Annotated in this window: 52 protein-coding genes (2 of these 52 running past the window's edge); 14 read left to right on the top strand and 38 right to left on the bottom strand. The window is 69.7% G+C overall.

All coding sequences use genetic code 11. The features are described 5' to 3' along the window. Positions 1–196 carry the start of a signal recognition particle protein Srp54 gene (locus tag J2754_RS11500; protein WP_211087516.1) on the bottom strand. The gene continues 1202 nt to the left of window position 1, outside the view, so the window shows 196 of its 1398 coding nt (coding positions 1–196); its start codon is at positions 194–196; its stop codon lies beyond the left edge, outside the window. A gap of 548 nt (positions 197–744) precedes the next feature. Further along, the gene (gene ligA / locus J2754_RS11495; protein ID WP_211087515.1) at positions 745–3006 is read right to left on the bottom strand and encodes an NAD-dependent DNA ligase LigA; all 2262 of its coding nucleotides are present in this window, start codon (positions 3004–3006) and stop codon (positions 745–747) included. Between the two features lie 106 nt (positions 3007–3112). Between ligA and J2754_RS11490 the strand changes: the two genes are divergently transcribed. Together J2754_RS11490 and metX are read left to right on the top strand one after the other, a co-directional pair. Then, complete coding sequence (locus J2754_RS11490; protein WP_211087514.1) at positions 3113–4405, top strand: O-acetylhomoserine aminocarboxypropyltransferase/cysteine synthase family protein; 1293 nt, start codon at positions 3113–3115, stop codon at positions 4403–4405. Next, positions 4402–5589 carry a homoserine O-acetyltransferase MetX gene (gene metX, locus J2754_RS11485; RefSeq protein ID WP_211087513.1) on the top strand — a complete coding sequence of 396 codons (1188 nt, stop codon included), beginning with the start codon at positions 4402–4404 and terminating at the stop codon, positions 5587–5589. The genes J2754_RS11490 and metX overlap by 4 nt, the downstream gene beginning before the upstream one ends. Before the next feature lie 421 nt (positions 5590–6010). Here the strand turns inward: metX and serB are convergent, their stop codons facing one another. Further along, positions 6011–6646, bottom strand: coding sequence for a phosphoserine phosphatase SerB (gene serB, locus J2754_RS11480; RefSeq protein WP_211087512.1), 636 nt, complete (start codon positions 6644–6646; stop codon positions 6011–6013). A 216-nt stretch (positions 6647–6862) separates the two neighbouring features. Between serB and serA the strand changes: the two genes are divergently transcribed. After that, a complete protein-coding gene (serA, locus tag J2754_RS11475) occupies positions 6863–8446 on the top strand; it encodes a phosphoglycerate dehydrogenase (protein WP_211087511.1) in 1584 nt (527 codons plus the stop codon). A gap of 84 nt (positions 8447–8530) precedes the next feature. Here serA and thrC read toward each other — a convergent pair whose 3' ends face one another. Further along, the gene (thrC, locus tag J2754_RS11470; RefSeq protein ID WP_211087510.1) at positions 8531–9778 is read right to left on the bottom strand and encodes a threonine synthase; all 1248 of its coding nucleotides are present in this window, start codon (positions 9776–9778) and stop codon (positions 8531–8533) included. A gap of 85 nt (positions 9779–9863) precedes the next feature. On the opposite strand from thrC, the gene J2754_RS11465 reads away from it, so the two are divergent. Next, positions 9864–10058, top strand: coding sequence for a hypothetical protein (locus tag J2754_RS11465; RefSeq protein WP_211087509.1), 195 nt, complete (start codon positions 9864–9866; stop codon positions 10056–10058). On the opposite strand, the gene J2754_RS11460 is transcribed toward J2754_RS11465, so the two are convergent. The 9 genes from J2754_RS11460 to J2754_RS11420 all read right to left on the bottom strand — a co-directional run bounded on the left by J2754_RS11460 (position 10013) and on the right by J2754_RS11420 (position 18447). Further along, entirely contained in the window at positions 10013–10279 is a 267-nt protein-coding gene (locus tag J2754_RS11460) for a helix-turn-helix domain-containing protein (protein WP_211087508.1), read from the bottom strand. The genes J2754_RS11465 and J2754_RS11460 overlap by 46 nt on opposite strands. 79 nt (positions 10280–10358) lie before the next feature. After that, the gene (argF, locus tag J2754_RS11455) at positions 10359–11246 is read right to left on the bottom strand and encodes an ornithine carbamoyltransferase (RefSeq protein ID WP_211087507.1); all 888 of its coding nucleotides are present in this window, start codon (positions 11244–11246) and stop codon (positions 10359–10361) included. Next, positions 11243–12295 carry a [LysW]-lysine hydrolase gene (locus J2754_RS11450; RefSeq protein ID WP_188876285.1) on the bottom strand — a complete coding sequence of 351 codons (1053 nt, stop codon included), beginning with the start codon at positions 12293–12295 and terminating at the stop codon, positions 11243–11245. Before J2754_RS11450 ends, argF begins: the two co-directional genes overlap by 4 nt. Next, positions 12292–13428, bottom strand: coding sequence for an aspartate aminotransferase family protein (locus tag J2754_RS11445; protein WP_211087506.1), 1137 nt, complete (start codon positions 13426–13428; stop codon positions 12292–12294). The genes J2754_RS11450 and J2754_RS11445 overlap by 4 nt, the downstream gene beginning before the upstream one ends. Further along, the gene (argC, locus tag J2754_RS11440; RefSeq protein ID WP_211087505.1) at positions 13429–14463 is read right to left on the bottom strand and encodes an N-acetyl-gamma-glutamyl-phosphate reductase; all 1035 of its coding nucleotides are present in this window, start codon (positions 14461–14463) and stop codon (positions 13429–13431) included. Continuing rightward, a complete protein-coding gene (gene lysX, locus J2754_RS11435; RefSeq protein ID WP_188876901.1) occupies positions 14460–15332 on the bottom strand; it encodes a lysine biosynthesis protein LysX in 873 nt (290 codons plus the stop codon). Before lysX ends, argC begins: the two co-directional genes overlap by 4 nt. Before the next feature lie 33 nt (positions 15333–15365). After that, positions 15366–15530 carry a lysine biosynthesis protein LysW gene (gene lysW / locus J2754_RS11430; RefSeq protein ID WP_188873004.1) on the bottom strand — a complete coding sequence of 55 codons (165 nt, stop codon included), beginning with the start codon at positions 15528–15530 and terminating at the stop codon, positions 15366–15368. A gap of 236 nt (positions 15531–15766) precedes the next feature. Beyond that, positions 15767–17233, bottom strand: a complete 1467-nt coding sequence (gene argH, locus J2754_RS11425) for an argininosuccinate lyase (RefSeq protein ID WP_211087504.1) — start codon at positions 17231–17233, stop codon at positions 15767–15769. Positions 17234–17235: 2 nt separating this feature from the next. Then, entirely contained in the window at positions 17236–18447 is a 1212-nt protein-coding gene (locus tag J2754_RS11420; RefSeq protein ID WP_211087503.1) for an argininosuccinate synthase, read from the bottom strand. Positions 18448–18758: 311 nt separating this feature from the next. On the opposite strand from J2754_RS11420, the gene J2754_RS11415 reads away from it, so the two are divergent. Further along, entirely contained in the window at positions 18759–19271 is a 513-nt protein-coding gene (locus tag J2754_RS11415; RefSeq protein WP_188876290.1) for a 2'-5' RNA ligase family protein, read from the top strand. Between the two features lie 1029 nt (positions 19272–20300). After that, a complete protein-coding gene (locus J2754_RS11410) occupies positions 20301–21197 on the top strand; it encodes an NAD(P)-dependent oxidoreductase (RefSeq protein ID WP_211087502.1) in 897 nt (298 codons plus the stop codon). Positions 21198–21241: 44 nt separating this feature from the next. Here the strand turns inward: J2754_RS11410 and J2754_RS11405 are convergent, their stop codons facing one another. From J2754_RS11405 to J2754_RS11390, 4 genes are all read right to left on the bottom strand, one after another. After that, positions 21242–23458, bottom strand: a complete 2217-nt coding sequence (locus tag J2754_RS11405; RefSeq protein WP_211087501.1) for an ATP-dependent DNA helicase — start codon at positions 23456–23458, stop codon at positions 21242–21244. Positions 23459–23708: 250 nt separating this feature from the next. After that, positions 23709–24269 (bottom strand): dolichol kinase, encoded by a 561-nt coding sequence (locus tag J2754_RS11400; RefSeq protein ID WP_211087500.1) that lies wholly within the window; start codon positions 24267–24269, stop codon positions 23709–23711. Continuing rightward, positions 24270–26009: a glycine--tRNA ligase gene (glyS, locus tag J2754_RS11395; RefSeq protein WP_188876294.1), complete on the bottom strand. Its 1740-nt coding sequence runs from the start codon at positions 26007–26009 to the stop codon at positions 24270–24272. Continuing rightward, positions 26006–26854, bottom strand: a complete 849-nt coding sequence (locus J2754_RS11390) for a CBS domain-containing protein (RefSeq protein WP_188876295.1) — start codon at positions 26852–26854, stop codon at positions 26006–26008. The genes glyS and J2754_RS11390 overlap by 4 nt, the downstream gene beginning before the upstream one ends. Before the next feature lie 429 nt (positions 26855–27283). Here J2754_RS11390 and J2754_RS11385 point away from each other — a divergent pair, with 429 nt between their 5' ends. The 3 genes from J2754_RS11385 to polC all read left to right on the top strand — a co-directional run bounded on the left by J2754_RS11385 (position 27284) and on the right by polC (position 33149). Further along, positions 27284–27457: a DUF7556 family protein gene (locus J2754_RS11385; protein WP_188876296.1), complete on the top strand. Its 174-nt coding sequence runs from the start codon at positions 27284–27286 to the stop codon at positions 27455–27457. Positions 27458–27495: 38 nt separating this feature from the next. Then, complete coding sequence (locus tag J2754_RS11380) at positions 27496–27918, top strand: PPC domain-containing DNA-binding protein (RefSeq protein ID WP_211087499.1); 423 nt, start codon at positions 27496–27498, stop codon at positions 27916–27918. A gap of 182 nt (positions 27919–28100) precedes the next feature. Further along, positions 28101–33149 carry a DNA polymerase II large subunit gene (gene polC / locus J2754_RS11375; RefSeq protein WP_211087498.1) on the top strand — a complete coding sequence of 1683 codons (5049 nt, stop codon included), beginning with the start codon at positions 28101–28103 and terminating at the stop codon, positions 33147–33149. A 286-nt stretch (positions 33150–33435) separates the two neighbouring features. On the opposite strand, the gene J2754_RS11370 is transcribed toward polC, so the two are convergent. The 3 genes from J2754_RS11370 to J2754_RS11360 are packed head-to-tail and all read right to left on the bottom strand — an operon-like array spanning position 33436 to position 36825. Further along, positions 33436–33945, bottom strand: a complete 510-nt coding sequence (locus J2754_RS11370) for a zinc ribbon domain-containing protein (protein WP_188876299.1) — start codon at positions 33943–33945, stop codon at positions 33436–33438. Between the two features lie 46 nt (positions 33946–33991). Beyond that, positions 33992–35470 (bottom strand): pyridoxal phosphate-dependent decarboxylase family protein, encoded by a 1479-nt coding sequence (locus J2754_RS11365; protein ID WP_211087497.1) that lies wholly within the window; start codon positions 35468–35470, stop codon positions 33992–33994. After that, a complete protein-coding gene (locus J2754_RS11360) occupies positions 35467–36825 on the bottom strand; it encodes a diaminobutyrate--2-oxoglutarate transaminase (RefSeq protein WP_188876301.1) in 1359 nt (452 codons plus the stop codon). The genes J2754_RS11365 and J2754_RS11360 overlap by 4 nt, the downstream gene beginning before the upstream one ends. A 177-nt stretch (positions 36826–37002) precedes the next feature. On the opposite strand from J2754_RS11360, the gene J2754_RS11355 reads away from it, so the two are divergent. After that, positions 37003–37290: a DUF7130 family rubredoxin-like protein gene (locus J2754_RS11355; protein WP_188876302.1), complete on the top strand. Its 288-nt coding sequence runs from the start codon at positions 37003–37005 to the stop codon at positions 37288–37290. 55 nt (positions 37291–37345) lie between these two features. On the opposite strand, the gene J2754_RS11350 is transcribed toward J2754_RS11355, so the two are convergent. The 11 genes from J2754_RS11350 to hemB form a co-directional block, all read right to left on the bottom strand. Then, positions 37346–37699, bottom strand: coding sequence for a NifU family protein (locus J2754_RS11350; protein ID WP_188876303.1), 354 nt, complete (start codon positions 37697–37699; stop codon positions 37346–37348). A gap of 25 nt (positions 37700–37724) precedes the next feature. After that, positions 37725–38069 carry a DUF5783 family protein gene (locus tag J2754_RS11345; RefSeq protein WP_211087496.1) on the bottom strand — a complete coding sequence of 115 codons (345 nt, stop codon included), beginning with the start codon at positions 38067–38069 and terminating at the stop codon, positions 37725–37727. 67 nt (positions 38070–38136) lie between these two features. Further along, complete coding sequence (locus J2754_RS11340) at positions 38137–38655, bottom strand: GNAT family N-acetyltransferase (protein ID WP_211087495.1); 519 nt, start codon at positions 38653–38655, stop codon at positions 38137–38139. A gap of 134 nt (positions 38656–38789) precedes the next feature. After that, entirely contained in the window at positions 38790–40211 is a 1422-nt protein-coding gene (gene recJ, locus J2754_RS11335; protein WP_211087494.1) for a RecJ family nuclease, read from the bottom strand. 74 nt (positions 40212–40285) lie between these two features. Continuing rightward, on the bottom strand, positions 40286–41032 hold the full coding sequence (locus tag J2754_RS11330; RefSeq protein ID WP_211087493.1) for a uroporphyrinogen-III synthase: 747 nt from the start codon (positions 41030–41032) through the stop codon (positions 40286–40288). After that, a complete protein-coding gene (cobA, locus tag J2754_RS11325) occupies positions 41029–41787 on the bottom strand; it encodes a uroporphyrinogen-III C-methyltransferase (RefSeq protein WP_211087492.1) in 759 nt (252 codons plus the stop codon). Before cobA ends, J2754_RS11330 begins: the two co-directional genes overlap by 4 nt. Next, positions 41784–42899, bottom strand: a complete 1116-nt coding sequence (gene hemC / locus J2754_RS11320) for a hydroxymethylbilane synthase (RefSeq protein ID WP_211087491.1) — start codon at positions 42897–42899, stop codon at positions 41784–41786. The genes cobA and hemC overlap by 4 nt, the downstream gene beginning before the upstream one ends. A gap of 69 nt (positions 42900–42968) precedes the next feature. Then, positions 42969–44243, bottom strand: coding sequence for a glutamate-1-semialdehyde 2,1-aminomutase (gene hemL, locus J2754_RS11315; RefSeq protein WP_188876310.1), 1275 nt, complete (start codon positions 44241–44243; stop codon positions 42969–42971). A 136-nt stretch (positions 44244–44379) separates the two neighbouring features. Continuing rightward, positions 44380–46041: an ammonium transporter gene (locus J2754_RS11310; RefSeq protein WP_188876311.1), complete on the bottom strand. Its 1662-nt coding sequence runs from the start codon at positions 46039–46041 to the stop codon at positions 44380–44382. Between the two features lie 444 nt (positions 46042–46485). Continuing rightward, positions 46486–48306 carry an ammonium transporter gene (locus J2754_RS11305; protein WP_188876312.1) on the bottom strand — a complete coding sequence of 607 codons (1821 nt, stop codon included), beginning with the start codon at positions 48304–48306 and terminating at the stop codon, positions 46486–46488. A gap of 306 nt (positions 48307–48612) precedes the next feature. Then, positions 48613–49647: a porphobilinogen synthase gene (gene hemB, locus J2754_RS11300; protein ID WP_188876313.1), complete on the bottom strand. Its 1035-nt coding sequence runs from the start codon at positions 49645–49647 to the stop codon at positions 48613–48615. A 134-nt stretch (positions 49648–49781) separates the two neighbouring features. Between hemB and J2754_RS11295 the strand changes: the two genes are divergently transcribed. After that, positions 49782–50156, top strand: a complete 375-nt coding sequence (locus J2754_RS11295; RefSeq protein ID WP_188876314.1) for a hypothetical protein — start codon at positions 49782–49784, stop codon at positions 50154–50156. Positions 50157–50172: 16 nt separating this feature from the next. Here J2754_RS11295 and J2754_RS11290 read toward each other — a convergent pair whose 3' ends face one another. From J2754_RS11290 to J2754_RS11280, 3 genes are read right to left on the bottom strand one after another with little or no spacing between them, the layout of a single operon-like run. Continuing rightward, positions 50173–50880: a CbiQ family ECF transporter T component gene (locus J2754_RS11290; RefSeq protein WP_188876315.1), complete on the bottom strand. Its 708-nt coding sequence runs from the start codon at positions 50878–50880 to the stop codon at positions 50173–50175. Continuing rightward, positions 50874–51575: an energy-coupling factor ABC transporter ATP-binding protein gene (locus J2754_RS11285; RefSeq protein ID WP_188876316.1), complete on the bottom strand. Its 702-nt coding sequence runs from the start codon at positions 51573–51575 to the stop codon at positions 50874–50876. Before J2754_RS11285 ends, J2754_RS11290 begins: the two co-directional genes overlap by 7 nt. Next, positions 51572–52177, bottom strand: coding sequence for a biotin transporter BioY (locus J2754_RS11280; RefSeq protein WP_188876317.1), 606 nt, complete (start codon positions 52175–52177; stop codon positions 51572–51574). Before J2754_RS11280 ends, J2754_RS11285 begins: the two co-directional genes overlap by 4 nt. Before the next feature lie 101 nt (positions 52178–52278). On the opposite strand from J2754_RS11280, the gene J2754_RS11275 reads away from it, so the two are divergent. Further along, positions 52279–52878, top strand: coding sequence for a conditioned medium-induced protein 4 (locus tag J2754_RS11275; protein ID WP_211087490.1), 600 nt, complete (start codon positions 52279–52281; stop codon positions 52876–52878). 149 nt (positions 52879–53027) lie between these two features. Here J2754_RS11275 and J2754_RS11270 read toward each other — a convergent pair whose 3' ends face one another. After that, entirely contained in the window at positions 53028–53207 is a 180-nt protein-coding gene (locus J2754_RS11270; RefSeq protein ID WP_211087489.1) for a hypothetical protein, read from the bottom strand. A 73-nt stretch (positions 53208–53280) separates the two neighbouring features. Between J2754_RS11270 and J2754_RS11265 the strand changes: the two genes are divergently transcribed. Further along, a complete protein-coding gene (locus J2754_RS11265) occupies positions 53281–53925 on the top strand; it encodes a CRISPR-associated protein Cas4 (RefSeq protein ID WP_188876320.1) in 645 nt (214 codons plus the stop codon). A gap of 3 nt (positions 53926–53928) precedes the next feature. Here the strand turns inward: J2754_RS11265 and J2754_RS11260 are convergent, their stop codons facing one another. From J2754_RS11260 to J2754_RS11250, 3 genes are read right to left on the bottom strand one after another with little or no spacing between them, the layout of a single operon-like run. Next, positions 53929–54522, bottom strand: coding sequence for an L-threonylcarbamoyladenylate synthase (locus J2754_RS11260; RefSeq protein WP_211087488.1), 594 nt, complete (start codon positions 54520–54522; stop codon positions 53929–53931). After that, complete coding sequence (locus J2754_RS11255) at positions 54519–55028, bottom strand: redoxin domain-containing protein (RefSeq protein WP_211087487.1); 510 nt, start codon at positions 55026–55028, stop codon at positions 54519–54521. Before J2754_RS11255 ends, J2754_RS11260 begins: the two co-directional genes overlap by 4 nt. Next, positions 55028–55330, bottom strand: coding sequence for a glutaredoxin family protein (locus tag J2754_RS11250; protein WP_211087486.1), 303 nt, complete (start codon positions 55328–55330; stop codon positions 55028–55030). Before J2754_RS11250 ends, J2754_RS11255 begins: the two co-directional genes overlap by 1 nt. Positions 55331–55426: 96 nt before the next feature. Between J2754_RS11250 and J2754_RS11245 the strand changes: the two genes are divergently transcribed. Beyond that, on the top strand, positions 55427–56418 hold the 5' portion of the coding sequence (locus J2754_RS11245; RefSeq protein ID WP_188876323.1) for a hemolysin family protein. 361 nt of this gene lie beyond the right edge of the window; only the first 992 of its 1353 coding nucleotides appear in the window; its start codon is at positions 55427–55429; the stop codon falls past the right edge of the window.

Here is a 56418-nt window from a genome sequence, read left to right as displayed (position 1 = left end):
GCGGCTCCTCCTCCAGGGCGCGCTCCTTGATCGAGTCCGAGAGGGCCATCACGAGCGAGACGTCGACGTCGGCCTGCAGCAAGGAGCGCTGGATCTCCTTGACGACCTCCTCGACGTCTTCCTCATCGATGCGGGACTTCCCCCGGAGCGAATCGAGCGTGCCCCTGAGCGAACTCCCGAGGTCGTCGAGTACCATTTGGCCCACGTAGGGGCCGCAGACGCATTAAAGCACTTATCGCCCTATGTAAACTACCCCGCCCTACTCGCTCCCTCGGGCCTTGCGGCCCTCGGTCACTGCTTGAGGACGGGGCTTTACCGCACCGATATTGTGCCCCGCGACCCCATGCGTGGACGCGGCCCAGCTTCCTCTTTCCGTCCTGCCGACGGCGTGGGTGCATTAATGATGCCTCCCACTTCGACCGCCGACGAGGATTGTCCCGCCGATTTAATTCCCGGTGTTCTCGCGCTCTCCCCTCAATCGAGGGACGGGGGTCCACCCCGTTCGCAGTCGTCGTTCCCGAGTATAGGGTGCGGGAGTACCGCACCACAGGCGTCGGTCTACTGGCGACGCCTACCGACCCCGACGTGTGCGAGGACGGCAGTACCACAGGATACGGCGCGGGCGGTCTTAAAGGCGCGCGAACGCCCTTCCTCTCCGCCCTACTCGCTTCGCTCGTTGAGGACGGAGCCTCCGCGCTACCGATTGCTGAAGCCGGGAGATACGGTCGCTCGCGTGACACGCCGTCACGGCGCGTCGACGTCGACGCCGCGTTCGGCGAGGCGCTCGAAGAACGCGTCCGCGTCGAGCTCGGGCACGTCGTGTTCGGCGGCGTCCTCGCGCTTGGTCGCGCCCGGGTTCGACCCGACGACGAGGTAGTCCGTGTTCGACGAGACCGACGACGTCGCCGTCGCTCCGTGTCGCTCCACGAGGTCCTGTAGCTCGCCGCGAGTCCACCCCTCGACGCTCCCCGTGAAGACGTACGTCTCCCCGCCGAGCTCGTCGCCGGCGTCCGCCGCCTCGGGTGCGTCGGGCTCGCCGAGCCGGGACTCGTCGCGCAGGCGCTCGATGACGCGGCGGTTGCGCTCGTTGTCGCGGAACTCCGCGATGTGCGCGGCGACGGTCGGTCCGACGCCCTCGACGGCCTCGTAGTCGTCCCGCTCCGCGTCGAGGAACGCATCGAGGTCACCGAAGTGAGCCGCGAGGTCGGCGGCGACGGTCGGCCCGATCTCGGGGATCCCGATGGCGGCGAGGAAGTCACCGAGCGGCGGGTGACGCGCGGCGTCGAGCTCCGCCCGGAGGTTCCGAGCGCTCGTCTCGCCCCACCCCGCCAGCTCGGCCAGCGTCTCCACCTCGACGTCGTAGAGGTCCGCGACGTCGTCCGCCACGAGCCCCGCCTCGACGAGCTGTTCGGCCGCGGCCTCGCCCACGCCCTCGATGTCGAGCACGTCCGTGAAGTAGGCCAGCGCGTGGACGAGCTGGGCGTCACAGGCGAGCCCGCCCGTGCAGAAGGCGATCGGGCCGTCGCGCTCGACGTCGCTCCCGCAGACCGGGCACGACTCGGGGAAGTCGAAGGTCCCCTCGCTGCGCTTCTCCACCACCTCGTCGACGTACGGGATGACGTCGCCGGCGCGTTCGATCCGCACCTCGTCCCCGACGTTCACGCCCAGTTCGTCGATCTCCTCGGGGTTGTGGAGGCTCGCGCGCGACACCGTGACGCCGCCGACCTCGACGGGTTCGAGGAGCGCGACCGGGGTGAGACGACCCGTTCGGCCGACCTGCACGACGACGTCCGTGATCGTCGTCACCTCCGTGCGCGCCGGGAACTTGTAGGCGTACGCCCACCGGTAGTGTCGGGCCGTGGTGCCGAGGCGCTCGCACTGCGCGCGGTCGTCGACTTTCAACACCGTCCCGTCGATCTCGTAGTTCAGCTCCTCGCGCTCCGCCCGCAGCGCGTCCCGGTAGTCGATGGCCGCCTCGACGTCCGCGACGCGGCGATCCCGGTCGTTCGTCTTCAGCCCCCACTCGGGGAAGCGACCGAGTTCGCCCCAGTGGGTGTCGAGGCCGTCGATCCCGGCGTCGAGTCCGCCCGCGGAGGCCGACGATCGCTCGCGGAGCGCGTCGAGCAGCGCCTCGACGTTCGTGCCGCTACCGTTCCACGCCGCGCGGACGGCGTCGTCACCGCCGTCGTCGCTGCTACCGCCGTCACCCGACGCGTCCGCGTCCCACGCCGCGAGCACGTCGTAGAAGAAACAATCGAGCGGTCGCTCGGCCGTCACCGAGGGGTCGAGCTGTCTGAGCGTGCCGGCGGCGGCGTTCCGGGGGTTGGCGAAGGGGTCGTCCCCGCGCTCGACGCGCTCGCGGTTATACTGTTGGAAGGCGTCGCGCGGGATGTACACCTCGCCCCTGACGACGAGGACGTCCGGGTGGTCGCCGCGTAGGCGCTGGGGGACGGACTCGATCGTCCGGACGTTCCCCGTGACGTCCTCGCCGGTCTCGCCGTCGCCGCGCGTCGCCGCGCGCTCGTAGCGCCCGTCGACGTAGACGACCTCGACGGAGAGCCCGTCGAACTTCGGCTCACAGACGTAGGCGACCTCGGCCCCGCCGAGGTCGCGCCGGACGCGCCGATCGAACTCTCGGACGTCCGCGGCGTCGCCGCTGGAGTCGATGGAGAACAGCGGCGCGACGTGCTCGACGGTCCCGAGCTCGTCGACGGGTTCGCCGCCCACGCGCTGGGTGGGAGAGCCCTCGCGTTCGAGGTCGAACGCGTCCTCCAGTTCGCGCAGGCGCTCGAACAGTCGATCGTAGGCCCGATCGCCGATCACGGGGTCGTTCAGGACGTAGTACCGGTAATCGTGGAACCGAACGGCCTCGCGGAGGCGCTCGGCCTGCGCGCGCGCGTCGGCCTCGTCGAGCGCCTCGACGTCGCGGAAGTCGAGGGCGGGATCGGTGACGTAGGGGTTGTCGTCGGCCACCTCGTCCGCGCCGTCGAGGTCGGTGCCTGGCATACCCGCGGTGTCGCCGCGCGGCCCCGTAAAGCACTCGGGCGCGAGTACCAGCGGATTTTGCCGTAACTCGCGCGCATATCCCGCTGGGGAAATATGCATATGGTACATGAGCGACGAGGACGACCGGCGGTTCGACACCCGGACCGTCCACGCCGGCCAGGAGTCCGCGGACCCCGCGACCGGCGCCCGGGCACCCCCGATCTATCAGACGACCTCCTACGTCTTCGACGACGCAGACCACGCGGCCGACCTCTACGCCCTCGACGCGGAGGGTGACGTCTACTCCCGCATTAGCAACCCGACCGTCGAGATGCTGGAGGAGCGCCTCGCCAGCCTCGCCGGCGGCGCGGGCGCCGTGGCGACCGCGTCCGGGATGGCGGCCTTCGACGCCGCGACGTTCGTCCTCGCCGAAGCCGGCGCCAACGTCGTCTCGTCGTCCGCCATCTACGGCGGCACTCGAACCTACCTCACCGGCACCGCGGGCCGGCGCGGCATCGAGGCTCGGTTCGTGGACACGCTGGACGTCGAGGCGTACGCCGAAGCGATCGACGAGGACACCGCGTTCGTCCACCTGGAGACGATCGGCAACCCCGCGCTCGTCGTCCCCGACATCGAGGCGATCGCCGACGTCGCCCACGCGCACGACACGCCGCTGTTCGTCGACAACACCTTCGCCACGCCCGCGCTCTGTCGCCCGCTCGAACACGGCGCCGACATCGTCTGGCACTCCACGACGAAGTGGCTCCACGGCTCCGGCACGACCCTCGGCGGCGTCGTCATCGATGGCGGGAACTTCGAGTGGGACCCTGAGGACTACCCCGAGATCGCTGGCGACAACCCCGCCTACCACGGCCTCAATCTCTCGGAGCGCTTCCCCGACGCCCCGATGGCCGCCGCGACCCGACTCCGCGGCATCCGCACGCTCGGCAACTCCCAGAGTCCCTTCGACGCGTGGCAGACGATGCAGGGATTGGAGACGCTCGGCCTCCGCATCGAGCGCCACTGTGAGAACGCGGCCCTCGTCGCCGAGTACCTCGACGACCACGACGACGTCGCCTGGGTCACCTATCCCGGCCTCCCGGACCACGAGACGTACGACAACGCGAAGGAGTACCTCGACGGCGGCTACGGCGGCATGATCACCTTCGGCCTCGAGGGCGGGTTCGAGGCCGGCAAGCGCTTCTGCGAGTCCACGGAGCTCGCCTCCTTCCTCGCCAACATCGGCGACGCGAAGACGCTCGTCATCCACCCCGCGAGCACCACGCACGCCCAGCTGAGCGAGGCCGAACAGCGCTCCTCCGGCGTCACGCCCGACATGATCCGGCTCTCCGTCGGCATCGAGGACCCCGCGGACGTCCTCGCCGACCTCGACCGGGCCATCGCGGAGGCGACGCGATGAGCCGCGGCCGCCGCGAGGACGTCGTGAACGTCGGCTCGTTCGCGTTCGAGCGCGGCGGCGAACTCGACCTCGACGTCGCCTATGCGGCGTACGGCGACCCCACGGACCCCACCGTCCTCGTCTGTCACGCGCTGACCGGCAGCCAGTACGTCGCCGGCCCCGCCCCCGAGGGCGTCAGCGGCCAAGCGGCGGGCTGGTGGGACGCCCTCGTCGGCCCCGGCAAACCCATCGACACCCGCGCCTACCACGTCGTCTGCGCGAACGTCCCGGGATCGTGCTACGGCACCACCGGCCCCGCGAGCGAGGGCCCCGACGGCGACCCCTACGGCCCCGACTTCCCCGCCGTGACGGTCGGCGACTGGACGCGCTCGCAGGCCCGCCTCCTCGACGCGCTCGGCGTGGACACGCTCTACGCCGTCGTCGGCGGCAGCGTCGGCGGCATGAACGTCATCGACTGGGCGAAGCGCTACCCCGAGCGCGTCGAGCGGATCGCCGCCATCGCCACCAGCCCCCGCCTCGACGCGCAGTGTCTCGGTCTCAACACCGCCGCCCGACGCGCCATCACGAGCGACGCGAACTACGGCGACGGCGACTACTACGGCGGCCCCGAACCCGACGAGGGACTCGCCGTCGCTCGCCGCATCGGTCACGTCATGTACCTCTCGAAGGCCTCGATGACCGACCGCTTCGACCGCCGCGTCGCCGAACGCCGCGCCGACGGCACCGACGACCCGACTGCCGCCGGGTTCCCCTATCGGGACGTCGCCTCCTACCTCGACTACAACGCCGAGCGCTTCACCGAGCGTTTCGACGCGAACAGCTACCTCTACCTCCTCCGCGCGCTCGACGAGTACGACCTCGCCGCGGACTACCCCTCTGACGCTGCCGCCCTCGCCGATTACGAGGGCGACGCCCTCGTCCTCTCGTTCACCGGTGACTGGCACTTCCCGCCCGAAGGCGGCGACGTCATCGCCGACGCCTTCGAGACCGGTCCCGGCGCCGCCGTCCACCGCGTCATCGAGAGCGACTACGGCCACGACGCCTTCCTCGTTGAACCCGACCGCGTCGGCCCGCCCGTCCGCACCCTCTTAGAGCGCGGTGCGAGCGCCGTCACCACCGACGCCGACCGGAACGCGACGCCCGACTACCCGCGGGTGTGCACGGGCCTCCTCCCCGATGCCTGAACAACGACCTTTTGCTGTGCGACGGCTTCGCCGTCGCTGGCAAAAGCTCGGCCAAAATATCCGCCCGGCCCCCGGGGGTCTTCGGACCTCGCGGCTTCGCCGCGAGTGAACCGCGCGACGGCCGGGTCTTTCGGACCGCTCGTCGCGCGGACGCTCTTTCGTAGCCTGTCCCGTTTTCGCCGTGGCCTAACGAACCACACGTATAGCGTTCGGCGACCGAGTGACTCGAAGAGCCCGGAAGGTCGCCGGTTCGCTCGCCGGAGGCGAGGCCGAAGAGGGTTCGAAGCACTCGACGACGGCTTTTGTCGTCAGAACGCCCCGCGTTCTGACTGAACAGTAGGAAGCTTCGCTTCCTACGGTGGCCGAGCTTTTGCCAGCGCAGAGCGCGCCGTTGGCGCGCTCAAGCGCGGCAAAAGGTCGTTTAGAGTAGGCCGTCCTCCTCGAAGACGCGCTTGAGCCGTCCCATCGTGGCGACGACGACGTCGCAGTGCGGACGGACGGCGGGCTTGGGGACGAAGCCGACGGCGGTGCCGGCGACCTTGAGCATGGGGAGGTCGTTGGCGCCGTCGCCGATTGCGATGGTGTCGTCCATGTCGGTGTTCGTCTCCATGCAGAGCGCTTCCAGGGCCTCGTCCTTCGTGCCCTCGATGAGCGGGCCGTCGGCGTCGCCGGTGAGGCGGCCGTCTTCGACGGGGAGTTCGTTGGCGACGACGTGATCGACCTCCGCGCGGTCGCGCTCCAGGGCGGCCTCGACGCCCGGCGTGAAGCCACCGGTGAGGATCGCGGTGGTGTGGCCGGCGTCGTTCAGCGCTTCGATGAGGTCGGCCGCGCCGGGGCGGAGGTACACCTGCTCGTAGGCGGCCTGCGCTTCGGCCTCGGGGAGCCCTTCGAGGAGCGCGGCGCGCTCGTAGAGCGATTCGGCGTACGAGAGCTCGCCGCGCATCGCGCGCGTCGTGATCTCCTCGATCTCCTCGGCGACGCCGTACTGCTCGCCGAGCAACACCATCATCTCCGAGTCCGAGAGCGTGCCGTCGAAGTCGAACGCGAACAGCGTCATGGTCCCCGTTCGCACGCCGCCGGCCAAGTGCGTTCCGTTCGCACACCGCGTTCCACACGAAACGAAGGGGTCATCCGATAGGGGGCGTGGCCGTGGACATCACGAGCGGTATATAGACGACACTACTCACGTCCGTGTACAGATTGGCCGGGTCGATCGGCGTCACGCGCCGCCGATGAGAAAAGCGTTAATGTGCCGCGCGGGTTTCCCCCGAACGTGAAGGTACTCGTCACGGACCCCATTGCGGACGCCGGCCTCGACACCCTCCGCGAGGCGGGCCACGAGGTCGAAACTGCCTACGACGTCGAGGGCGACGCCCTCCTCGACGCCGTCTCGGACGCGAACGCCCTCATCGTTCGCTCCGGAACCGACGTGACCGAGGCGGTCTTCGAGGCCGCGCCCGACCTCGTCATCGTCGGGCGCGCCGGCATCGGCGTCGACAACATCGACATCGACGCCGCGACCGAACACGGCGTCATCGTCGCCAACGCCCCCGAGGGCAACGTTCGCGCCGCCGCCGAGCACACCGTCGCCATGGCGTTCGCCGCCGCGCGCTCCATCCCGCAGGCCCACGTTCGTCTGAAGGAGGGCGAGTGGGCCAAGAGCGACTACCTCGGCACGGAGGTCAACGGCAAGACCCTCGGCGTCGTCGGTCTCGGCCGCGTCGGCCAGGAGGTGGCGAAGAAGCTCGCCTCCCTCGGCATGGACCTCGTCGCCTACGACCCCTACATCAGCGAGGAGCGCGCCGATCAGCTCGGAGCCGACCTCGTCGACCTCGAAGAGTGTCTCACCGTCGCGGACTTCCTCACCGTCCACGTCCCGCTCACGGCCGAGACGGAGGGGCTCATCGACGAGGACGCCCTCGCCAACCTCGAAGGCGGCTACCTCGTCAACTGCGCGCGCGGCGGCGTCGTCGACGAGGAGGCCCTCGCCGAGGCCGTCTCTGACGGCGTCATGAAGGGCGCCGCGGTCGATGTCTTCGCCGAGGAACCCCTCTCCGAGGACTCGCCGCTGCTCGACGTCGACGACATCGTCGTCACGCCCCACCTCGGCGCATCCACGGAGGCCGCCCAAGAGCACGTCGCCGTCTCGACGGCCGAGCAGGTCGTCGCCGCGTTCAACGACGAACCCGTTCTCAACGCGCTGAACGCGCCGTCCGTCGACGAATCGGCGTTCCCGCGGATCGAGCCCTACATCGATCTCACGGAGACCGCGGGGAAGGTCGCGGCGCAGCTCTTCGGCGAGCGAATCGAACGCATCGAAGTCTCCTACGCCGGCGACATCGCCGCCGAGGACGTCGATCTCGTCACCGCGAGCGCGCAAAAGGGCGTCTTCGAGCCCCTCGAATGGAACGTCAACGCCGTCAACGCCCCGCGCGTCGCCGAGGAACGCGGGATCGAGGTCACGGAGACGAAGACCCGTTCCTCCGCGGACTTCCAGAGCCTCGTCACCGTCACGGTCGGCGACGGCGAGGCGGAACTCTCCGTCTCCGGCACGCTGTTCGCCGGCGACGACCCCCGCCTCGTCTCCATCGACGGCTACCGCGTCGACGCCATCCCGCACGGCCACATGCTCGTCGCACGCAACCGCGACGAACCCGGCGTCATCGGCTTCATCGGGACGGTGCTCGGCGAGTACGACGTCAACATCGCTGGCATGTTCAACGCCCGCGAGACGGACGGCGGCGAAGCCCTCACCGTCTACAACCTCGACGAGGGGCTGCCCGAAGCCGCCCGCGCGGAACTCGAAGGCGACACGCGCATCACCGAGATCACGGAGATCGAACTGAACGGGACGTAGACCCCCTCCAATCGAGCGGTCGATCGCCGCTCCCGACTCCGTCACGCACTTCTCGCCGTCTCTGTTCTCGCCGCCTCTATCAGCTCACAGCGCGTCCAGCACGCCGTCCGCGTCCGCGGGGACGGGCGTCGTGTCGCCGCCGGCCGCGGCCGCCGCGTCCGGGTCCTTCAGCAGGTGCCCGGTCGTGAGACAGACGACCTGCTCGTCCGCGCCGATCTCGCCCCGTTCGCTGAGCTTCCGTAACCCCGCGACGGACGCCGCGGAGGCCGGCTCGACGCCGACGCCGTCGCGCGCGAGCGAGCGCTGGGCGTCCGTGATCTCGTCGTCCGAGACCGCGACCGCCGTGCCGCCCGTCGCTCGGATCCCCGGCAGGGCCTTCGGCGCGTTCACGGGGTTGCCGATCCGGATCGCGGTCGCGCGCGTCTCGACGTCGTCCCAGCGTCGCACCTCGTCGTTCCCCTCGCGCACCGCCTCCACCATCGGCGCCGCGCCCTCGGCTTGGACGCCCGTGAGCGCCGGCATCTCCGCTTCGTCCATCGCGCCGGCGGCGACGAGCTCGCGGAAACACTTGTAGAGCGCCGCGGTGTTGCCCGCATTACCCACAGGAAGGACGATCCGATCCGGCCACTCGCCCGTCGCCTCGCGCGACTGTTCGAGGATCTCGAGGCCGATCGTCTTCTGCCCCTCCAGCCGGAAGGGGTTGATCGAGTTGAGGAGGTAGACCTCGCCGCGGTCGGCGAGCTCGGCGACGACGTCCAGACACGCGTCGAAGTTGCCGTCGACTTCGAGGATCCGCGCCCCGTGGAGCGCCGCCTGCGCGATCTTGCCAGCCGCGACCTTCCCCGCGGGCAGGAGGACGAGCACCTCGGTGTCCGCGCGCGCGCCGTAACACGCGAGCGCCGCCGACGTGTTCCCCGTCGACGCGCACGCCAGGCGATCGACGCCGAGGCGCTCCGCGACCTTCACGCCGACCGTCATCCCGCGGTCCTTGAACGCGCCCGTCGGGTTCATCCCCTCGTGTTTCACGCGGACGTCCGCGACGTCGACGCCCGCCTCGATCTCCGGGACCGTGTACAACGGCGTGTTCCCCTCCTGGATCGAGACGCCCGTCGGGAGCGGGAGCGCGTCGGCGTAGCGCCAGACGCCGGTCCCCTCGAAGTCGTCGAACGTCGGATACTCCGCGTACCGCACCTCAAGGAGACCGCCGCAGTCCGGACACCGGTAGACGACGTCGTCGTAGGGTGCGACCGTCTCGCTACACGCCACGCACGCCAGCCAGACCCCGTCGGTCTCCGCCGCCGGCGTCTCGCCGCCGAGTTCCAGATCGACCATACCGGATGTCACACCCGAACGACCATATAGGGGACGGAGACGGGCCGTCCGAACGCTTAGGTGGCCCCCCGACCGACCGTACGGCGTGCAGACAGCCACCCGCGTCCGCGTCGCCGCCGCGCTCTGCGCCGTCCTCGGCGCCCTCGGCGCGACGACGCTCCTCCTCCGCGACGGCCTCGCCCGTCCGGCACTCCTCGCCGTCTGCGCGACGGTCCTCGTCGTCGCCGGCCTCCTCTACCGACGCGCCGACGGTGCCGAGTCGCGCAGACCGGGGTGGTGAGCGACGCCGGTTCGCGCCTCCCGCGGCCCTCGCCCCGTCGTTCCGCGTCGCTCGGCGTATCCGGCGAACAGCTCCCGCTCGGCCTCCCGGAGGTGTCGGTCGAACGTCGGTGCGGTGATACCCATGGCCTCGGCGACTTCCTCCGCGGTGCCGCTCCGCGACCACCCGAAGTAGCCGCCGTAGCAGGCGATCCCGAACGCCACGCGCTGGCGCTCTGCCAACCGCCCGAGGCCGCCGACACGCGGTGCGTCGGCGTCGTCGCGTCGCTACGGAGCGAACGCTATCCCAGTCTCAGATCAGTCACAGGAGCTCGACGAGGACGCCCTTCTGCCCGTGGAGGCGGTTCTCCGCCTGCGCCCAGATGAGCTCCCGATCGGACTCCATCACCTCGTCCGTGATCTCCTCGCCGCGGTGGGCGGGCAGACAGTGCATCACGGCGGCGTCGTCGGTCTTCGCCAGCAGCTCCTCGTTCAACTGGAACCCAGCGAAGTCCGCGACCTTCTCCGCCCGCCGCTCCTCTTCGCCCATGCTCACCCAGACGTCCGTGTAGACGATGTCCGCGTCCGCGACGGCCGCGTCGGGGTCGTGTCCGATCGTCACGTCGCCGTCGTACGCTTCGGCGCGCTCGACGGCGTCCGGGTTGAACTCGTATCCCTCCGGCGTCGCCGCGGCGACGTCGAGGCCGACCATCGCCGCGCCGACGAGGAACGACGCGCCGACGTTGTTGCCGTCGCCCACCCAGGCGACGGTGGTGTCCTCGAACCCGCAGTGCTCGCGGATGGTCAGGAGGTCCGCGACCGTCTGTGCGGGATGGGCCTCGCTCGACAGGCCGTTGATCACGGGGACGTCCGCGTACTCGGCGAGTTCGAGCATGTCCTCGTGGGTCTTCACGCGCGCCATCACGCCGTCGACGTAGCCCGAGAGCGCGCGCGCCGTGTCCTTGATCGGCTCGCCCCGACCGAGCTGGATGTCGTCCTTCCCGAGGAAGACCGCGTGGCCGCCGAGCTCGGTCATCCCCACCTCGAAGGAGACGCGCGTGCGGGTGCTCGGACGCTCGAAGAGCATCCCGAGGCTCGCCCCGTCGAGGTGCGCGGGTGGCTCCTCCTCGCCCGCCTTCAGCGCCGCGGCGGTGTCGAGGACGCGATGCAACTGCGGGACGTCGAAGTCGTCGATGTCGATGAGGTTCATGCTGTCAGCCGCTCCGCGGCCGCCGTCAGGACGGCGACGCCGCGGTCGTACTCGTCGAGGTCGATGCGCTCGTCCGGCGCGTGGTCGAGCGACGAGTCGCCCGGCCCGTAGGTCGCCATCGGGCAGTCCCACGCCCCGTGGTAGATGTTCATGTCGCTCGTGCCGGTCTTGCGGAGGTGCGTCGTCTCGCCGCCCGCGGCGCGGACGCCGGCGCGCAGCGCCGCCGCCACCGCGTTGCGCGGTGAGGCCATCACCGGTGGGATGGAGTCCGTCCACTCCACGCCCACTGTCGCCTCCTCGCCGACGTACGTCGGGAGACACGCCTCGACCGTCTCCGCGACCTCGTCGATGGTCCACGACGGCGGGACGCGGAACTGGGCGTCGACCGACGACTCGAACGCGAGGCCGTCGGCCGTGACGCCGCCGTCCATCCCGACGGGCTTCGTCGTCACCTGCTCGAACACCGCCGATTCGCCCTCCGCCTCGAAGGCCTCCTCGACGTCGTGCCACCAGTCCATCGCGTACTCCAGGGCGTTCGGCCCCGGACGCGACGTGTGCGCGGACGGCGTCTCCGCCGTGAACGCGCCCTTCACGAACCCCCGGTAGCCGAGCGTCACGGCGTCCCAGCCCGAGGGCTCGCCGTTGATGACGGCGTCGGGCGCGTCGCGGGTCTCCACGAGGTGGCGCGCGCCGAGCGACGTCGTCTCCTCACCGACGACGCCGACGTAGCTCGCGCCCGTCCGCGCCGCCGCGACCGCCATCGACGCCAGCGGTCCCTTCGCGTCGCAGGCCCCGCGCCCCCACAGCTCGCCGTCCGCCTCGCGCACCTCGATGTCGCCGGGGACGGTGTCCATGTGGCTCGTGAGGAGGACGCCGTCGTCGCCCGGCGCGCGGACGTTGCCGACGTCGTCGCGGTACGCCTCGCGGCCGTGCGCCGCGAAGAAGTCGAGGAGGCGCTCTGCGACCGCGTCCTCCTCGCCCGAGACCGACGGCGTCGCCACGAGGTCGTAGAGCAGATCGCGCGCCTCCCGTTCGCGCGTCGCGCTCATAGGACGTCGCGGAGGCCCTCGACGACCCGATCGGTGTGCGACTCGCGCACCGTCAGCGGCGGGAGGAAGCGTACGACCGTCCGACCCGCGGGGAGCGCGAGGACGCCGTGGTTCATCGCCAACTGCCCGATGACGGGGTTCGCGCCCGTCTTCACTTCGAGGCCGATCATGAGGCCGCGCCCGCGGACGTCACGGATCGCGTCCGTCTCCGCGGCGAGGTCCTCGAGCGCCGCGCGGAACGACTCGCCGACCTCGCGGGCGTTCCCGGGAACGTCCTCCGCGACGAGCGTTTCGAGCGTGGCGCTCGCCGCCGCGCACGGGACGGGCCCGCCGGAGAACGTCGAGCCGTGGTTGCCGGCGTTCTCCGCGATCCACGGTCGCACCATCGTCGCGCCCATCGGCAGGCCGTTGGCGATCCCCTTCGCGGCCGTGACGACATCGGGCGCGACGCCCGCGCCCTCGACCGCCCAGAGGTCGCCGGTGCGCCCGACGCCGGTCTGGATCTCGTCGGCGATCATCGCCGCGCCCGCGTCGGCCGTGACGTCGCGGACGTGTTCGAGGTAGCCCTCGGGTGCGGGGTTGACGCCGCCCTCGCCCTGGATCGGTTCGAGGATGACCGCCGCCGTTTCCCCGTCGACGGCCTCGCTCATCGCCTCCTCGTCACCGTAGGGGACGAACTCGACGTCGCCCGCGAGCGGGCCGAACCCCTCCTTGTACTCGTCCTTCCACGTGCACGCGAGCGCGCCCATCGTCCGCCCGTGGAAGGCCTGCATCGCGGCGACGATCTTCGAGCGGCCCGTGGCGTGGCGAGCGAACTTCAGCGCCGCCTCGTTCGCCTCCGTCCCCGAGTTCGAGAGCCACACCTTCGAGCAGTCGCCGGGGGCGAGCGCCGCGAGCCGGTCGTAGAGCCCGGTCCGCACGTCCACGGGATACGACCCCTGCACGTACGTCAGCTCGGCGGCCTGCTCGGCGACCGCGTCCGTCACGTCCGGGTGACAGTGGCCGAGCGGCGCGCAGGCGTAGGACGCGCCGAAGTCGAGGTACTCGTCGCCGTCCGTGTCCGTGAGCGTCACGCCATCCCCGGAGGCGATGTCGATCGGCTTCGAGCCGAAGACGAACTCCGCGCCCGACATCTACGGACTCCCCACTGGGTGGAGGCCCGAGAAGTCGAGCCCCGCGCGTTCCTCGAAGCCGAGCGCGACGTTCGCCGCGTGGATCGCCTGCCCGGCCGATCCCTTCATCATGTTGTCGATGGCGCTGAACGCGACGATGCGGTCGTTGCGCTCGTCGCGCTCGAAGCCGACCTCCGCGTAGTTCGACCCCGCCACCGCCTTCGGCTCGGGGTAGCGATAGACGCCGCCGCCGCCCGCCACGAGGCGAACGAACGGCTCGCCGTCGTACGTCTCCCGATACGCCCCCCAGAGGTCCTTCGTCTCGGGCATCGTCTCGGGGTAGACGTGGCAGGTCGCCGCCGATCCGCGCACCATGTCGACCGCGTGGACGGTGAACGAGACCCGCAGGCCGAGGTAGGCCTCGATCTCCGCCTCGTGGCGGTGGCTCGTCGGCGCGTACGGGCGCACCACGCCCGAGCGCTCGGGGTGGCTGGACGCCGCGCCACCGCCCGCGCCGCCCTCCGAGGAGCCGACCTTGACGTCCACGACGACCCGGTCGTCCGGCGTGAGGATGTCCGCGTCGACCAGCGGCTTCAGGCCGAGGATCGTCGACGTGGCGTTACAGCCCCCGGAGGCGATGAGGTCCGCGCCTTCGAGGTTCTCGCGGTTGAGCTCCGGGAGCGCGTACTCCGCGTCCGCGAGGTGTTCGGGCGCGACGTGCCCGTCGTACCACGTGTCGTAGAGCGCCGCGTCCGGCAGCCGGAAGTCCGCCGAGAGGTCCACGACCGTCCCCGCGAGGTCGCGGTACGCCTCGATGTGCTCCATCGTCACGCCGTGGGGCGTGCAGACGAAGAGGACGTCCACGGACTCGAGTCCGTCCGGTGCGACGAACCGCAGGTCGAGGCCGCGGAGGTTCGGGTGGACGGAGCCGACGGTCTTGTTCGCGTACTCCCGGCTCGTCGTCTGGGCGATCTCGAACTCGGGGTGGCCGGCGAGCAGGCGCAGCACCTCGCCGCCCGTGAAGCCGCTGCCGCCGACGACGCTCGCGCTCGTCATGCCGACACCTCCGCGTTCGCCGCCGCGTCGGCCTTCGTCTCCAGCCAGTCGACGACCGCCGCGGGAACGTCCGTCTCGACGGCGTCGTTCAGCGCCTTGAACTCCACCGTGTGGTTCACCTCGGGGACCGTGTAGCCGTCCCCGGTCTCCATGACGTCGACGCCGAGGAGCCCGCCGCCGACCGCGTCGCTCGCGTCGCGTGCGAGCTCGGCGACCTCCTCGGGGATGTCGTACTCCGTCACCTCCGCGCCCTTGGCGGCGTTCGTCAGCCAGTGCTCGGAGGAGCGCGCCATCGCCGCGACGGGCTCGCCGTCGAGCGTGAGCACGCGCAGGTCCCGGCCCGGCTTCTCCACGAACTCCTGGACGTAGAAGACGGAGTGCTCGTAGTGGCCGAGCGTCTTCTTGTGCTCCAGGATGGCCTCGGCGGCGCTCTCCGACTCGATCTTGGCGAGGAGGCGACCCCACGAGCCCACGACGGGCTTGATCACGCAGGGATACCCATAGGACTCGATGGCGTCCATCGCGGCATCGACGTCGAACGCGACGGTCGTCGCGGGCGTCGGGATCCCCGCCGCGTCGAGCTTCACGCTCGTCTTCGCCTTGTCGGCGCAGACGTCCGCCGTCGTCGCGTCGTTCACCACGGGCACGCCGTAGGACTCGCAGAACGTCGTCGCGTACTTGCTCCGCGAGGTCGCCAGACACCGGTCGAGGACGACGTCACACGCGGCGAGCGCCTCCGGCGGGTTCCCCACGCCGAACTGTTGCTTTCGGACGTCGACCTTCTCGACGTCGTGCCCCCGTTCGCGGAGCTCGCCGAGGAGGAGCTTCTCGTCCTTCCGGATGCGCGAGTAGAGGAGGCCGACCTTCACGCGAACCACCCCGTGTACGTCGTCGTCATTCCCTTATTCCCCCCAGTCCTCGGCGAGCTCGGGCGCCTCCTCGAGCGTCACCGGGTCGTCGTCGGTCACTTCGAGCTCCGCGCCACACGTGCCACAGTCGACGATTTCGCCGACTTCGAGGTCGTCGTGCAGGTCGAGGTCCGCACCGCACTGGATGCATTCGGTCATACGACTCCGATTTCAGCCTGCACTACCTTATAGCTGGCGAACTTACCAGAAAAGTTACAGTAGCGCGTACCGGACTCTACCGGCGCGAGACGCGCCGAAAGCTCGAATCGGGACCGCGATATCCCAGATATCGTATAGTTCGTCGCCCCCGTCGGGGCGGTGATGCGATCGGGACCGACGCCCGCCGTCGCGTCGGCCCCTCCCGTCGGCCCGGTCGCACGCGTCGCCCGCGTCGCTCACGCATGCGTCGCGACCTCCGCCGCGAGCGCGTCGCGCGCGGCCTCCAGGTCGGCCGCGAGCGCGCCAACGCGGTCCGTGTCCGTCACACACCCGTCGAGCGCCGCCGCCAGCGCCTCCGCGACCGCCTCGGGGGCCGGACCGCCCGCCGAGTCGCGCGACGCCACGCTCGCCGCGGGGTCGAGCGTCGCCTCGACCGTCTCCCGGTCGGCGTACGCCTCGATCCCCTCGCCGAGGACGTCCTCACAGGCCCGATCGAGCGCGTCGTAGTCCGCGCCGCGCTGAGCGGCCTCGGCGACGACCTCGTGGGCCGTCCGGAACGGCAGGCCGCACATCGCCAGCAGATCCGCGACGCCCGTCGCCGTCGAGAACCCCTCGCCGGCGGCGGCTTCGAGGGCCGCGGCGGGCCACTCGGCCGTCGCGACCGCGCCCGCCGCGACGTCCGTCGCCTCCGCCACCGCGTCCGCGACGCGCCACGCGTGCGGCGAGGCGTTCTGCAAGTCCCGGTTGTACGCCCGCGGAAGGCCCTTCAGCGTCGTCAACAGCCCCTGCAGCCCACCGTAGGCGTCGCCCGCCGTCGAGCGGACGAGTTCGAGCGTGTCCGGGTTCTTCTTCTGGGGCATGATCGACGACGTGGAGGCGTAGTCGTCGTCGAGCTCGACGAGGCCCTTGTTCGAGAACACCACGAGGTCCTCCGCGAGCCCCGAGAGCGTCGTCGCCAGCCCCGCGAACGCCGCGGTGCCCTCGACGAGGAAGTCACGCGCCGAGACGGCGTCCATCGAGTTGCCGAGCACCGCATCGAAGCCGAGCAGCTCGGCGACGCGCTCCCGGTCGACGTCGAAGGGCGTGCCGGCGAACGCCGCCGCACCGAGCGGCGACCGGTTCGTCCGCGCGTACGCGGCCAGCAGGCGCTCGGTGTCGCGCGCGAGCGCCGCCTCGTAGGAGAGCGCCCAGTGCGCGACCGTCGTCGGCTGAGCCGGCTGGAGGTGCGTGTACCCCGGCATCACGGTCTCGCGCTCGGCCTCCGCGACCTCGCAGAGCGCCTCGCGGGCCGCGATGGTGGTCTCGGCCGCCTCCAGCAGCGTCTTCCGGTACTCGTAGCGCAGACAGGTCGCCACCTCGTCGTTGCGCGAGCGCGCCGTATGCATCCGCCCGCCCTCCGGGCCGACGCGGTCGATCACTGCGGTCTCGATGGCCTCGTGGACGTCCTCGCCGTCCGGGAGCGCCTCGAAGCCCGCGTCGGACACGTCGTCGAGCGCCCCGAGGATCGCGCTCGCGTCGTCGCCGTCCACGATCCCCTGTTCGGCGAGCATCACGACGTGCGCCCGGTCGACGGCGAGGTCCGCGGCGAACAACCGGTCGTCGAACGCCATCGAGGAGAGGAACTCCCGGGCGGGCCCGCCCGCGAAGCGCTCGCGGCGCACCGCCGTGCCGGCCCCCCCGCTCTCGTCCCCGCCGTCCGTCATCGTTACTCGTCCTCCGGGTCGGGCTTCGCCCGCTTCTCGGCGTCGCGCGCGAGGCGTGCCTGGAAGCCGTGGTACTTCGCCACGCCCGTCGCGTCCGCCTGCTCGATGCCCATGACGGTCTCCGTGTTGAACGAGGCCGCCTGCTCCGAGTAGACCGCGTACTCGCTCTCGCGGGCGACCGGGCGGGCCTGTCCCCCCTCGAACTTGATCGTCACCGTTCCGGTGACCTTCGCGTTCGACTGCATGAGGAAGGCGTCGAGCGAGTCCATCAGCGGCGAGTCGAGGAGGCCCTCGTAGGCCTGCTGGGACCACTCCTCGTCGACGGTCTGCTTGAAGTCGCGCTCGTCCTTCGTCAGGACGAGCCCTTCGAGGGCCTCGTGGGCCGCGAGCAGCGTCGTCGCCGCCGGATGCTCGTAGTTTTCCCTGACTTTGAGCCCGAGGATGCGGTCCTCCATCAGGTCGGAGCGGCCGACGCCGTAGGAGCCGGCGAGCTCGTTCAGGTGCTCGATGAGCGCCACGGGCTCCATCGCCTCGCCGTCGACGGCGACCGGGACGCCGGCCTCGAACTCGATCTCCACGAGCTCGGTCTCGTCGCTCGGCTGGCTCGTCCACTCGTAGATCTCCTCCGGCGGAACGTACCCCGGATCCTCCAGCTCCCCGCCCTCGATGGAGCGACTCCAGAGGTTCGTGTCGATCGACCACGTGCCCCCGTCGCCCGCCTCGACGGGCAGGTCCTTCTCGTCGGCGTACTCGATCTCCCACTCGCGGGTGAGGCCCATCTCGCGGACGGGCGCGATGACCTCCATGTCGGTGCCGCGCCAGACGGCCTCGAAGCGCAGCTGGTCGTTCCCCTTCCCCGTACAGCCGTGCGCGAGCCCCGTGCAGTCGTGCTCCTCGGCGACGTCGAGGATGGCGTTGGCGATCACGGGGCGGGCGAGCGCGGTGCCGAGGGGGTAGCCCTCGTAGTCGGCGTTCGCGCCGACCGCGTCCATGCAGACCTCGGCGAACTCCTCGGTCGCGTCGACGACGTAATGTTCGAGGCCGAGCGCTTCGGCGGTCTCGTAGGCCTCCTCGAACTCCTCTTCGGGCTGACCGACGTCGACGGTGACGCCGATGACGTCGTCGTAGCCGTACTCCTCTTTCAGCAGCGGGACGCAGACGGTCGTGTCGAGCCCGCCCGAGAAGGCGAGCGCGACGGTTTCGGTGTCGGACATGTGTAGTGTGATGTTGTGAGCGTGTAGTCGTGGACGATACGCCGGGGTTCGCGGGTCGAACCTTGAAGGCCGTGGAAGTAGATATGGTGGGGTCTAAAGGGACCCCGGTCGTCGTCGCCGTCGGTCGGCCGCGCCGCTCCGGGTGAGAACGTCGGCGGGAGCGGTGAGCCGCGACATGGTTGATCGACCATTGCCCGGTGTCGGTATTAAGCGCTTTCGACTCTGCAACACTTGTTTAGTATGCCATCACACGGCACGCGCGTCGCGCGTCGACGGAAAGGCCGATACGCGCCCGTCCCGAACGCGACGGCGTGTACAGCGTCGGCGTTCCCCTCCCGCCCGCGGTCCGCGAGCTGTTCCGCGACGTCCGCCCGCTCCTCACCGGCTTCGAACGCGTCCGTGCGTCGCGGGACGCGACGCTCGTCGTCAAGCGCCTCGACGCCGCCGACCGCCGCGAGTACCTCCGCGCCGCCCGCGAGGCGAAGGCCGCCCTCCGCGGCGCGCCCGCCTTCGAGGCCCGCATCGCCGACGTCGGCGTCTTCGAGACCCCCGCTCGCGGCCCCGGCCCGCTCGTCTACCTCGCCGTCGAGAGCCCCGGCCTCGAACGCGTCCACCGCCAGCTCGTCGCCGACCTCGGCGGCGTCGACGGTATCGAGGGCGACGACTACGTCCCACACGTCACGCTCGCCCGCGACGGGGACGCCCGCGCCGTCGAGCGAGTCCGCGGACACGACTTCGCGCCGGTCACGTGGACGGTCGAAGAACTCGAGTTCTACGACGCCCGCCACGGCGAGCGGATCGAGGCCGTGCGCTTGCCGGCTTAGCGAGGACTCCTCTCGCCGATTCTTGTTAATCTGAAAATTTTTACGCTGCGAACGATAGGTGTCTGTAGATGGACTATTTCGGGGATGTTTCGGGGACTTTGCGAAGTCTAATCGAAGGTGACTGCGATGTTTGCGTTGTCGCGGTTATCGGTGGCGACCCGATTGACTGCAGCCGATGTGCGAAGCGCGCGGTTCGGAAAATCGAAGATATCCCAGAAGCAAAATGGCATGATCTCACTCGTGTACAGAAACGCCGCTTTTTCGACTGTCTAAGTGATCAGGAACTCCAATTTGGATATACCGTATTTGATTTAGACCGGCTTCATACAATGGAAAATTATCACCTTCTCTATTAGGGTGTGAATCTTCCTCCTGCCTGGGATTTGGCGCTAGAAGGATACGCGTATGGTGAGATTCTATTTGAGATGAGTATCTCTACTGACCAGAACCCTTCATTTACTTTTGACCGAGTCAGCTCACGACGCCAATCTGAAGCAATTGCTGAACATGTACGGCATTTTGTTTCTGAAATTGATCCGAAAATCGCTGGGTCACGACAGAGTCCTGGCGTGCAAACTGCCGACTGTCTTGCCGGGGGAATTGCCGAAGACATTAAATGCGGTACTGACTGGTTGGCCCAGTTATCTCAAGACAGTATTACTGAATCTAGCTCCTTCTCGCTCGCGCAACTAGAGAAAGATCTCACCATTTAAGAACCGTACCGTGATTGGCCTCCCACCCGCCAGCCTGGTGTTGTATCAGCTTTATTCAGGAGCGTCTACATTACCAGACGAGGTGCTTTTCACACCTATGCGAGGTCATCGCCCGCTCACGGCTTTATCGGTACCTACATTTACGATATGTCATATGATAAACCTTCTGGCTGTATGTGTCTCCAAAACAATTAAGACACTTAAGCTAGCACACCTTGCGTTCTATCTTCGTTTTAATGACACGAACTTCTTGCCCGCTGGACCCGCGCCTATCTCATCCCACCCTACTTTGACATAGGGGCTTAAATGAGATCGTATGGCACGCACGCTCGGTTTCGTCGGCCTCGGCATCATGGGTCTCCCGATGGCGACCAACCTCCTTGACGCCGGCTACGACGTCGTCGGCCACAACCGCTCGGACGACCCCGAAGCGACGCTCCGCGAGCGCGGCGGCACCGTCGCCGACACCCCCCGCGACGTCGCCGAACGCGCCGAGGTCGTCTTCACCTGCCTGCCCGACACGCCGGCCGTCGAGACCGTCGTGCGCGGCGAGGACGGCCTGATGGCGGGGTTCAGCGAGGGCGACGTCTACGTCGATCACTCCACGATCAACCCCGTCGCCACCGAGGAGCTCGCCGCCGACCTCGCCGACGCCGGCGTCGACATGCTCGACGCGCCGATCAGCGGCGGCGAGGAGGGCGCCATCGACGCCACGCTCTCCATCATGGTCGGCGGTGACCCCGCCGTCTTCGCGGCCTGCACGGAGTTCTTCGAGGCGACGGGCGAGACGGTCACGCACTGTGGCCCCAGCGGGGCCGGCCAGACCACCAAGGCCTGCAACCAGATCGTCGTCGCCGCCCAGATGGTCGGCGTCAGCGAGGCGCTCGTCTTCGCGCAGAAAGCCGGCGCGAACCTCGACGCCGTCGTCGACGCGATCTCCGGTGGCGCGGCCGGCTGTTGGACGCTCGACAACCGCGCGCCCGACATGATCCGCGGCGACTTCGACCCCGGCTTCTTCGCCGACTACCAGTACAAGGACCTCCGCATCGCCACCGACGCCGGCGAGACCTACGCCGCGCCGATGCCGCTCACCGAACTCGCCCACGAGCTCTACAAGAGCATGTGCGCGAACGGGATGGGCCGCGACGACAACTCCGGCGTCATGCAAGTGATCGAGATGCTGGCGGGCGACGAGGCGCGGGTCGAGGAGTAGGTCGGGTCGGTCCGCGGGAGCGATCGAACACGCGAGCGACGCGCTCAGGGCGCCGGCGGCCCGTCATCTCCCCACGCGTCCATGTCGCCGTAGAAGTTCAGCACCGCGAACTTCAGCTTCTCGGGGTCGATGTCGACCATCTCCGCGCGCTCCTCGGCGGGGAACGCGCTGTTCACGCTGTACTTGCGCATCCCCGTCCGCGACGCGCTCGTGTAACGTCTGTCGACGAGCATCCGGACGCCGTAGTCGTCCGGCGAGCGGATGACACGCCCGAGCGCCTGTCTGGTCTTGCGGACCGTCGGGATCTCGACGCCGTAGCGCCACCCGGCGTCCGGCTTCGCGAACGCCTCGTCGTAGGCGTCCTGCACGGCCTCGGCGCGCGCGTCGAGGCGCGGATAGGGGACGCCGACGACCGCGACTGTCCGCGCGTCGTCGCCGTCGAAGCTCACGCCCTCGGCGAGCGTCCCCCAGAGCGACGTGCAGAGCACCGCGTCGTCGTCCGCGACGAAGCGCTCGCGCAACTCCTCCGCCGGTTCGCCCGCCCGATCGAGATAGCACGTGCCGGCCACCGCCCGCTCGACGAGCGCGTGGTAGCGCTCGGCCTCGCCGTAGCTCGGGAAGAAGAAGAGCGAGTTGCCGGCGGTGAACTCGGCGGCGTCCGCGAGCACGCCCGCGACCGCGTCCTGCACGTCGGGATCGTCGCGGTTCGAGGAGAACAGCGGCTCGGTGTCGACCGCGAACGTCCGGCGGCGCTCCTCGGGGAACTCCAACCCGTAGGCCATCGTCACCGGATCGTCGAGGCCGAGGATCTCCCCCGTGACGTCGAAGGGCCGCAGCGTCGCGGACATCAGGACGCTCGCGTGCACGGCGTCGAAGAGCTCCGCCGTGACGTCCCGCGGGATGCAGGTGTAGAGCTCCGCGCGGCCGTACACCTCGTTCGTCCCCGCGTCCCGGCGGACCGCGGCCGTCGGGTACTGTCCGAGCGCGTCGCCGTCGGTGAGGTAGGCGTCCACGAACTCGGCGGCCCGCAGCGTCTGACACTCCTCGCGCGTCGTCGCCTCGCCGTTCCGATACGCGTCCTCGTAGGCCTCCTCTAAGTCCTCGCCGAGCGAGATCGCGGCGTCGAGGTCCTTCCCGATTCCCCGCCCCTCGTACGCCTGCAGGAACGCGAGCGTCAGGTCGTCGCGCTTCTCGTCGTTCGCCACCGGGACGTCCGCCCAGTTCTCGCCGATCGCGTCGAACGAGCGCGGTCCGTCGCCGTGCGGGCCGACCCCGCCCTCGTACGTCTCGACGAGCGCGTCGCGGAACGCCCGGAGGACGTTCTCCGCGTACTCGGCCCGGGCGTCCGTCTCCGTCTCGCCCGCGAGTTCGTTCAGCGCCTCTCCGAGCGTGTTCTCCGTGAGCGCCTTCGAGGCGTGGTCTCGCGCCGCGTCCTCGACGTTGTGCGCCTCGTCGAAGACGACGACGACGTCCTCGGGATCCCGATCGAGCCACCGGAAGAACTGCGCGCGGATGCCCGGATCGAGGAGGTGGTGGTAGTTGCACACCGCGAGGTCGACGCCCTCCATCGCGTCCTTCAGGAGCTCGTAGCCGCAGAGGCCGTTCTCCTCCGCGTAGTCGTAGACGTCGTCCGGCGTCCGGACGTCGTCGTAGAGCCACGAGACGAACTCGTCGCTCTCCGCCGTGAGGTTCTCGTAGTAGCGCTCGCAGACGTTCTGCTCGCGGAGATCGTCGAGCTCGTCGTCGAGCGCTTCGAGCTCGTCCACGATGGCGCTCCGGGCCTCAGCGGCGTCGTCGTCGCCCTCCCGCGCCGCGTCGAGGAGCTCCTCCTGTTGGCGTTCGAGCTGGCGCCTGTCGCGTTCCGTCTCCGCGAGCTCGTAGGTGTTGTCGCGGAGCACCTGACACTCCTGATAGTCGACGTCGATGTGACACATCGACCCCTTGCCGCGGAAGACGACGGCGCGGATCGGCTCGCCGGCGTGGATCTCGCGGGCGTCGCGGACGAACTGTCGCATCTGCTGGTGGACGTTCGTCGTGATGACGACGGTCTTGTCCTCCTCGCGGGCGTGATCGAGCGCGGGCGCGAGCGACGCGAGCGTCTTGCCCGTGCCGCAGGCTCCCTCGAAGAGCACGTCGCGTTCCTCGTCGAGCGCGTCCCGGATGCGGTCCATCGCCTCCCGCTGGTTCTCGTACGGCGACGGCTTCGGGAAGAACCGGAGGTACTCCGCATCCGCGTCCGCGTCCCGGTCGCTGGCTGCCACGGCAGTCTCTGGGTGCGTCACGCTATAAAGTCCCGCGGTCGGATACGGTCGCGCGCCGTCGACGCCCCGACTCCCCCCGCCGCCTCAGTTCCCGACCTCGGTCACCGGCTCCACGAGGCGTTCGCCGTCCGCGGCGTGGGGGACCGCGGCGACGATCACGGGCGCGACGACGGGCGCGATCGCCCGCTCGATCGGGTCATCCTTCGACCTTCGAACCCGTCGAATCTACCCTTGGACCGTTCTCGGCCGCTCACGCGAGCTGCACGCCGATCCACATCGCGCTCGCGGCCACGATCGGGATGGTGAGGTTGTCGTCGATCACGTGTCCCCGGACCGTCGGTGACAGCCCGTCAGCGAGCGTCGCGCCGAGCGCGCCGAGGGCGGCGGGCAGGAGCGCCACGCCCGACGTCACGCCGAGGACGACGCAGAGCGCGAACGTCGCGGCCATCACCCCGAGCGGCTTGCGATCGAGGCCGCCCGCGTGGAGCATCCCGCTGAACGGATCGGCGAGCGCGAGCAGCAACATCGCGGGCGCCGCGACGTGCGGCGGGAAGCCGAGGCCGGTGACGGCCATTCCCACGACGTAGAGGAAGTAGCCGGCGAGATGCTCCTGCTCGTACTCGCGTGTGAGTCGGTCGTACACCGCCCACTCCGCGCGCCCCGAGAGCCGCAGGTATTCGAGGACGGCGCCGAGCGCGAGCCCGCAGACGAGGATCCACTCGACCCACCGCCACGCGACGAGGCCGAAGAGCCACGCGAGCGGGACGACCGCCCCGGACGCGTGGACGGCGCGCCGCCCGAGCTCGGGCATCTACAGGTCGTCGAAGGTCGTCTCGCCCGCCCGGAGGTCGGCGAGGACGGCGCCGAGGTCGGCGGTCGGGACGCGGACCTGCTCGGTGCTGTCGCGCTCGCGCAGCGTCACCGTCTCCGGCACCTCGGTGACGCTCTCGTAGTCGACCGTGACGCAGAACGGCGTCCCGACCTCGTCCTGGCGGCGGTAGCGTCGCCCGATGTTCCCCGAGTCGTCGTAGGTGACGTCGTAGCCGTCCGCGCGGAGGTCAGCGGCGATCTCGCGGGCCCGCTCGCCCATCCCGTCCTTATCCATCAGCGGGAAGACGGCCACGCCGGTCGGCGCGACGGCGGGATCGAGGCGGAGGACGGTTCGCTCGCCCTCGTCGACCTCGTCCTCGTCGTAGGCGTGCGCGAGCACGGTGTAGACGGTGCGGTCGATGCCGATGGAGGGCTCGACGACGTGCGGCGTGACGTGTCGCCCCGCCTCCGTCTCCTCGGCGAACTCGAAGCCGGTCTTCTCGGTCGGGACGGTGTACGTCTCGCCGTCGACGTCCACCGCGACCTCCTCGCCCTCGAAGGCGGTCCGGTCGCGCTCGGCGAGCGCCGCGAGGGCGTCCGCGACGTCGGCGGCCGCCCCGCCGAACTCCGGCCCGAGGTACGACATGTCGGGGTCGACGCTCGCGCGCTCGACCGTCTTCGGCTCGTCGTACTGCTTGAACACGGTGAAGGTCTCCGTACCGTGCTCGGCGTGCTTCGAGAGGTCGTAGTCACCCCGGTAGGCGTAGCCCGCGATCTCGATCCACTCGGGGGCCTCGCCCGGCGCCGAGACGTCCGCCTCGGCGTCCCAGCAATCGGAGGCGTAGTGAGCGCGCTCGCCCGGCTGGTGTTGCCGGTAGCGGAAGCGATCGAAGTCGACGCCGATCGTCTCGTACCACTCCGTGGCGACGCCCAGGTAGTACGCGACCCACGGGTCGACGATCCCCTCCGCCACGGCGTCGCCGACGGTCGTCTCGACGTAGTCCCCGTCGGGCTGGTTCGCCGCGGGATAGAGCGTCACGTCGACGTCCGCGACCGCGGAGACGTCCGGGGCGTCCCCGTCGGGATCGACGAAGAGTTCGAGTTCGGCCTGCGTGAACTCGCGCGTGCGGACGAGGGCGTTCCGGGGGCTGATCTCGTTCCGGTACGACTTCCCGATCTGCGTGACGCCGAAGGGGAGCTGCCCGCGGGCGTACTCCTTGAGCCGCGGGAACTCGACGAAGATCCCCTGTGCGGTCTCGGGCCGGAGGTAGCCCGTCTGGCTCGTGCCCGGCCCAATGTTCGTCTCGAACATGAGGTTGAACTCCTCGACGGGCTGGCCGGCGAGCGCCGCGCCGCAGGACGGACAGACGATGTCGTGGGCGTCGAGGAGCGCCGCGACCTCGTCGGTCGGGAGGCTCTCGGCCTCCTCGATGTCCGTGGCGCCCTCGATGAGGTGGTCGGCGCGATGGCTCTCGCCGCACTCCGCGCACTCGACGAGCATGTCGTCGAACCCGTCTAGGTGCCCGGAGGCCTCGAAGACGGGCTCGGGCATAACGGTGGGAGCGTCGATCTGCATGTGCCCCTCCGCGAGGGCGAAGCGCTGGCGCCACGTCTCCTCGACGTGCGCTTTCAGCGACGCGCCCTGCGGACCGTAGGTGTAGAACCCGGAGACGCCGCCGTAGGCTTCGCTCGACTGGAAGAAGAACCCGCGGCGCTTGGCGAGTTCGACGAGGTCCGTCATAGCGAGGCGACGAGATCGACGTCCCGGACGATGCCGGTGAGCGCGTCGCCCTCAACGAGCGGGAGCTGTTCGATGTCGTGTTCGAGGAGCCGCTGGGCGGCCTCCCGGGCCGTCCGACGCTTCGTCACCGTCACGGGGTCCGCGGTCATGAACTCGCTGACGGGCTCGCCCGGGATCTCGACGTTCCGCGTCGGGAAGTAGCGATTCCCGGTGGCCTTGAGCGACTCCCACTTCCACTCGTCGTCGTCGCCGGCGACGCTCGCGCCGACGTCGTCCTCGCCCTCGACGACGCGCGCGACGTCGATGACGTCCGGTTCGGTGAGGACGCCCGCCATGTCCGCCTCGTCGTCGAGCACGATGGCGTACGGGACGTCGGCGTACGCGATCTCGCGCTCCGCGACGGGGAGCGGCGTGCCGGCGTAGGTCGTGTTCACGTCGCGGCGCGCGAGGTCGCCGCAGGTCGCCTCGCCCGCGACGTCGCCGTCCGCGATGGCCCGCACGACGTCGGTGATGGTGACGATGCCGGTGAGTCGCTCGCCGTCCACGACGGGGACGCGGCGGGCGCCCTCGGTGGCCATCAGGCGCCCGACTTCGACGACGGACGTGTCGCCGCTGGTGGTGGGAACCTCACGTAGCAGGAGTGCGAGCTGGTCCTCGTCGGGATCCTCGATCAGGTCCGCACGGGAGATCAGCCCTCGATAGACCTCCTCGTCGCCCTCCCCTTTCACGACGGGGACGGCCGAGAAGTGGCGCTCCTGAAGGTACTCCAGCACGTCGTCGCGGGTCCCCGGGAGCGAGACGGTTACGACGTCCGCCCGCGGCGTCATCACGTCGGCGACTTTCATGGCGCCGACTAGAACGGCGGTCCATTTGTAGGCTACGCACCGTCTCTCCCTGCCTCGCCTCCCTGGTGAAGGCGAGCGAGGGGAGAGACAAGTGGTGAGCCAGGGGTAGTGCGGTAGCGGTGCAGTGACGGTGCGGTGACGGGACGGTGCGGTGACGGGACGACAGCGGTTCGATGTCCCCTCTATCTCTCCCGCCTCTTCGGTGAGGCGAATGAGGTGATCCCCGCTGCCAATATTCTAAATGGTCGTTCATTCGGTATTGTCGTATGTTCGATACACGTTCGTCCTGTTCGGATGTATATTACAGAATATTCAGATATTACCGGGGTGCAATAACTTCATGCGTCTACCTTTTTGGCCAAAAGGTGCGACAGTCACGGGGAATCATCGATGGGCTTAAGTGGGTGCTGTCTCCTCGTATCAGATGACATGGCATCCGATACGACCGTCGTGCCGAGCGCTGACGGCAGCGCCGGTGAGGTCATGGCCGCCGTCGACGAGGACGGCGGCGTGGAGCGGTACGTCATCGCCGACGTCGAACGCGACGGGGCTTGGCTCGCCACCCCCACTGCGGAGGCGGCGCCGCTTCACGAGATGTGCTAACCACGCCCCTTTTTCTCGCCCCGCCGCGACCCCCACACATGGACGCACGGGAAGTCACGGGCGATCGCGAGTTCGCCGTCCGCCTCGACTACGGCACGGAGTGGATCGACGAGATCGAATCCTTCGCCGCGGCCGCCGACGTCGAGGCCGGCTGGTTCCACGCCACGGGCGCCGTCGAGGACGCCGAGCTCGCCTACTACGACCAGGACGCCTTCGCGTACGAGACCGTCAGCTACGACGAACCGCTCGAAGTCGCGTCGTGCACGGGGACGATCGCGCTCGACGACGATGACGACCCCGCCATCGCCGCGCACGTCGTCCTCTCGCGGCCCTCGGGGCAGTCGATCGCGGGCGCGCTCGAACGCGCGACGGTGTTCGACGGGGAGCTCTACTGTCGGACCTTCGACGACTACCTGACGCGCGACGTCGACCCGGCGGGCGGCCGAGCGCTGTGGGAGTAGCGCGCGCTTTGCGCCGCGAACGACGAACGGGGAGCGAAGCGACCCGTGAGTAGCGAGGGCCGACGGCCCTCGAAACCGAACGGACGAGCGTCGAGCGTCGCGATCCGCGAGTAGCCGACGCGTCGCGGCGGCGGGGCGAGCACAACCCTCAAGAGCGTCAGCGCTGTACATGTCGTGAACTGATGCGCCCGGTAGACGACGCCTACTTCGAGGGGCTCGAATCGCAGTTGGACGAGGCCTTCGACGTCGCGGAAGCGGCGAAGACCCGCGGCGAGGACCCTGTTCCGGCGGTCGAGATCCCGGTCGCGCGCGACATGGCGGACCGCGTCGAGAACATCCTCGGGATCGAGGGCGTCGCGGAACGCGTCCGCGAACTGGAGGGCGAGATGGGCCGCGAGGAGGCGGCGCTCGCGCTCGTCGAGGACTTCGTCGAGGGGACGGTCGGCGACTACGACACCCGCGCGGGGAAGATCGAGGGCGCGGTCCGGACCGCCGTCGCCCTCCTCACCGAAGGCGTCGTCGCGGCCCCGATCGAGGGCATCGATCGCGTCGAACTGCTGCAGAACGGCGACGGGACGGAGTTTGTGAATGTCTACTACGCGGGCCCGATCCGCTCGGCCGGCGGGACCGCACAGGCCCTCTCCGTGCTCGTCGCGGACTACGCGCGCTCCCTATTGGGGATCGAGCAGTACGCCGCGCGCGACGACGAGGTCGAACGCTACGCCGAGGAGGTCTCGCTCTACGACGACGAGACCGGTCTCCAGTACTCGCCGAAGGACGAGGAGACGAAGTTCATCGCCGAGCACATGCCGATCATGCTCGACGGGGAGGCCACGGGCGACGAGGAGGTCTCGGGCTTCCGCGATCTGGAGCGAGTCGACACGAACTCCGCGCGCGGCGGGATGTGTCTCGTGCTCGCGGAGGGGATCGCGCTCAAGGCGCCGAAGATCCAGCGCTACACGCGACAGCTCGACGAGGTGGAGTGGCCGTGGCTTCAGGATCTCATCGACGGGACGTACTACGACGATCACGGCGACGCGACGGGTGACGACGCCGACGGCGACGCGGCCGACGCGGACGCGGCCGAGGGAACCGAGACCGACGACGACGACGACGCGTCCGATCCCGACGGGCCGCCGCGAGTCGACTCCGCGGGGAAATACCTCCGCGACCTCATCGCGGGTCGACCGGTGTTCGGCCACCCCTCGGAGGTGGGCGGCTTCCGCCTGCGTTACGGCCGCGCGCGCAATCACGGCTTCGCGACGGCGGGCGTTCACCCTGCGACGATGCACGTCGTCGACGACTTCCTCGCGACCGGCACGCAGATCAAGACGGAGCGTCCGGGGAAGGCGGGCGGCGTCGTCCCGGTCGACTCCATCGAGGGGCCGACGGTCAAACTGGCGAACGGCGACGTCCGCCGGATCGACGACCCCGCGGAGGCCTTAGAGGTCCAGAACGGCGTCGTCGAGATCCTCGACTTGGGCGAATACCTCGTCAACTACGGGGAGTTCGTGGAGAACAACCACCCGCTCGCGCCCGCGGGATGGACGGTCGAGTGGTGGGAGCAGGCGTTCGCGGCGGCCGGCGCGGACGTGCAGGCCCTGCGCGATTCGCCGTACGTCGACCTCGCGGATCCGGACGCCGAGCAGGCCCTCTCGTGGGCGAGCGAGTACGACGCTCCGCTCCACCCGAAGTACACCTACACGTGGCACGACCTCGACCTCGACGACCTGTGCGCGCTCGCGGAGGCCATCGACGGCGCGGCCGTGCAGGACGACACCCTCCAGATCCCGCGCACCGACGGCGCGCGCTGCGCGCTCGAACGCCTCCTCGTCGAGCACGCACAGGGCGAGGCGACGCTCGCCGTCGACGACTGGCGCCCGCTCGCCCGCACGCTCGGGTTCGACGACGACCTCGAACGCGACTGGACGAGCGACGACTTCGGAGCGGCGGTACGCGAGTGGCCGAACGCGATGAAGGCCGTCGAGGCCGTCGCGCCCTTCGCCGTCCAGGAGCGCGCTCCGACGCGCATCGGTAACCGAATGGGCCGCCCGGAGAAGTCCGAGTCCCGCGACCTCTCGCCCGCCGTCCACACGCTCTTCCCCATCGGCGAGGCCGGCGGCCCGCAGCGCTCCTTCCGCGAGGCCGCCGACTACACGCCCGACATGCGCGCCGAGCAGGGCCTCGTCGACGTCCAGCTCGGCGAGCGCGTCTGCCCCGACTGCGGCGAACGCACCTACAAATCCCGCTGCGGGGCGTGTGGCGCGTGGACCGACCCACACTACGAGTGTGCGGACTGCGGCGTCGTCGCCCGCCCCGACGAGTCCGGGCGCGTCGAGTGCCCGCGGTGCGAGCGCGAACTCGACAACGTCGAGCGTCAGACCGTCGACGTCCGGAGCGCCTACCGCGAGGCCCTCCAGGCCGTCGGCGAGCGCGAGAACGCCTACGATATCCTCAAGGGCGTCAAGGGGCTCACCTCGACGGAGAAGATCCCGGAACCCATCGAGAAGGGCGTCCTCCGCGCGAAACACGGTGTCACGACGTTCAAGGACGGCACCGTGCGATACGACATGACGGACCTCCCCGTCACCTCGGTGCGCCCCGCCGAACTCGACGTTTCCGTCGAACAGTTCCGCGACCTCGGCTACGACACCGACATCGAAGGCCGCCCGCTCACGCACGACGACCAGCTCGTCGAGCTTCGCGTGCAGGACATCGTCCTCCCCGACGGCGCCGCCGAGCACATGCTCAAGACCGCGGACTTCGTCGACGACCTCCTCAGCGAGTATTACGGGATGGACCCCTTCTACGAGGTCGAGGAGCGCGACGATCTCGTGGGGGAACTCGTCTTCGGTATGGCCCCCCACACGTCGGCCGCGGTCGTCGGCCGCGTCGTCGGCTTCACGTCCGCGGCGGTGGGGTACGCGCACCCGTACTTCCACGCCGCCAAGCGCCGGAACTGCTTCCACCCCGACACCAAGGTTTGGTTCGAGGACGAGTCCGGCGAGACGCACTACGAGGCCATCGAGACGCTCGTCGAGGAGCGCCTGGAGAACCCGGAGACGGACGACTTCGGCACGCTCGTCCAAGGGCTCGACGGCGACGTCCACGTCCCCTCGGTGAACGACGAGGGAACCGTCGTCCGCAAGTCCGTCACTGCGGTGTCGAAACACCGCGCGCCCGACCACATGGTGCGCATCGAGACGCGGAGCGGCCGGGAGATCACGGTCACGCCCGACCACGAGGTCCACGTCTTCGAGGACGGCGAAATCGCGTCGAAAGAAGCCGCACAACTGAGCGAGAGCGACTACGTCGTCAAGCCCGCACACCTCGACGCGCTCAACGTTGGAGACGAACCGCGGACGTTCGACCTCCTCGCCGAGTTCGCACGGAGCGATGCCGTCGAGAACGACAGACTCACCGTCAAAGGGATCGAACGCGACGCTCTCTACGACCTGTTCGAGGACGCGCTCGCGGCCGACTGGGACGGACGGTTCTACCCCCTCAAGAGCACCGCCGAGTATCTCGGCCTCACCAAGAAAGCACTGAGCAACTACGTCTACCGCGAGAGCGTTCCGTTCTCTCTCCTCGTGGCAGTGTTCGGCTCCGCCGAGGCCGCAATCGAGCACGTCCCGGGCGACGTGACGCTCGGGATGAAACGTGATACGACCGAACTCGACCGCTACGTCGAGTTGAACGAACGTGTCGCCACGCTCCTCGGGTACTACGCCGCCGAAGGGTTCGTCCGCGAACAGGCGACGCCGAAAGGGACCATACATCAGACGACGATCTGCGGCATCGAGGACGACGCCCGCGACTTCTTCGTCGAGGTGCTCCGCGAGGAGTTCGGTGCGGATCCCTACTACGAGAACCACGCGAAGGTTACGGCGTCCGGTCGCCTGCTTAGAGCGTTCTTCAGCGACGTGGTCGGTGGCGGGTCGTACGCTGATACGAAACGCGTACCACAGTGTATCTTCGACGGTTCCAACGACATCGTCAGCGCGTATCTGTCTGGGTACTTTAGTGGCGACGGGACAGTCGAAACGGATCGATTAGCAGTTTCGGCGACGACGGTGAGCCGGGAACTCAAAGAAGACGTGCTTGCGCTACTCACGCGCCTCGGCATCTCCGGGCGAGTCGAGACTACCGATCCACGTCCGCTGGCTGAACAGTTCCCGGATTATTACGATGCGATCGACGAGTCAACTGCAGCGACGAGCTACGTCCTCCACGTCACCTCGGACGACGCCGTTCGGTTCGACGAACGCGTCGGCTTCCACCTCCCTCGCAAGGCCGCTCGACTCGCCAACCAAGTGTCGAGTATCGAGTCGCGTGGCTCCCGTGTCTTTGATGGAGGGGACGGAGAGTACCTCGTTGAGGAAGTCGCGTCTGTCGAGTACTGTGAGTCCGACACCGACCACACCTACTGTCTCACGGTCGAAGACACGCATTCGCTCGTCGCTAACGATTTATCAAACCGCCAATGTGACGGCGACGAGGACTGCGTCATGCTCCTGATGGACGGCCTGCTGAACTTCTCGAAGTCCTATCTCCCGGACAAGCGCGGCGGGCAGATGGACGCGCCCCTCGTGATGTCCTCGCGGATCGACCCGAGCGAGATCGACGACGAGGCGCACAATATGGACGTCGTCGAGCACTACCCCCTGGAGTTCTACGAGGCGACCCGGGAGATGGCCGATCCCGAGGACGTCGACATCACCATTGCGGAGGAGTCGCTCGGCACCGACGAGGAGTACACGGGCTTCCGACACACTCACGACACGACCGACATCGCCCTCGGTCCCGACTTATCGGCCTACAAGACCCTCGGCTCGATGATGGAGAAGATGGACGCCCAGCTCGAGCTGGCGCGAAAGCTCCGCGCCGTCGACGAGACGGACGTCGCAGAGCGCGTCATCGAGGGCCACTTCCTCCCCGACCTCATCGGCAACCTCCGGGCGTTCAGCCGCCAGGAGACCCGCTGTCTCGACTGCGGAGAGAAGTACCGGCGAATGCCCCTCTCCGGTGACTGCCGGGAGTGCGGCGGGCGCGTCAACCTCACCGTCCACGAGGGCTCCGTGAACAAGTATATGGACACCGCACTTCAGGTCGCGGAGGAGTACGACTGCCGCGAGTACACGAAACAGCGCTTGGAGGTCTTGGAGGCCTCGCTCGAATCCGTCTTCGAGGACGACCACAACAAACAGTCCGGCATCGCGGACTTCATGTAGGACGTTTTTGCCGCGAGGGGTCGCGCTCTGCGCGACCCCTCGCGGCAAAAACCTCCACTCAAAACTCCCGCGCGCCGCCGGCGCGCGGTGGGTGCGGTGCGGTTCCGCACCGCGCCGTGGCGCACCGTATCGTTCTGCGCCGCACCGCGCTGTGGCGAACCGTATCGTTCCGCGCCGCGTCGTACCCGCTCCACGCCGTACTGCGCCGCACTATACCGTACCGCACCGCACTGCTTTGCTTCGTTCCCCTTCCTCGCGACGCCTCCGATCTGCCTACCTCGGGTCTTTAGACGCCGAGCGCGAGCAGCGGCGCGCCGCCGACCTGCGCGTACGCGCCGGACAGGACGAAGGCGCCAATGATCCCGGCGAGGATCACGAAGATCCCGAGGAGGAGTTCGAGGATCACGACGACTTTCGCGCCGGTCTCGCCGGCGAGCTCGACCGCGGCGATTCCGATGACGTTCCCGAGGAGGACGGCCCACACCTCCCAGCGGCCCTGCTCGACGCCGGTCCCCTGCTTCGCCCGGTAGGCGAAGTACGCGGGCACGAGGAGGCCGACGGGGAACGTCAGCGCGGTGACGAGCGCGCTCCCGAGCCACGTCAGCGTGGAGTACTGCTCGAAGAACTCGGCGTCGCCCGCGCTCCTGCCGCCCGTCGGTTGGCGGACGCCGCACTCCGGACAGATGTCGGCGTCCTCGCTGATCTCCGCGCCGCACCCCCGACAGTACACCGTCGAGCGGGGTGCTTCGTCGCGCTCGTCGGGGCCGCCGTTTCCATCGCGTTCGTTGGAGGGCATCGGTGTCAGGATGTCGTCGCGGCGCGGCTTAAAGCCGGCCGCCGACCTATGCGTCCCGGGCCGTCAGCGACCCGACGTCGACGCTCTCGGCGACGTCGCGGAGCGCGTCGAGCGTGTCGGCGATGTCGTCCAGCGTCGTGAGCGGGTTCATCAGCGTCAGCTTCAGCGCCTCGACGCCGTCGACCTCGGTACGCGCGACGACGGCCCGCCCGTCGCGGAAGAGCGCCTCGCGGGCGGCCGTGTTCAGTGCGTCGAGGTCGTCGTCCGCCATCTCCCGCGGTTCGTACCGGAAGAGGACGGTGTTGAGCGACGGCTCGGCGAGCAGCGCGAAGTCGGGGGACGAATCGAGGAGCGTCGCCGCGCGGTTCGCGGTCGTGCACACCGTTTCGACGGCCTCGGCGATCCCCTCGCGGCCGAGCGCGCGGAACGTGAGGTACGGCTTGAGCGCGTCGAAGCGCCGCGTCGTCTGGGTGGACTTCGAGACGAGGTTCGGGAGCGCGGAGTCCGCGGGGTTGAGATAGTCGTCGTTGCGCGCGGCGTACCCGAAGGCCTCGCGCTCGTCGAGGAGGAGCGCGCCGCAGCTGATCGGTTGGAAGAAGAGCTTGTGGAAGTCGACGGAGACTGAGTCCGCACGCTCGATGCCGGCGAGGCGGTCGGCGTCGTCGGTGAGCGCGAGCGCACCGCCAAACGCGGCGTCGACGTGGAACCACGCGTCGCGCGTACGCGCGCGGTCGGCGAGCCGATCGAGCGGATCGATCGCACCGAAGTCCGTCGTGCCGGCGGTCCCGACGACGGCGACGACCTCGTTGCCCGCCTCGTCGAGACGGTCGAGCGTCGCGTCGAGTTCGTCGACGTCCATCCGGTGGTCGGCGTCCGTCTCGACCGTGACGACGGCATCGTGGCCGAGGCCGAGGTGGTGGGCGGATTGCTCCGCGGTGAAGTGGGCCTCCGCCGAGCAGACGATCCGGAGGTCGTCGGCCTGGGGTGGGAGGCCCGCGGCCTGCGCGTCGTGATCCAAGCGCTCCTCGCAGTAGCGATCCCGCGCGAGCAAGAGCGCCTGGAAGTTCGACTGCGTGCCGCCGCTCGTGACGACGCCGTCCGACCCGTCACCGAGGCCGAAGAGGTCGCCGAGAGTCTCGACGAGGCGCTCCTCGACGACGGTCGCCGCGCCGCTCTGATCGTAGGAGTCGAGCGACTGGTTCGTCGCCGAGAGCATCGTCTCCGCCGCGAGGCCGGACACCGTCGGCGGGCAGTGGAGGTGCGCGGCCGTCCGCGGGTGAGAGACGTTCACCGTCTCCGCGAGGATGTCGGCCGCCGCCTCGTCGATGGCCGCGTCGAGGCCGATCCCCGACTCGGGGAGGACGTCCTCGGGGAGCGACGCGCGGATCGCGTCCGGCTCGGCGCCCGAGAAGGGGTCGTCGGTATCGGTCGCGTCGATCGCCGCCTCGCGCGCTCGCTCGGCCGCATCGCGGTAGGCTTCGGCGCCCGCGTCGGTGCCGAGGAAGCGCTCTTCGAGGTCGCTCATGGCGCCACCTCCGCGTTCACGGCGGCCGCGACGGCCTCCGTGAAGATCGCGGCGATCTCGTCGACGTCGTCCGCGTCGACGATCAGGGGCGGGAGGAAGCGCGCCGTCGACCCGCCGCGGCCGCCGAGTTCGATGACGAGGCCGCGCTCGAAACACTCGGTGCGCACGCGGTCCGCGAGGTCCTCGTCGGCGGGCCGCGCGCCCGCGTCGTCCGGCTCGGCGTCGGCGTCCACGAATTCCACGCCGAGCATGAGTCCGCGCCCGCGGACGTCGCCGACCGCGTCGTAGCGCGCTTCGAGAGCGTCGAGCGCCTCGCGGAGGCGCGCCCCCATCCGCTCGGCGTGGTCGTCGAGGTCGTGTTCGAGCACGTAGTCGATGGTGGCTTCGCCGGCCGCCATCGCCAGCTGATTGCCCCTGAACGTTCCGGCGTGCGCGCCGGGCTCCCAGCCGTCCAGCGATTCGTCGTAGACGACGACGGCGAGCGGGAGGCCGCCGCCGACGGCCTTGGAGAGCGTGACGACGTCGGGCGTGATACCCGCGTGCTCGAAGGCGTACGTCTCCCCCGTTCGCCCGAGACCCGACTGGATCTCGTCGACGACCATCGGGATGTCGCGCTCGCGGGTGATCCGACGTATCTCGCGCGTCCACTCGTCGGGGGCGGGCACCGCGCCGCCCTCGCCTTGGACGAGTTCGACGAAGAGCCCCGCGGGGTCGCGAACGCCTCGGCCCGGGTCGTCGAGGAACCGCTCGACGTAGCGCGCGGCCGTCGCGCCGTCTTCGTCACCCGCCTCGCCGAACGGGCTTCGGTACCGGTAGGGGTAGGGGAGGTGGTGGACGCCGGCCATCAGCCCCGAGAGCTCCTTCTTCGCGTGCGTGTCGCCCATCATCGAGAGCGCGCCGTTCGTCATCCCGTGGTACGCGCCGCGGAACGCGAGCACGTCGTCGTTCCCCGTCGCGGTCTTGACGAGCTTCAGCGCGGCCTCGATGGCGTCCGTCCCGGCGGGACTGCAGAACTGCACTTTCGCGTTCTCCGAGACGTCATCGGGGAGGCTCGCCATGAGCGAGTCCACGAAGCGCTCCTTGGCGGGCGTCGTGATGTCGAGCGTGTGGATCGGCCGGTCGTCGTCGAGCGCCGCCTCCATCGCGTCGGTGACCGCGGGGTGATTGTGCCCGAGCGCGAGCGTGCCCGCGCCCGCGAGACAGTCGTAGTACGTGTTCCCGTCCATGTCCGTCAGCTCGACGCCGCTCGCCTCGCGGATGGCGAACGGGAGGTGTCGGGGGTAGGTGCGGGCGCTGGACTCGCGCGCCGCCTGCTGGTCGAGCAGTCCGGCGTTTCCGGCCTCCTCGTACGTCATCGCTCGCCCTCGTGATCACGCTCGCTCGTCTGTCGCGGTGTCCCAGTCACGTCCCTCTCTACTTCCCTTCCGGGTAGTAAGGTATCGACCGGCGAACCCCTCGCCTACTGTGGTGTGCGGTCGTTCCACACCCGTCCGGCGATTGGCTTTAAGGAACGACCGGCCGAACCCCCGTGTATGAGCGACGATTCACCGGTGAAGATCGGGACCGCAGTGTACGACGCGGACGGCCGCGAGATCGGGACGGTCCGCGGGTTCAACGACGACGGCTTCTTCGTCACGACCCGCGAGGGCGTCGCCGCGCTCTCCGTCGAGCACGAGCACACCCCCCACGACCTCGGCGAGGCCGAACTCCTCTGGCGGTGTTCGGACTGCGGTGCGGTCGGCGAGGTCGAGGACATCCCCGACGAGTGTCCGGACTGTAACGCGCCGCGAGAACACCTCTACTACTGGACGGAGGACTGAGGAGTCCGGCGACGCCGTCGCTACGCGCGTCGAGAAAAAACGGAAGAACGGTCGTTTAGAACGGGGCCTGCGGACCTTCGTCGGTCTCGGAGTCGTCGTCCGACGTCTCGCCGGGGAACGACGGAGACATGCCGCCCGAGTGGCCGCCCTCCATTCCGGTGTCGGCGTTGACCGTCTCGATCTCGGGAATCTCCTTCGTCATCCGAGCCTTGATCGCCTGGATCGTCATCGGGGAGATACCGCATCCCGAACAGGCACCGCTCAGCTGGATGTCGACCTCGCCGCTCTCGCGGTCGATGTTCGTAATCGAGGCGCTCCCGCCGTGCATCTGGATCTGTGGGAAGTTCCGCCGGAGGAAGCTCGTGACGCGCTCCTCGAGGTCGTCCCCGGACTGACTCTCGGTGCTCATACCCGGAAGTAGGTGATTCGCGGCCTTAGGCTTTTGGTTGCCCGCCGTCCTCGCCTTCGAAATCGAAGGCGACCCGGAGCTGATGTTCGATCCCCTCGACGTAGCGTTCGAGGACCGCCTCCGCCTTTTCGGGCTCGACGACGCCGTCGAGTCGCTCTATCGGATTCGCGGGGAGTTCGACGCTGAACTCGCCGTCGCCCTCGTAGTGGGGCTCGCTCTCGTTGAGCACCTGCTGGTCGAGCGAGTGGACGAGCGTGCTGTCGTATCGCTCGTTGAGGTCGTTGAACGCGCGCTTGTACGCGGTCTGGAGCTGGGCGAAATACTCCGTGTACTTCCCCTCCTCGAACTCGTCGGGCGTGAAGTCGGCCATACGAGACGTTCCGCCGCGGAGCGCCAAAAGCCGGGCGGTCCGCGTCTATACATCCTATACCGCGATATCAAATCGTCCGGGCCATCGTCAGCTCGACGCGCCCGCGGCGTTCGACCTCGAAGTCGAACCGCCGGTAGAGCGCGCGCGCACAGCGATTCGACGACTCGACGGCGAGCCAGACGCGCCCACCGCCACGCGTCCGGTGGGCGCCGAGGAGCCCGCGGAGGAGACCGGTCCCGACGCCGTTTCCGCGCGCGTCCGGGGCGACGAAGACGGCGAGCTCGTGCGCGTCGCCCGCCTCGATCAGCGCCGCGTGTCCGACGACCTCGCCGCCGCGGCGGGCGATGACGCCGTGCGCGTCCAGCAGCGTTCCGAGCCACTCGCGGCGCTCGTCGGCGTCCGTCGGGGGGAGACCTTGCGTCCGATCGGTGAGCGGGAACGCGTCGTACATCGCGGCCAGCGCGTCGGCGTCGCCCGCCGTCGCGGCCCCGATCTCGACGCGCGCACCGTCGGCCGCGCGAAAACTGAACGGGGGGTCACAGAGCAGTTCGTCCGTCGTCGTCGTCCGCGTCGCACTCTGAGTCATCTGGGTGGTGTCGTGGGAAGCGGTGGGCTCTCGGCTCGCGGGTCGATCGTCTGGGTGTACCGGCGCGCGTGTGCTACGGGTGCGGTCATACGACGCCGTACGACTCCCGCCCACAAAACTATAACGGTCGTTCGTTATGAACTGAGCTGCTCACCGACCGCCGCGTCGGCGGCCGCGACGAAGTCCGTCTCCCGGCCCGCCGGCACCGTCGCGCCCGCCGCGACCTCGTGGCCGCCGCCGTCGCCGCCGACCGCCGCCGCGGCCTCCGCCGCGACCGTCGAGAGGTCGAGGCCGCGCTCGACGAGTCTGGGCGTCCCCCGCATCGATACCTTCACGCCCGGCTCGTCGTCCCCGCCGTCGTCCTTCTCGGCGAACGCGATGATCGGGACGCCCGCCTCCACGCCGTCCTCCCCCATCGCCATCCCGGCGACGATCCCGACGACCGTCTCGGGCAGGCGATCCCCGGCGTGGAACCACTGCACGTGCGACTCGCGCTCGACGCCGACCTCTCGAACCACGTCGACGCCCGTCGCCAGCGTCTGACGGTGTTCCCGCAGGAGGTCGCGCGCCGCATCGAGGGGCGCGCCGCGCTCGCCCCGGCAGACCGCGAGCCCCACGGCCGCCCGGTCGTAGCGCGCCGTCGCGTTCAGGAGCGTGGAGAACTCGCTCGCGTCCCGAAGCTCGCTCCCCCGCTCCTCCCCGCACAGCGTGTACGTCGTCCCGATCAGCGCCTCGATCTCGTCGGCCCCCACGCCCGTCCGCATCGCCCGCTGGACGAGCGCGCTCACGACCGTCCGGCGCGCCGCCGTGTCGAGATCGGCCCACGCCTTCCACTCCCCGTCCTCGCGCAGTTCGGCGTCGAGGCCGTCGAGGAACCGGAGCGCGCCGTTCCGATCGCCAGTGATCCCCGGTATCGGCACGTCGCTCGCGTACGCGAGCAGTTTCGGCAGCGGGCGCGTCTGCGTCCCGAACACCGCGAGGTCCTTCGAGGCGTCGAGCACGCCCGCCTCGACGCCCTCCGCGACGATCCCCGCGTTCGCCCCGATCAGCTCGCCCTCCACGACCTGCATGTCGCCGACCGCGCCGACGACCGCCAGCGCCGCCAGGTCGCGGTTGTCCCCGTCGTTCCCTTCGAGCGCACGCGCGACGCAGTAGCTCGCGCCCGCCCCGGAGAGTTCGCTCCCGCCGTCGAGTCCTTCGAGCAGGGGATTCAGGTGGAACTCGATCTCGGCGTCCGCCGGCTGGTGGTGGTCCGCGATCACCGGCGTGAACGCCTCGTAGTCGGTGATGACGTCGAGCTGGCCGCTCCCGAAGTCGGTGAAGAAGACGGCGTCGTAGTCGGCCGCCGCGTAGCGCTCGACGGCCTCGCGGTCGAGTTGCTTCTCGAAGACGACGTCGTGGGCGATGCCGGCGCGTTCGAGCGCCGTGCTGGCGATGCCGGCGCTCGTCAGGCCGTCGGCGTCGATGTGCGACGCGAGCAGGAGGTCGTCCGCCGCGCGGAGCCGCTCGGCGCACCGCGCGGCCCGCGTCGCGAGTTCGGGAACGGGCGCGTCCATGGCGTCCCGATACGCCGTCACGTCCGATAAACGCCCGTATCCGCGTCCGCCGTGCGCGCCGTACTACCGTGCGTCTACTCGTGACGGCTCGGTGCGGCTTCCTCGACGACTGCGGCCGCGAGCGCGTCGAACGACGCCTCCTCGGGGACGACGTCCACGTCGATCCCGTGGCGCTCCGCCGTTCGCGCCGTCGGTTCGCCGATACAGCCCACGACGCCGTCGTTCAGCCCCGCGAGCGCGTCGTCGCGGACGCCGCGCGCCGCCGCGGCCTCCAGGAAGTGCTCGACGGTGAGCGAAGAGGTGAACAGCGCCGCCTCCAGCTCCCCGTCGGCCGCGCGCTCCGACGACACGCCGGCCTCGGGCGGCCGGACGAGCCGGTAGAGGACCGTCTCGTGGACGTACGCGCCCGCGTCTTCGAGGCCGTCCGTGAGCACCGCCGAGCCGTGATCCGAGCGCGCCACCTCGACGCGCGCGCCGTCCACCTCGTCCGCAAGCGCGTCGACGAGGCCGGCGCTGGAGAACTCCGCCGGGACGCGATCGACGGTGTAGCCCGCATCGCGCAGCGTCCCGGCCGTGCGCTCACCGATGGCGCAGACGGTCGCCTCCCTGGGCTCCCAGTCGGTCTCCGAGACGAGCTCGACGCCGGTCTTGCTCGTGAAGATCGCGTAGTCGGCGTCCTCGCGCGCGCTCGCTCGCGTCGGCTCGACGGCGAGCATCGCGTCGGGCACCGGCGTCGCGCCGAGCGATTCGAGCAACTCGACGGCGGCCTCGAGGCGACCGTCGTCCGGCCGGAACACCGCCGCGCGAACCTCTCGGGTCATCGCAGGAACGCCTCCAGTTCCTCGCGGACGCCGGCGACGCCGCCGATCACCGTCACCGCTGGCGGCTCGATGCCAACCTCGTCGCGTGCCGCGACGATGGTGTCGAGGGTCCCGGTCGCCACCCGCTGATTCGGGCGCGTCCCGCGCTCGACGAGCGCGACGGGGGTCTCGGGGTCCATCCCGGCGTCCCGGAGCGCCGCGGTGTAGTCGGGGAGTCGCGTGACGCCCATCAGGACGACGATGGTCCCGCCCGCCGCGGCGAGCGCCGCCCAGTCGACGCTCGACTCGGGCTTCGTCGGGTCCTCGTGGCCCGTGACGAACGTCACCGACGAGGCGTGATCGCGGTGAGTCACCGGGATGCCGGCGACGCCCGGCGCGGCCACCGGCGACGTGACGCCCGGCACGACCTCGAACGGAACGCCGTGGTCCGCGAGGTACTCGGCCTCCTCGCCGCCGCGCCCGAAGACGAACGGGTCGCCGCCCTTCAGGCGGACGACGCTCTTCCCGTCGGTCGCGTACGCGACGAGCCGTTCGTTGATCTCCGCCTGCGAGGTACGCTTGTCGCTGTGCGCGCGCTTGCCGACGTCCTCCGCGTTGCCGTCCGGGATGAGATCGAGGATCTCCGGCCCGGGGAGCCTGTCGTGGAGGACGACGTCCGCGCTCTCCAGGAGGTCGCGAGCCTTCACGGTCAGGAGTCCGGGATCGCCCGGCCCGCTCCCGACGAGGTAGACGGTACCGGCCTCGGCGGTCGTCATTCCCCCGTCGCCTCCGCGATGAGGGTCGCCCCGCCCGCGTCCGCGAGGTCGGCGGCGAGCTCGCGCGCCTCGCGCGCGTAGTCGTCGAGGTCGAGCTCGCGCGTCTCCGTCACCGCGCTCGTCCCGTCCGCCGAGTAGACCTGCACGTCCGTGCGCACGACCTCGCCCTGCAGGAACGCGTGGACGCCGATCGGCGCGATACAGCCGCCTCCGAGCGCTTCGAGGACGATGCGCTCGACCGTCGTCTCGACGCGCGAGCGCGGGTGATCGAGGGCCGACTGGATCGCCTCCGCGACCTCCGTCCCCTCGCGCGCCGTCACCGCGAGCGCGCCCTGCCCCGGCGCGGGGACGAACTCGCCCGTCGGGAGGTCGACGAGATTCACGCCGTGCGCCAACCCCGAGCGTTCGAGCCCGGCGCGCGCGAGCACGATCGCGTCGTACTCGGTGTCGACCTCGCGCCCGAGCGCCCGCTTCTCCAGTTCCGTGAGCGAGTCGAACCACGACTCGACCGTCTCCTCGTACTCCCGCTCGCCCTCCTCGGGATCTTCTCCCTCCGCCGTCTCCGCGCGCTCGCGCTCCGCTTGGTACGTCTCCTCGGCCTCCTGGCGCGCCTCGTGCTCGGCCTGCAGGTGCGTCGCCAGCAGCTTCTCGACGCGCGTGTCGACGTTCCCGCGGAGGCCAGCCACCTCCAAGTCCGGTCGGTGCGCGCGGATTTGCGCACCCCGCCGCATGCTCGACGTCCCGACGACCGCGCCCTCCGGCAGGTCGTCGAACGCGGTGCCGTCGGGCGTCACGAGGGCGTCGCCGGCGCTCGCCCGTCGCGGGACCGCCGCGACGACGAGGTCCTCGGGCATCTCCGTCGGCACGTCCTTCATCGAGTGGACCGCGGCGTCCACGTCGCCCTCGAGCACGCGCTCGTCGAGCGCGCGGACGAACGCGCCCGTCCGCCCGAGGTCCGCGATGCGCTCGTCCGTGATCCGATCGCCCTCGGTCTCGACCTCGACGAGGTCGACGTCGTGGCGTCGCTCCTCTAAGGCGGCCTCGATCTCGCCCGCCTGGCGTAGCGCCAGCGACGACCCCCGCGTCGCCAGCCGAATGGACTCCTCTCGCATACTCTCTCTTCCGATACGCGTCCTGAAACCCCCTTCGGACCGCCGATCAGTACGCGACCCGACGGTCGCTCACAGCGCGTCCCGGTAGGCCTCGATCGTCTTCTCGACGTCCGTCGCCGTGTGGGCGTCCGAGACGAACTGCGATTCGAACTGGTTCTGCGAGAGCATGACCCCTGCTTCGAGCATCTGCGGGCGGAAGACGCGGTTCCAGCGCTGGACGTTCGCGCGCCCGACGGCCGCGCCGTTCCGCGGCGCCTCGCCGTCGCGCGTGAAGACGACCTTGAACATCGAGTCCGTCCCGACGACGCTGTACTCCGGGGCGTGCTCCGCGACGACGTCGCGCAGTCCGTCGCGCAGTCGCTCTCCGAGGTCGTTCACGTGCTCGTAGACGTCGTTCTCCGCGGCGTACGTCAGCGTCTCTAGTCCCGCCGCCATCGTCACCGGATGGCCGGAGAACGTCCCCGCTTGGAAGACGTTCCCCGCGGGCGTGAACTCCTCCATGATCTCGGTCTTCCCGCCGATCGCGCCGATCGGGAAGCCGCCGCCGATGACCTTCCCGAACGTCGTGAGGTCGGGCGTGATCCCGTACTTCCCCTGCGCGCAGGAGAGCCCGCCGACCCTGAAGCCCGTGATGACCTCGTCGAAGATGAGGAGGGCCCCGTGGTCCTCGGTCAGATCGCGCAGCGTCTCGTGGTAGTCCCCGCGGGGCTCGACGATCCCCTTGTTGGCGAGGATCGGTTCGACAAGCACCGCCGCGATGTCGTCGCCGTGCGCCTCGAAGACCTCGGTGACGGCCGCCTCGTCGTTGAACGGTACCGTCAGGGTGTGCTCGGCGAACGACGCCGGGATCCCGGGCGAGGACGGCGCCGTCTCGTCGCCGTCGCCCTCGACCAGCGTCGACTCCTGAGCGCCGTGATAGCCGCCCTGCATCACCACCACCTTGTCGCGCCCGGTGTGACCGCGCGCGAGGCGGACGGCCGAGACAGTGGCCTCGGTCCCGGAGTTCACGAAGCGCACCATCTCGACGCTCGGCACGTGGCGCGCGATGAACTCCGCGTGCTCGACTTCGACCTCGGTCGGCATCCCGTACATCGGCCCCTCGCTCGCGCGCCGTTGGATCGCCGCCTGCACGGCGTCGGGGACGTCGTGACCGAGGAGGAGGGGTCCGAGCCCCATCACCCAATCCACGTACTTCTCGCCGTCCGCGTCCACGATGCGGCCCGCGTCGCCCTTCCGCACGAACGTCGGATACGGCTGTGGCGCCGCGCGGACCGAGGAGTTCACGCCGCCCGGCAGCACGCCCAGCGCCCGGTCGTAGAGGTCGCGCGAGGTCTCGCGGTTCATACGCGAGGACAGCGCTGCCAGCGGGAAAGTCCTTTCTGAGCGCGCGACCCACCGGCCGATCGAGACGCCGATCGGCCGTCGCCGCGTCGTCCGGGCCGACGATCGGCTACCGCGCGCGTGAGGGGGTTCGACCCGCTCAGACCGCTTCCGGGCCGGTCTTCCCGGTCCGGATCTGCGTGGCGGCGCTGACCGGGAGGACGAACACCTTGCCGTCGCCCTTGTTCCCCGTCTTCGCCCCGCGGCAGATCGCGTCGACGACGTCGTCGGTCGGCGCGTCCGCGACGACGCACTCCACCTTCACCTTCTGGTGGAGGTCGACGACGTACTCTTCGCCGCGCCACTGCCCCGTCGTCGCGGGCTGGCTCCCGCGCCCCGAGACGTCCGTAACGGTGAGCGACGGCGCGCCGATCCCGGCGAGTTCCGTCTTCACCTCGCTGAGCTTGTCGGGCCGGATGTAGGCCATCACGAGTTCGATGTCGCTCGCCGGTCGGCCGCCGTCGGTGACGACGCCGCCGTCCGGGACGCTGACGCTCTCGTGCTCGCCGAACTCGGGGTACGTCTCGACGCCGTGCATCGTGACGTCGAGGCCCGTGTTCTCCGAACCGGAGTCGACGCGCGCCCAGTTCGCGGCGCGCGCGGCGAGGAAGACGACCGCGGTGACGCCCGCGCTCAGCGCGATCACGACGCCGACCCCGAGCGCCTGCACGCCGAACGCGGCGAGGCGCGATCCCGTGAAGGAGGCGGCGACGAACGGGAACGCGAGCGTCCCGATGATCCCCGCGGTGCCGTGGACCGGGAAGACCGCGCAGACGTCGTCGACGCGCAGGTGGTGTTCCACGGCGTCGAAGACGACCGGGAGCTGCGCGCCGCCGATCAGACCGAGGGCGACCGCGCCCGGCCACGATGCGACGTCCGCAACGGGCGTGACGCAGACGAGCCCGGCGAGCAGGCCGTTGGCGAGGAAGAGCGTGTCGAGCTTCCGCGTCTTGTACCACGCGACCGCGCCGGCGCCGACGCCGCCGAACACCATCCCGAGCGTCGTGTCGAGGGCGACCCGACCGACGTACGAGAAGCTATCGAGGACGAGCTGCCCGTTCTCCACGGCCAGGACCGACGCGGCGGTCCCGACGTTGAAGCCGTACCACCCGAAGCAGAGGATGAGCGTCCCGAGGACGGCGAGCGTGATGGAGTGGCCGGGCATCACGTTCGTCGAGCCGTCGGCGTCGAAGCGCCCCCGCCGCGGCCCGATGAGATACGCCCCGACGAGACCACCGACGCCGCCGAGCGTGTGAACGACGGCTCCGCCCGCGAAGTCGTGGAAGCCGAGGGTCGCGAGCCACCCGCCCGACCAGACGAGCCCGTCCGCGACCGGGTAGATGACGCCCGCGATGACCGCCGTGTAGACGACGTACATCCGCGGCCGCGTCCGGCCGGCGAGCGCCCCGGAGACGATGTTCGCCGCGGCGATGGCGAAGACGCCGCCGAAGAGCCAGCTTGTCCACGCGCCCGTCTGATCGGCGGGCGTGTACACGCTCATGAACGCCGCACCCACGTCGAGCACGCCGCCCCCGGTCACCTCGCCGACGACGGTCGCCACCGCGGCCCCGACGCCGAAGAAGACGATGAACCCGACGACCATCGTGATGATCGTCTGGGTGAGCTGATTCGCGACGTTCTTCGCCCGCACCTGTCCCGCCTCTAGCATGGCGAATCCCGCCTTCATGAAGAAGACGAGGAACGTCACCAGCAACAGCCAGACGAGATTGACGCCGGTCGCGATCGTCGAGAGGTCGCTCACGGCGTCCCCTCCGTGATACCGTCGGTGATCGTGTCGTGCTCAGTCACGGGAGATCGCAAGCCGTCCACCGATAAAAGCCCTCGCTTAAAAATTCTCGTGTATACGAACTTCTACTGAACACGCATCCAATGTTGGGACAATATAACTCCGTATAAGGGTAAATGAGCCCGGTGGCGCGGCAATTGTTGCGAAAAACGCGAGCGTCCGTACACCGGCCTCGAGGCGGTGAATCCACGCGGCGGCGGGTGGCGCCGCCGGTCGACGGGTGACTGAGTACGACGAACGTGGTCGTCGACCGGAACCACAGCGAGGCGGCTCAGGGTACGACGATCACCCCCGGGTCCGGTCGCCGCGCGCGCGACTGACCGCGACCTTTCCCGACGCCGGGGCGGTCGGGCCCCACGCGGGCGTCCCGTGCCACCGCGTCGGCGCCGGGGGTCACGCTCAGACCGCCTCCGGGCCGGTCTTGCCGGTGCGGATCTGGAGGGCGTCCTCGACGTCGATGATGAAGACCTTCCCGTCGCCGGGCTCGCCGGTCTTCGCACCCTCGCGGATCGCGTCCGCGACGTCCTCCGCGGGGATGTCCGCGACGACGCACTCCAACTTCACCTTCTGGTGGAGGTCGACGACGTACTCCTCGCCGCGCCACTGCTCGGTCGTCGAGGGTTGGCTCCCGCGCCCCGAGACGTTCGTGACGGTGAGCGACGGCGCACCGACCTCCGCGAGCGACTTCTTCACCTCGCCCAGCCGGTCGGGGCGGATGACCGCCATCACGAGTTTGATCTCACCGTCGTCGTCTTCGGCGTCGACGTCCTCGCCCCCGTCCGCGCGGAGTTCGCGGTCGTCGACGTCTACGCCACCGTCGGTGCGGATCTCGTGCGTGTCCTGCGTGTCCATGTTTACGCCGCCGTCAGTCCGAATCTCGTCGTCCGCGCCGCCGTCCGTGCGGACCTGATTGCGTTCGCCGCCGTCCGTGACGACCCCCTCGTCGACGAACTCGGGGTACGCCTCGATGCCGTGCTCGCCGCGGTCGAGCCCGATCTCCTCCTCGCTCTCGTCGACGCGGAGGCCCCAGATGCCGTCCGCGATCTTCAGCGCGATGGCGGTCGTGACGATCGTCCACACCGCGATGACGATCACGCCCGCGATCTGCATCGCGAGCTGCGGGACGAAGTCCGCGTAGCCGCCCGCGGCGAAGACGGGGATCAGGATCGTCCCGATCGCGCCCGCGCTCCCGTGTACCGCGAAGACGCCGCAGACGTCGTCGATCTTGAGGTTCTCGACGACCCAACGGTAGACGATCGGGGTCTGAACGCCCCCGACGAGACCGATGATCAGCGCGCCCCACCAGGTGACGTGTGCGCAGGCGCCCGTGATGGCGACGAGGCCGGCGAGCAGGCCGTTCGCCGCGAAGAGCGGGTCGGGCTTGCCCTCCTGCATCGTCGTGACGATGGTCGAACCGACCGCGCCGATCCCCATCGCCAGCGTCGTGTTCAGGGCGACGCGACCGAGCGCCGCGCCGTTGAAGGAGAGCGTCTGCGCGTCGACGTTCGCGCTGAGCACGCTCGCCTGCGTCCCGACGTTGAAGCCGTACCAGCCGAACGCGAGGATGAGCGTCCCGATGACCGCGAAGACGACCGAGTGACCCGGGATCGGCCGCGGGTTCCCCTCGCTGTCGAAGCGCCCGCGACGCGGCCCGACCATGTACGCCGCGACGAGGCCCGCGACGCCGCCGAGCATGTGGACGACCGTCGCGCCCGCGAAGTCCTCGTAGCCCGCGCCGATGATCTGGCCGAGGAAGCCCGAGCCGGCGAGCAGGCCGCCGCTCCACGCGAAGCCGCCGATGACCGGGTAGATGACCGCGGTCAGGCAGATGGCGAGGAACACGTACGCGGAGAACTTGATGCGCTCCGCCACCGCCCCGGAGACGATGGTCGCCGCCGTCATGGCGAACACCGCACCGAAGAGCCACCCGATCCAGCTCGTCGGTGAGTTGATGTACGCGAACGCGTTAGCGACGCTCACGGCCTGCCCGGACGTGAGCATCCCGGCGAGCGCGTAGACGCCGTTCCCCACGAGGAAGAACACGAGCACGCCGAGCGACCAGTCCATCATGTTCTTCATCACGACGTTCCCAGCGTTCTTCGCGCGGACCTGACCCGCCTCCAGCAGCGCGAACCCCGGCTGCATGAAGAAGATCAGGAAACACACCACCAGCGTCCACACCGTGTTGACCCCGCTGGCGATGTTCGCGACGTCTACCATTTCGCCCCCCCGTCAGACCGCATATCCGTTAGACGCTCGTCCACTTGAATCGCGTATTTGCGTGAAACCATCTTGCTGATCTACGAGAGAAGTGCAGGGAATGGCTAAGTATAATGCTTTGCTTTAAAATAACAATAAATAGGGTCTCGGACTGAGCATTTGACAGATACTTATTCGAGTCATGTCTGTATAAGGATGTATAATGGCCACTTCACCGGCATGAACACCGCCAAAACCGGTCGTCCGTAGTGTCTGCGGACGCACACTACAGCCCGTTTCGGACGGAATACGGGTCCCGCGCGCCGGTCAGGGAAGCGAGCGTGCGATGTCTTCCGCGAAATACGTGATTATCAGGTCAGCACCTGCACGCTTGATCGATAACACGGACTCGTACGCGCTCTCGGTCGCGTCCAGCCACCCCTTCTCGCCGGCCGCCTTCAGCATCGCGTACTCTCCCGAGACGTTGTACGCGGCGACCGGATGATCGAACTCCCGGCGGACGTCCGCGACGACGTCGAGGTACGGGAGCGCCGGTTTCACCATCAGCACGTCCGCGCCCTCCGCGGCGTCGCGCTCGGCCATCCGCATCGCTTCCCGCCCGTTCGCCGGATCCATCTGGTAGTGTCGTCGGTCGCCGAACGCCGGCGCGCCGTCCGCCGCGTCCCTGAACGGGCCGTAGAACGCCGATTCGTACTTGACCGCGTACGCCATCACGGGCACGTTCTCGTGGCCCGCCTCGTCGAGCGCCGCGCGAAGCGCCCCGACCTGCCCGTCCGCCATCGACGACGGCGCGACCATGTCCGCGCCCGCCTCGACGTGCGAGACCGCGGTCCGCGCGAGCAGGTCGAGCGTCTCGTCGTTCTTCACCGTTAGCCCCCCGCCCGTGCGCGCCCCGCCCGCCACGCCGGGGTCGGATCGGCGCTCCTCCCAGTTCTCCCTCGCGTCGCTCGCGAGAACCCCGCAGTGGCCGTGCTCGGTGTACTCACAGAGGCAGACGTCCGTGATCACGTAGGCGTCCGTCTCGGCGGTGATCCGTCGGACGGCCTCTTGGACGACGCCGTCCTCGGCCCACGCGCGCGAGCCGCGCTCGTCCTTGGACTCCGGGACCCCGAAGACGATGACCGCCTCGACGCCCGTCGCCAACACCTCCTCGACGCGCGCCACCGCCTCCGAGACGGGCACGCGCTCGTGCCCGGGCATCGACTCGATCGGCACGCGCGCCTCGGTCGTCGCGTCGACGAACACCGGCGCGATCAGATCGCTCGCGTTCAGCGTCGTCTCGCTCACCAGCCCGCGAACGCCGTCCCGGCGGAGCCGCCGCGGTCGTCGCGTCATGTCCATATCCCGTCCCACGGCGCCCGCCCGCTTATGGCTCCCGAAGGCGCCCCGCCGGGAGATTTCGTATCGCGGTATGGAATTTATGTCCTTTCGCCCGGTGGACAACTATTTGCGTTACCATCCCACATGCCGAGGCGATGACGGCCATCGCACTCGCCGTGACGGACGAGTGGGGCGAGGAGCTCCTCCACGCGTACTACACGACGTTGCAGGCCAAGAAGCGCCGTCTCCGGCCCGACGAGGAGTGGAACGATCCCGCCGCGACGCCCGGGTTCCAGCTCGGCCTCGAATACCTCGGCGAGCGCCCGTACGTCGAGGCCGTCGTGCCGGACGACCTCGGCGCCTGCCTCGACGCCTACGACGGGACCGTCACCGGCGACGCGCTCGCCGACCTCGCCGACGACCTCCGCGACGCCGCCTCCGCCGACCGGTCGTTCGACGTCGAGACCGGCCCGGTCGCCGTCTGCGAGTTCGCCGCCGAACGCGGCCACGCCGTCGAGCTCCGCGAGTAGCGTCTCTCCCTGTGCGCTACCACGCGACGGCGGCCGCGATCAGCGCGCCCGTGAGACACAGGACCGCGTAGTCCCGGCGCGCGAACGAGAGCGCGGGGGGCGTCGGGTTCCACGAGAGACAGCGCGCCCGGAGCGCGAGCGCCAACGCGTCCGCGCGACGAAACGCCCGTTCGAGCGCGCCGACCGCGAGGTGCACCACTCGCCTGTCGACGCGGCGCTCGTCGCCCAGTCGGACCCACGACCCCTCCCGGAGCCGCCGGAGGTCGGCCCGTAGGAGCGGGAGGAAGCGGAAGACGAGCGCCACGCCGAGTCCGAGGAACCGTCCCGCGCGTCCCGGAACGAGTCGCGCGATCGCCGCCCGCGATTCCCGGGGAGACGTCGTCCGCACGTACGCCGCCGCGAGCGCGAGCAGGAGCACCGTCCGATAGACGGCGAGCAGGGGATCTCGTACCCCCGCGGGCTCTATCCACGGCGGCCCGAACCGGAGCGCCCCCACGAGCGGCGCGACGAGCAGAAACGGCAGGACGCCGCGGTACTCCGCGTACACCGCACGCACCGAGAGCCCGCAGCCGCGAAGCGCGACCAGACAGACGAGCGTGAGCGCGAGCAGCCACGCCGGCGTCGAACGCGCGAGCGCGACCGCCGCGATCGCCGCTTGGGCCGCGAGCTTCGTCCGCGGATCGAGGCGGTGGCCCAGCGTGTCGCCGGGCGCGTGGCTCAGCACGGCCGATCGACCGGTACTCCCGCCAACCGCTCGACGGCGGCGTCGGGCGCGTCGTTCACGACGACCGCCCCGCCGCTCAGGACGACCAGCCGGTCCGCAGGCGCGAGCACGTCCCGGAGGTCGTGCGTGACGACGACGACGCTCGTCCCGGCGGCGTGGAGCGCGCACAATCGTTCGAGGACGCTCTCTCGCGCCGGCGCGTCGAGCCCGGTGAACGGCTCGTCGAGGACGAGGTGATCCGGGCGCATCGCCAGCGCTCCCGCGATAGCGACCCGCTCGCGCTCCCCGCCGGAGAGCGTCTCGATCCGCTCGTCCTCCCGTCCCGCCAAGTTCACCGCGTCGAGCGCGTCCCCGACGCGGTCGTCGATCTCGTCCCGGGGGAGCCCGAGGTTCTCCGGGCCGAAGGCGACGTCCGCGCCGACCGTCGCCGCGACGAAGCTGTCGCGCGGTTCCTGGAACACCATCCCGACCGCCGTCCGCGCCGCGACGCGATCCGCGCTCACCCGCGTTCCGTTCACCCGAACCGTCCCCGAATCGGGTTCGAGCAGGCCGTTCCAGTGGCGCACGAGCGTCGTCTTCCCCGAGCCGTTCGCGCCCGCGAGGACGACGAACTCGCCGTCCTCGACCACCAGGTCCACCCTGTCGAGCGCCGTCGCCTCGCCGTAGCGGTGGACGACGCCGGAGACGTCGATCACGCGCCTCGGAGCCGCTCGCTGCGCGCGGCCAACACCGCGACGACGGCCTTCAGGATCTCCCCGGGGACGAACGGCACCGCGGTCACGAGCGCCGCGCTCACCAGCGCGCGGACCGGATCGGCGAAGAGCGCGAGGTCGCCGAAGTAGGCGTACCCGACCGTCCCGAAGGCGTAGATGACGACCGTCGCCGCCGTCAGTCCGGCCGCGAGCCGCCACAGCGCGATCTCACCGGTCGGCGTCCGCTCGTCGGTCCCGTGTGCCACGTAGCCGAGCAGTCCCGCCGCGAACGGATACGACCAGAGGTACCCGCCCCACGGGCTGAACAGTTGACCGATCCCGCTCGCGCCGTACGCGTACACCGGCGCGCCGACCGCGCCCGCGACCACGTAGAGCGCGAGCGAGGCGGCCCCCCATCGCGGCCCGAGGAAGACTCCCGCGAGGAAGATCCCCAACACCTGCAGCGTGTACGGTACCGGCGAGACCGGCAACTGGAAGCTCACGTAGGAGAAGACGCCGGTCAGCGCCGCGAACAGCGCCGCTCGGACCACGTTCTCCACGACCTCGTCGCCGACGAGGGCGACCGATCCCGTGTCCGTGCTCATACCGTCCACCATTTCGTCAACCACAATCAAAACAGCGGTTTACGAGACGCGGCCGCCGTCACCCGAAAGCCTATACACGATTAGGGGTAACCCCGGACGATATGGACGAGAAGACCCGCGAGCTCCGCGACATCTTCGTCGACGTCACCGACGGCGAAACCGTCACGGAGCGCCAGGAGGAGGGCCACGGGTCGCTCGCCACCGACGCGGAGATCGACGAGCGCCTGCGCGACGCCGTCTCCGCCATGCGCGAGCGTCTCGACTTCCGCACCGACCTCGACCTCGACGCCCTCGTTCGCCTCGTCCGCGGCTTCTACGCCGGGCAGGACGACGCCGCGCTCGCCGACGCCCTCGGCGTCGACGAGGCGACGGTCACCGAGGCCCGCCGCGACCTCCACCTCGTGCAGCCCGACGTCGCCGACGCGCCCCTCGACCTCGACGCCTTCCGTCGCGCCATCGAGACCGGCGATCCCGACGCGGCCGAGCTCGCCGACAGCCTCGACAGCGACGAGGCCACCGTCCGCGACTACCGCGACGTCGCCCGCGTCCAGACCGAGATCCAGTCCGTCAACGACCGCTATCGCGCCGAGTTCGAGACCGTCCTCCAGGACCGCGACCTCGCCGAACGCCTCACCACTGCCGCCCGCGAGGACGGCCTGGAGGAAGCCACCGAGGGCCAGGAGACCAACACCAACCTCTAGCAAGCCGTTTTCCGGGGACGATCGGAGAGCGCCCCCGGAAAACCTGATCGGCGGACGCGGAGCGTCCGCCTACATCCAGCGGGACCTCCGGTCCCGCCACGACCTTGCAGATCTCCACCCTTGCCGTGGTCGCCGCGTGCGCTCGTGCGCTACGCCCCGTCTCGTCCCCACGTCGCGCGGAGACCGCTGCCGACGGCGAGCGCGACGACCACCGCCAGCGCGCCCGCGGCGATCCCGGTCGGATCGGGAACGAACAGCGGACCGAGGACGGCCCCGACGACCAGACCGACGACTGCGCAGACGAGCGCCCGAACTCGCTCGGAGACCATGCCCGCTCTTCCGATCCGGCCCCCGTAGGTGTTTTCCCGAAGTTCAAGCCCGATAGCGCGCCCATCGGGTCGCGTGTCCGACCTCGTCTCCTTCAGCGACCTCGCAACGGCCGCCTACTGCCCGCGCCAGCTCTACTACCGGCGTAGAGAGGGGGTCCGCGACCTCCCGGCATCGGTCGATCGCGTCCGCGAACTCGCTCGCCGCTATCCGACGCTCGTCGAGGCGAGCGACGCCGCGCTCCGGAACACCGTGGCCGTCGATCCCGCGACCTACCGCGCGCGACTCGGGGCCGTCCTGACCCGGTATCCGGGTCTCGTGTCGCCCGACGAGACGGACGTGCTGCTCACCGGGAAGGACTGCCGGGGGCGCGCCGCGAAGGTCGTCTCCCCGCTCGCGCCGACGCTCGTCTCGCCGGGCGAACCGCCCGAGGCGGGCGTGTGGGAACCGCAGCGAGTGCGCGCGGTCGCGGCCGCGAAAGCCCTCGCGTGGCGCGAGCGCACGCCCGTCGAGTACGCCTACGTCGAGTACCCGCGTCACGCCGTCGTCCGCGAGGTGCCGATCACGGCGCGCGCGAAGGCGGCGTATCGACGGACGCTGCGGACCGTCCGCGGGATGGACGGCCCGCCCTCGCGTCTCCGGAACGACGCGAAGTGCGCGAACTGCGACTACCGCACGGACTGCGGCGTCCGCACGCGCTCGCTCTCCTCGCTGCTCTGATCCTCAGTGGTCGGCGAGCCACGCCGCGATGGCGTCGGCGTTCGCCCCCTCGCGGATGATCTCGTCGTTCGCGACGTCCACGACGGTGCTCTCGACGCCGCCCGTCTCGCCGCCGTCGAGGACGACGGCCACGTCGTCGCGGAAGGCCGGATCGAGGTCGGCCGCTCGACGGACGCTTCCCGTTCCGCTCCGGTTCGCGGACGTCGCGGTGACGGGCGCGACGCGTTCCAAGAGCGCGAGCGCGACGTCGTGGTCGGGGACGCGGACGCCGACGCGCTCGCGCCCGCCCGTGAGGGCCGCCGGCACGACGTCGCGCTTCTCGCAGACGACGGTCACCGGACCGGGGAGGAACGCCTCCATGAACCGTTCCTCGCGCTCGCCGGCGACGACGTAGTCGCGCGCGGCGTCGGCGCTCGGCACGCCGAGGCTCAGCGGCTTCGAGCGGTCGCGGCCCTTCGCGGCGTACGCGCGCTCGATCGCGTCCGGGTCAAGGGCGTCCGCGCCGAGGCCGTACACCGTCTCCGTCGGGTAGACGACGAGGTCGCCGCGCTCGATGGCGTCCGCGGCCGCGTCCAGCTCGCCTGCGGGGACGTTCACAGCTCCGCGACGGCCGCCTCGATCGCGTCGTACGCCGGGAAATCGGGCCACTCCTGCGCCGTCCACGCGTACGCGACCGTTCGGTCCTCCTCCACGAGGAAGACGGAGGGCCGGGGTTCGGAGACGCCGGCCATCCCGTCGAGGTCGTGGCTGATCCCGTACGCCTCCGCGACCTCGTTCTGCGGGTCGCTGAAGAGGCGATAGCCGACCGCTTCGAGGCCGCGCTCCTCGATCGTCGTCGCGTGCTCGTACGGCGTGGAGATCGAGACGCCGACGACTTGGACGTCGAGGTCGCGCTCGACGAGCTCCTGCCACATGTACGTCGTCGGGAACGCGCCGTCCATCGGATGGAAGACGAGGAGGACCGGGTCCTCGTCCGTGAGATCGGAGAGCGTGGCGTCCTCCCAGAACTCCGCGGTCACGAGCGGGCGCGTGAAGTCCGGGGCGGTCTCGCCCACCTCGGGGTGGTCGGCTGCCGGGAGATCCGTGACCTCGAAATCGACCATCAGTTCTCACCCCCCTCGCCGTCGCCGTAGGTGCTCTCTAGGTATCGCACGACGTTCGCGGATTCGGCCATGGCGACGCCCGTGTTCTCGTCCACGATGGCGGGGACGGTCCGCGCGCCGACGAGGCGTTTGACGACGTCGCGCTCCGAGTGCATCGGCTCGACGAACCGCGAGTGGTACTTGAGGCCGAGGTCGTCGAGCACGCGTACGACGCGCTCGCAGTACGGGCACGCTTGGAGGCGATACAGCGTGATCGCTTCGTCCTGGCTCTCCGGGTTCGGTGGGGCGCTGGTCGCGCTCATGGTTCGACCGTCGGGCGAATCCCGGGTAAACGCTTCGCCCCCGGCGGAACCGTGCAGAAACGCTTAATCGTCGGGGGCCGGAACCCACGGTACCGAATGGGCGCATCTGCACTTCTCGCGACGACGCCGGCAGTGCTGGGGTTCGACACGCCGACGATCACCGCCGTCGGGGTCGCCGTCCTCGTCGTGCTGATGGGGCTCTCGGCGTTCTTCTCCTCCTCCGAGCTCGCCATGTTCTCGCTCGCGCGCCACCGCGTCGAGTCGCTGGCCGAGGAGGGCGTGCCGGGCGCGCAGGCCGTCGCCGACCTGAAGGCCGACCCGCACCGCCTCCTCATCACCATTCTCGTCGGGAACAACCTCGTCAACATCGCGATGTCGTCGATCGCCACGGGCCTTCTCGGTTTCTACCTCTCGCAGGGACAGGCGGTCATCGCGGCGACGTTCGGCGTCACTGCGCTCGTTCTCCTCTTCGGCGAGAGCGCGCCGAAGTCCTACGCCGTCGAGAACTCGGAGACGTGGGCGCTCCGGATCGCCGGTCCCCTCAAGTGGTGCGAACGCCTCCTCCTGCCGCTCGTCGTTACCTTCGATCACCTCACGCGGATCGTCAACAGCCTCACGGGCGGCGGCGCGGCCATCGAGTCCTCCTACGTCTCGCGCGACGAGATTCAGGAGATGATCCGCACGGGCGAGCGCGAGGGGGTCATCGAGGAGGACGAACGCGAGATGCTCCAGCGGATCTTCCGGTTCAACAACACCATCGCCAAGGAGGTGATGACGCCGCGTCTCGACGTCGACGCCGTCTCGACCGACGCCTCCCTGGAGGAGGCCATCCAGACGTGCGTCCGCTCCGGACACGAACTCCTCCCGGTCTACGAGGGGAGTCTCGACAACGTCGTCGGCACCGTCAGCCTCCGCGATCTCGTCCGCCAACACCAGTACGGCGAGAGCGACGAGGTGACCCTCGACGACCTGATGGAGCCCACCCTCCACGTCCCCGAGTCGAAGAACGTCGACGAACTCCTCCAGGAGATGCAAGAGGAGCGCGTCGGCCTCGTCGTCGTCCTCGACGAGTTCGGCACCACGGAGGG

It is taken from the genome of Halarchaeum nitratireducens, from assembly GCF_017874695.1.
Taxonomy (GTDB): Archaea; Halobacteriota; Halobacteria; order Halobacteriales; family Halobacteriaceae; genus Halarchaeum; species Halarchaeum nitratireducens.
The sequence above is the reverse complement of the archived record's forward strand: the minus strand, read 5'-3'. Positions and strand labels throughout refer to the sequence as shown.

What these genes read in the sequence shown, in the direction of transcription:
- ligA (WP_211087515.1), bottom strand. Translation starts at nt 3,006, where the DNA reads ATGCCAGGCACCGACCTCGACGGCGCGGACGAGGTGGCCGACGACAAC.
- J2754_RS11490 (WP_211087514.1), top strand. Translation starts at nt 3,113, where the DNA reads ATGAGCGACGAGGACGACCGGCGGTTCGACACCCGGACCGTCCACGCC.
- metX (WP_211087513.1), top strand. Translation starts at nt 4,402, where the DNA reads ATGAGCCGCGGCCGCCGCGAGGACGTCGTGAACGTCGGCTCGTTCGCG.
- serB (WP_211087512.1), bottom strand. Translation starts at nt 6,646, where the DNA reads ATGACGCTGTTCGCGTTCGACTTCGACGGCACGCTCTCGGACTCGGAG.
- thrC (WP_211087510.1), bottom strand. Translation starts at nt 9,778, where the DNA reads ATGGTCGATCTGGAACTCGGCGGCGAGACGCCGGCGGCGGAGACCGAC.
- argF (WP_211087507.1), bottom strand. Translation starts at nt 11,246, where the DNA reads ATGAACCTCATCGACATCGACGACTTCGACGTCCCGCAGTTGCATCGC.
- J2754_RS11450 (WP_188876285.1), bottom strand. Translation starts at nt 12,295, where the DNA reads ATGAGCGCGACGCGCGAACGGGAGGCGCGCGATCTGCTCTACGACCTC.
- J2754_RS11445 (WP_211087506.1), bottom strand. Translation starts at nt 13,428, where the DNA reads ATGTCGGGCGCGGAGTTCGTCTTCGGCTCGAAGCCGATCGACATCGCC.
- argC (WP_211087505.1), bottom strand. Translation starts at nt 14,463, where the DNA reads ATGACGAGCGCGAGCGTCGTCGGCGGCAGCGGCTTCACGGGCGGCGAG.
- lysW (WP_188873004.1), bottom strand. Translation starts at nt 15,530, where the DNA reads ATGACCGAATGCATCCAGTGCGGTGCGGACCTCGACCTGCACGACGAC.
- argH (WP_211087504.1), bottom strand. Translation starts at nt 17,233, where the DNA reads ATGACGGACGGCGGGGACGAGAGCGGGGGGGCCGGCACGGCGGTGCGC.
- J2754_RS11420 (WP_211087503.1), bottom strand. Translation starts at nt 18,447, where the DNA reads ATGTCCGACACCGAAACCGTCGCGCTCGCCTTCTCGGGCGGGCTCGAC.
- J2754_RS11410 (WP_211087502.1), top strand. Translation starts at nt 20,301, where the DNA reads ATGGCACGCACGCTCGGTTTCGTCGGCCTCGGCATCATGGGTCTCCCG.
- J2754_RS11400 (WP_211087500.1), bottom strand. Translation starts at nt 24,269, where the DNA reads ATGCCCGAGCTCGGGCGGCGCGCCGTCCACGCGTCCGGGGCGGTCGTC.
- glyS (WP_188876294.1), bottom strand. Translation starts at nt 26,009, where the DNA reads ATGACGGACCTCGTCGAACTCGCCAAGCGCCGCGGGTTCTTCTTCCAG.
- J2754_RS11390 (WP_188876295.1), bottom strand. Translation starts at nt 26,854, where the DNA reads ATGAAAGTCGCCGACGTGATGACGCCGCGGGCGGACGTCGTAACCGTC.
- J2754_RS11385 (WP_188876296.1), top strand. Translation starts at nt 27,284, where the DNA reads ATGGCATCCGATACGACCGTCGTGCCGAGCGCTGACGGCAGCGCCGGT.
- J2754_RS11380 (WP_211087499.1), top strand. Translation starts at nt 27,496, where the DNA reads ATGGACGCACGGGAAGTCACGGGCGATCGCGAGTTCGCCGTCCGCCTC.
- polC (WP_211087498.1), top strand. Translation starts at nt 28,101, where the DNA reads ATGCGCCCGGTAGACGACGCCTACTTCGAGGGGCTCGAATCGCAGTTG.
- J2754_RS11370 (WP_188876299.1), bottom strand. Translation starts at nt 33,945, where the DNA reads ATGCCCTCCAACGAACGCGATGGAAACGGCGGCCCCGACGAGCGCGAC.
- J2754_RS11365 (WP_211087497.1), bottom strand. Translation starts at nt 35,470, where the DNA reads ATGAGCGACCTCGAAGAGCGCTTCCTCGGCACCGACGCGGGCGCCGAA.
- J2754_RS11360 (WP_188876301.1), bottom strand. Translation starts at nt 36,825, where the DNA reads ATGACGTACGAGGAGGCCGGAAACGCCGGACTGCTCGACCAGCAGGCG.
- J2754_RS11355 (WP_188876302.1), top strand. Translation starts at nt 37,003, where the DNA reads ATGAGCGACGATTCACCGGTGAAGATCGGGACCGCAGTGTACGACGCG.
- J2754_RS11350 (WP_188876303.1), bottom strand. Translation starts at nt 37,699, where the DNA reads ATGAGCACCGAGAGTCAGTCCGGGGACGACCTCGAGGAGCGCGTCACG.
- J2754_RS11345 (WP_211087496.1), bottom strand. Translation starts at nt 38,069, where the DNA reads ATGGCCGACTTCACGCCCGACGAGTTCGAGGAGGGGAAGTACACGGAG.
- J2754_RS11340 (WP_211087495.1), bottom strand. Translation starts at nt 38,655, where the DNA reads ATGACTCAGAGTGCGACGCGGACGACGACGACGGACGAACTGCTCTGT.
- recJ (WP_211087494.1), bottom strand. Translation starts at nt 40,211, where the DNA reads ATGGACGCGCCCGTTCCCGAACTCGCGACGCGGGCCGCGCGGTGCGCC.
- J2754_RS11330 (WP_211087493.1), bottom strand. Translation starts at nt 41,032, where the DNA reads ATGACCCGAGAGGTTCGCGCGGCGGTGTTCCGGCCGGACGACGGTCGC.
- cobA (WP_211087492.1), bottom strand. Translation starts at nt 41,787, where the DNA reads ATGACGACCGCCGAGGCCGGTACCGTCTACCTCGTCGGGAGCGGGCCG.
- hemC (WP_211087491.1), bottom strand. Translation starts at nt 42,899, where the DNA reads ATGCGAGAGGAGTCCATTCGGCTGGCGACGCGGGGGTCGTCGCTGGCG.
- hemL (WP_188876310.1), bottom strand. Translation starts at nt 44,243, where the DNA reads ATGAACCGCGAGACCTCGCGCGACCTCTACGACCGGGCGCTGGGCGTG.
- J2754_RS11305 (WP_188876312.1), bottom strand. Translation starts at nt 48,306, where the DNA reads ATGGTAGACGTCGCGAACATCGCCAGCGGGGTCAACACGGTGTGGACG.
- hemB (WP_188876313.1), bottom strand. Translation starts at nt 49,647, where the DNA reads ATGGACATGACGCGACGACCGCGGCGGCTCCGCCGGGACGGCGTTCGC.
- J2754_RS11295 (WP_188876314.1), top strand. Translation starts at nt 49,782, where the DNA reads ATGACGGCCATCGCACTCGCCGTGACGGACGAGTGGGGCGAGGAGCTC.
- J2754_RS11280 (WP_188876317.1), bottom strand. Translation starts at nt 52,177, where the DNA reads ATGAGCACGGACACGGGATCGGTCGCCCTCGTCGGCGACGAGGTCGTG.
- J2754_RS11275 (WP_211087490.1), top strand. Translation starts at nt 52,279, where the DNA reads ATGGACGAGAAGACCCGCGAGCTCCGCGACATCTTCGTCGACGTCACC.
- J2754_RS11270 (WP_211087489.1), bottom strand. Translation starts at nt 53,207, where the DNA reads ATGGTCTCCGAGCGAGTTCGGGCGCTCGTCTGCGCAGTCGTCGGTCTG.
- J2754_RS11255 (WP_211087487.1), bottom strand. Translation starts at nt 55,028, where the DNA reads ATGGTCGATTTCGAGGTCACGGATCTCCCGGCAGCCGACCACCCCGAG.
- J2754_RS11250 (WP_211087486.1), bottom strand. Translation starts at nt 55,330, where the DNA reads ATGAGCGCGACCAGCGCCCCACCGAACCCGGAGAGCCAGGACGAAGCG.